Source organism: Amycolatopsis sp. NPDC102522 (genome assembly GCF_055584485.1).
Genome location: NZ_JBVJLY010000003.1, coordinates 169039 through 224262 on the forward strand (window position 1 = coordinate 169039; position 55224 = coordinate 224262).

General features: G+C 67.3%; 63 protein-coding genes (2 of these 63 cut by a window edge). 10 read left to right on the forward strand and 53 right to left on the reverse strand.

Annotation, left to right across the window (positions count from 1 at the left end; translation table 11 throughout):
- Positions 1–2456 carry the 5' portion of a type VII secretion protein EccCa gene (gene eccCa, locus ACZ6YV_RS10930; RefSeq protein ID WP_465509441.1) on the reverse strand. The gene continues 1552 nt to the left of window position 1, outside the view, so 2456 of the gene's 4008 nt are visible here — the first part of the coding sequence; its start codon is at positions 2454–2456; its stop codon lies off the left edge, out of view.
- Positions 2457–2923: 467 nt separating this feature from the next.
- Between eccCa and eccD the strand changes: the two genes are divergently transcribed.
- Together eccD and ACZ6YV_RS10940 are read left to right on the forward strand one after the other, a co-directional pair.
- Positions 2924–4288, forward strand: a complete 1365-nt coding sequence (gene eccD, locus ACZ6YV_RS10935) for a type VII secretion integral membrane protein EccD (RefSeq protein ID WP_378238830.1) — start codon at positions 2924–2926, stop codon at positions 4286–4288.
- 23 nt (positions 4289–4311) lie between these two features.
- The gene (locus tag ACZ6YV_RS10940) at positions 4312–5967 is read left to right on the forward strand and encodes a S8 family serine peptidase (protein WP_465509442.1); all 1656 of its coding nucleotides are present in this window, start codon (positions 4312–4314) and stop codon (positions 5965–5967) included.
- Between the two features lie 101 nt (positions 5968–6068).
- On the opposite strand, the gene ACZ6YV_RS10945 is transcribed toward ACZ6YV_RS10940, so the two are convergent.
- From ACZ6YV_RS10945 to eccB, 3 genes are all read right to left on the reverse strand, one after another.
- On the reverse strand, positions 6069–7217 hold the full coding sequence (locus ACZ6YV_RS10945) for a WXG100 family type VII secretion target (protein WP_465509443.1): 1149 nt from the start codon (positions 7215–7217) through the stop codon (positions 6069–6071).
- A gap of 5 nt (positions 7218–7222) precedes the next feature.
- Entirely contained in the window at positions 7223–7537 is a 315-nt protein-coding gene (locus ACZ6YV_RS10950) for a hypothetical protein (protein ID WP_465509444.1), read from the reverse strand.
- A 68-nt stretch (positions 7538–7605) separates the two neighbouring features.
- Positions 7606–9228, reverse strand: a complete 1623-nt coding sequence (eccB, locus tag ACZ6YV_RS10955) for a type VII secretion protein EccB (protein WP_465509445.1) — start codon at positions 9226–9228, stop codon at positions 7606–7608.
- 567 nt (positions 9229–9795) lie between these two features.
- Between eccB and eccE the strand changes: the two genes are divergently transcribed.
- The 3 genes from eccE (at position 9796) to ACZ6YV_RS10970 (ending at position 12910) form a co-directional block, all read left to right on the forward strand.
- Positions 9796–10977: a type VII secretion protein EccE gene (eccE, locus tag ACZ6YV_RS10960; RefSeq protein WP_465509446.1), complete on the forward strand. Its 1182-nt coding sequence runs from the start codon at positions 9796–9798 to the stop codon at positions 10975–10977.
- Positions 10974–11696: a hypothetical protein gene (locus ACZ6YV_RS10965; protein WP_093938471.1), complete on the forward strand. Its 723-nt coding sequence runs from the start codon at positions 10974–10976 to the stop codon at positions 11694–11696. The genes eccE and ACZ6YV_RS10965 overlap by 4 nt, the downstream gene beginning before the upstream one ends.
- 254 nt (positions 11697–11950) lie before the next feature.
- Positions 11951–12910, forward strand: a complete 960-nt coding sequence (locus tag ACZ6YV_RS10970) for an endonuclease domain-containing protein (RefSeq protein ID WP_465509447.1) — start codon at positions 11951–11953, stop codon at positions 12908–12910.
- Here ACZ6YV_RS10970 and truA read toward each other — a convergent pair.
- From truA to ACZ6YV_RS11170, 40 genes are all read right to left on the reverse strand, one after another.
- On the reverse strand, positions 12880–13713 hold the full coding sequence (gene truA / locus ACZ6YV_RS10975; protein ID WP_465509743.1) for a tRNA pseudouridine(38-40) synthase TruA: 834 nt from the start codon (positions 13711–13713) through the stop codon (positions 12880–12882). The two genes, ACZ6YV_RS10970 and truA, sit on opposite strands and share 31 nt — an antisense overlap.
- Positions 13714–13786: 73 nt before the next feature.
- Entirely contained in the window at positions 13787–14350 is a 564-nt protein-coding gene (gene rplQ, locus ACZ6YV_RS10980; protein WP_378238611.1) for a 50S ribosomal protein L17, read from the reverse strand.
- 75 nt (positions 14351–14425) lie between these two features.
- Positions 14426–15499, reverse strand: coding sequence for a DNA-directed RNA polymerase subunit alpha (locus tag ACZ6YV_RS10985; RefSeq protein WP_005166811.1), 1074 nt, complete (start codon positions 15497–15499; stop codon positions 14426–14428).
- Between the two features lie 127 nt (positions 15500–15626).
- Positions 15627–16232 carry a 30S ribosomal protein S4 gene (gene rpsD, locus ACZ6YV_RS10990; protein WP_037314696.1) on the reverse strand — a complete coding sequence of 202 codons (606 nt, stop codon included), beginning with the start codon at positions 16230–16232 and terminating at the stop codon, positions 15627–15629.
- A gap of 23 nt (positions 16233–16255) precedes the next feature.
- The gene (gene rpsK / locus ACZ6YV_RS10995) at positions 16256–16663 is read right to left on the reverse strand and encodes a 30S ribosomal protein S11 (protein ID WP_020643222.1); all 408 of its coding nucleotides are present in this window, start codon (positions 16661–16663) and stop codon (positions 16256–16258) included.
- Positions 16664–16681: 18 nt separating this feature from the next.
- Entirely contained in the window at positions 16682–16867 is a 186-nt protein-coding gene (locus ACZ6YV_RS11000; protein ID WP_034304268.1) for a hypothetical protein, read from the reverse strand.
- The gene (rpsM, locus tag ACZ6YV_RS11005; RefSeq protein WP_101612179.1) at positions 16864–17244 is read right to left on the reverse strand and encodes a 30S ribosomal protein S13; all 381 of its coding nucleotides are present in this window, start codon (positions 17242–17244) and stop codon (positions 16864–16866) included. Before rpsM ends, ACZ6YV_RS11000 begins: the two co-directional genes overlap by 4 nt.
- 205 nt (positions 17245–17449) lie before the next feature.
- Positions 17450–17563, reverse strand: a complete 114-nt coding sequence (rpmJ, locus tag ACZ6YV_RS11010; protein WP_004558882.1) for a 50S ribosomal protein L36 — start codon at positions 17561–17563, stop codon at positions 17450–17452.
- Positions 17564–17599: 36 nt separating this feature from the next.
- Positions 17600–17821, reverse strand: a complete 222-nt coding sequence (gene infA / locus ACZ6YV_RS11015) for a translation initiation factor IF-1 (protein WP_005166804.1) — start codon at positions 17819–17821, stop codon at positions 17600–17602.
- Positions 17822–18318: 497 nt separating this feature from the next.
- Positions 18319–19095 carry a type I methionyl aminopeptidase gene (gene map, locus ACZ6YV_RS11020; protein WP_465509448.1) on the reverse strand — a complete coding sequence of 259 codons (777 nt, stop codon included), beginning with the start codon at positions 19093–19095 and terminating at the stop codon, positions 18319–18321.
- A gap of 44 nt (positions 19096–19139) precedes the next feature.
- Positions 19140–19694, reverse strand: coding sequence for an adenylate kinase (locus ACZ6YV_RS11025; RefSeq protein ID WP_465509449.1), 555 nt, complete (start codon positions 19692–19694; stop codon positions 19140–19142).
- Positions 19691–20998, reverse strand: a complete 1308-nt coding sequence (gene secY / locus ACZ6YV_RS11030; RefSeq protein WP_378238608.1) for a preprotein translocase subunit SecY — start codon at positions 20996–20998, stop codon at positions 19691–19693. The genes ACZ6YV_RS11025 and secY overlap by 4 nt, the downstream gene beginning before the upstream one ends.
- Positions 20999–21307: 309 nt before the next feature.
- Positions 21308–21940: a LysE family translocator gene (locus ACZ6YV_RS11035; protein WP_465509450.1), complete on the reverse strand. Its 633-nt coding sequence runs from the start codon at positions 21938–21940 to the stop codon at positions 21308–21310.
- A 50-nt stretch (positions 21941–21990) separates the two neighbouring features.
- Positions 21991–22758: a hypothetical protein gene (locus tag ACZ6YV_RS11040; RefSeq protein ID WP_465509451.1), complete on the reverse strand. Its 768-nt coding sequence runs from the start codon at positions 22756–22758 to the stop codon at positions 21991–21993.
- A gap of 300 nt (positions 22759–23058) precedes the next feature.
- Complete coding sequence (gene rplO, locus ACZ6YV_RS11045) at positions 23059–23505, reverse strand: 50S ribosomal protein L15 (RefSeq protein WP_378238605.1); 447 nt, start codon at positions 23503–23505, stop codon at positions 23059–23061.
- Entirely contained in the window at positions 23502–23687 is a 186-nt protein-coding gene (gene rpmD, locus ACZ6YV_RS11050; protein ID WP_076163011.1) for a 50S ribosomal protein L30, read from the reverse strand. Before rpmD ends, rplO begins: the two co-directional genes overlap by 4 nt.
- Position 23688: 1 nt before the next feature.
- Positions 23689–24336, reverse strand: a complete 648-nt coding sequence (rpsE, locus tag ACZ6YV_RS11055; RefSeq protein WP_076163010.1) for a 30S ribosomal protein S5 — start codon at positions 24334–24336, stop codon at positions 23689–23691.
- Positions 24337–24367: 31 nt separating this feature from the next.
- Positions 24368–24766, reverse strand: coding sequence for a 50S ribosomal protein L18 (gene rplR / locus ACZ6YV_RS11060; RefSeq protein ID WP_465509452.1), 399 nt, complete (start codon positions 24764–24766; stop codon positions 24368–24370).
- 2 nt (positions 24767–24768) lie between these two features.
- Positions 24769–25308, reverse strand: coding sequence for a 50S ribosomal protein L6 (rplF, locus tag ACZ6YV_RS11065; RefSeq protein ID WP_410656590.1), 540 nt, complete (start codon positions 25306–25308; stop codon positions 24769–24771).
- A gap of 16 nt (positions 25309–25324) precedes the next feature.
- Positions 25325–25723 carry a 30S ribosomal protein S8 gene (gene rpsH, locus ACZ6YV_RS11070; protein WP_101612172.1) on the reverse strand — a complete coding sequence of 133 codons (399 nt, stop codon included), beginning with the start codon at positions 25721–25723 and terminating at the stop codon, positions 25325–25327.
- 183 nt (positions 25724–25906) lie between these two features.
- Positions 25907–26092, reverse strand: a complete 186-nt coding sequence (locus tag ACZ6YV_RS11075) for a type Z 30S ribosomal protein S14 (RefSeq protein WP_005166789.1) — start codon at positions 26090–26092, stop codon at positions 25907–25909.
- Between the two features lie 4 nt (positions 26093–26096).
- Entirely contained in the window at positions 26097–26660 is a 564-nt protein-coding gene (gene rplE, locus ACZ6YV_RS11080; protein ID WP_101612171.1) for a 50S ribosomal protein L5, read from the reverse strand.
- Positions 26661–26662: 2 nt separating this feature from the next.
- On the reverse strand, positions 26663–26977 hold the full coding sequence (gene rplX, locus ACZ6YV_RS11085; RefSeq protein ID WP_076163007.1) for a 50S ribosomal protein L24: 315 nt from the start codon (positions 26975–26977) through the stop codon (positions 26663–26665).
- 3 nt (positions 26978–26980) lie between these two features.
- Positions 26981–27349, reverse strand: a complete 369-nt coding sequence (gene rplN, locus ACZ6YV_RS11090; RefSeq protein WP_005166785.1) for a 50S ribosomal protein L14 — start codon at positions 27347–27349, stop codon at positions 26981–26983.
- Positions 27350–27428: 79 nt separating this feature from the next.
- Positions 27429–27707 carry a 30S ribosomal protein S17 gene (gene rpsQ / locus ACZ6YV_RS11095; protein ID WP_465509453.1) on the reverse strand — a complete coding sequence of 93 codons (279 nt, stop codon included), beginning with the start codon at positions 27705–27707 and terminating at the stop codon, positions 27429–27431.
- Positions 27704–27952: a 50S ribosomal protein L29 gene (rpmC, locus tag ACZ6YV_RS11100; RefSeq protein ID WP_005166783.1), complete on the reverse strand. Its 249-nt coding sequence runs from the start codon at positions 27950–27952 to the stop codon at positions 27704–27706. The genes rpsQ and rpmC overlap by 4 nt, the downstream gene beginning before the upstream one ends.
- Positions 27952–28371, reverse strand: coding sequence for a 50S ribosomal protein L16 (gene rplP, locus ACZ6YV_RS11105; protein WP_360279834.1), 420 nt, complete (start codon positions 28369–28371; stop codon positions 27952–27954). Before rplP ends, rpmC begins: the two co-directional genes overlap by 1 nt.
- A gap of 3 nt (positions 28372–28374) precedes the next feature.
- Positions 28375–29226 (reverse strand): 30S ribosomal protein S3, encoded by an 852-nt coding sequence (gene rpsC, locus ACZ6YV_RS11110; RefSeq protein ID WP_364026035.1) that lies wholly within the window; start codon positions 29224–29226, stop codon positions 28375–28377.
- A complete protein-coding gene (gene rplV, locus ACZ6YV_RS11115) occupies positions 29226–29642 on the reverse strand; it encodes a 50S ribosomal protein L22 (protein ID WP_076163003.1) in 417 nt (138 codons plus the stop codon). The genes rpsC and rplV overlap by 1 nt, the downstream gene beginning before the upstream one ends.
- 29 nt (positions 29643–29671) lie before the next feature.
- Positions 29672–29953: a 30S ribosomal protein S19 gene (gene rpsS, locus ACZ6YV_RS11120; protein WP_026468892.1), complete on the reverse strand. Its 282-nt coding sequence runs from the start codon at positions 29951–29953 to the stop codon at positions 29672–29674.
- Positions 29954–29971: 18 nt separating this feature from the next.
- Positions 29972–30808, reverse strand: a complete 837-nt coding sequence (rplB, locus tag ACZ6YV_RS11125; protein WP_465509454.1) for a 50S ribosomal protein L2 — start codon at positions 30806–30808, stop codon at positions 29972–29974.
- 16 nt (positions 30809–30824) lie between these two features.
- On the reverse strand, positions 30825–31136 hold the full coding sequence (gene rplW / locus ACZ6YV_RS11130) for a 50S ribosomal protein L23 (protein ID WP_378238597.1): 312 nt from the start codon (positions 31134–31136) through the stop codon (positions 30825–30827).
- A complete protein-coding gene (rplD, locus tag ACZ6YV_RS11135; RefSeq protein ID WP_378238596.1) occupies positions 31133–31822 on the reverse strand; it encodes a 50S ribosomal protein L4 in 690 nt (229 codons plus the stop codon). The genes rplW and rplD overlap by 4 nt, the downstream gene beginning before the upstream one ends.
- Positions 31823–31824: 2 nt before the next feature.
- Entirely contained in the window at positions 31825–32475 is a 651-nt protein-coding gene (gene rplC, locus ACZ6YV_RS11140; RefSeq protein WP_276366386.1) for a 50S ribosomal protein L3, read from the reverse strand.
- Between the two features lie 31 nt (positions 32476–32506).
- Positions 32507–32812 (reverse strand): 30S ribosomal protein S10, encoded by a 306-nt coding sequence (rpsJ, locus tag ACZ6YV_RS11145; RefSeq protein ID WP_003102098.1) that lies wholly within the window; start codon positions 32810–32812, stop codon positions 32507–32509.
- Between the two features lie 412 nt (positions 32813–33224).
- Positions 33225–34418: an elongation factor Tu gene (tuf, locus tag ACZ6YV_RS11150; protein WP_378238595.1), complete on the reverse strand. Its 1194-nt coding sequence runs from the start codon at positions 34416–34418 to the stop codon at positions 33225–33227.
- A gap of 124 nt (positions 34419–34542) precedes the next feature.
- Complete coding sequence (fusA, locus tag ACZ6YV_RS11155) at positions 34543–36642, reverse strand: elongation factor G (RefSeq protein ID WP_465509455.1); 2100 nt, start codon at positions 36640–36642, stop codon at positions 34543–34545.
- Between the two features lie 63 nt (positions 36643–36705).
- Positions 36706–37176, reverse strand: coding sequence for a 30S ribosomal protein S7 (rpsG, locus tag ACZ6YV_RS11160; RefSeq protein WP_005166770.1), 471 nt, complete (start codon positions 37174–37176; stop codon positions 36706–36708).
- Positions 37176–37550, reverse strand: coding sequence for a 30S ribosomal protein S12 (rpsL, locus tag ACZ6YV_RS11165; RefSeq protein ID WP_003102113.1), 375 nt, complete (start codon positions 37548–37550; stop codon positions 37176–37178). Before rpsL ends, rpsG begins: the two co-directional genes overlap by 1 nt.
- Positions 37551–37915: 365 nt before the next feature.
- Positions 37916–38062, reverse strand: a complete 147-nt coding sequence (locus ACZ6YV_RS11170) for a hypothetical protein (protein ID WP_020633314.1) — start codon at positions 38060–38062, stop codon at positions 37916–37918.
- Between the two features lie 180 nt (positions 38063–38242).
- On the opposite strand from ACZ6YV_RS11170, the gene ACZ6YV_RS11175 reads away from it, so the two are divergent.
- From ACZ6YV_RS11175 to ACZ6YV_RS11190, 4 genes are read left to right on the forward strand one after another with little or no spacing between them, the layout of a single operon-like run.
- Entirely contained in the window at positions 38243–38818 is a 576-nt protein-coding gene (locus tag ACZ6YV_RS11175) for a YbaB/EbfC family nucleoid-associated protein (RefSeq protein WP_378238590.1), read from the forward strand.
- The gene (locus ACZ6YV_RS11180) at positions 38818–39156 is read left to right on the forward strand and encodes a hypothetical protein (protein ID WP_465509456.1); all 339 of its coding nucleotides are present in this window, start codon (positions 38818–38820) and stop codon (positions 39154–39156) included. Before ACZ6YV_RS11175 ends, ACZ6YV_RS11180 begins: the two co-directional genes overlap by 1 nt.
- A 13-nt stretch (positions 39157–39169) precedes the next feature.
- Positions 39170–40333 carry a hypothetical protein gene (locus tag ACZ6YV_RS11185; protein ID WP_465509457.1) on the forward strand — a complete coding sequence of 388 codons (1164 nt, stop codon included), beginning with the start codon at positions 39170–39172 and terminating at the stop codon, positions 40331–40333.
- A gap of 9 nt (positions 40334–40342) precedes the next feature.
- Positions 40343–41776: a hypothetical protein gene (locus ACZ6YV_RS11190; protein ID WP_465509458.1), complete on the forward strand. Its 1434-nt coding sequence runs from the start codon at positions 40343–40345 to the stop codon at positions 41774–41776.
- Between the two features lie 4 nt (positions 41777–41780).
- Here ACZ6YV_RS11190 and ACZ6YV_RS11195 read toward each other — a convergent pair whose 3' ends face one another.
- The 6 genes from ACZ6YV_RS11195 to ACZ6YV_RS11220 form a co-directional block, all read right to left on the reverse strand.
- The gene (locus tag ACZ6YV_RS11195; RefSeq protein WP_465509459.1) at positions 41781–42281 is read right to left on the reverse strand and encodes a GNAT family N-acetyltransferase; all 501 of its coding nucleotides are present in this window, start codon (positions 42279–42281) and stop codon (positions 41781–41783) included.
- A 234-nt stretch (positions 42282–42515) separates the two neighbouring features.
- Positions 42516–43007: a hypothetical protein gene (locus ACZ6YV_RS11200; protein ID WP_465509460.1), complete on the reverse strand. Its 492-nt coding sequence runs from the start codon at positions 43005–43007 to the stop codon at positions 42516–42518.
- Between the two features lie 65 nt (positions 43008–43072).
- Entirely contained in the window at positions 43073–43306 is a 234-nt protein-coding gene (locus ACZ6YV_RS11205) for a hypothetical protein (protein WP_465509461.1), read from the reverse strand.
- Positions 43307–43333: 27 nt separating this feature from the next.
- Positions 43334–43567 (reverse strand): hypothetical protein, encoded by a 234-nt coding sequence (locus ACZ6YV_RS11210; protein ID WP_465509462.1) that lies wholly within the window; start codon positions 43565–43567, stop codon positions 43334–43336.
- A gap of 62 nt (positions 43568–43629) precedes the next feature.
- Positions 43630–45390: a hypothetical protein gene (locus tag ACZ6YV_RS11215; RefSeq protein ID WP_465509463.1), complete on the reverse strand. Its 1761-nt coding sequence runs from the start codon at positions 45388–45390 to the stop codon at positions 43630–43632.
- A gap of 81 nt (positions 45391–45471) precedes the next feature.
- Positions 45472–47271 carry a hypothetical protein gene (locus tag ACZ6YV_RS11220; RefSeq protein ID WP_465509464.1) on the reverse strand — a complete coding sequence of 600 codons (1800 nt, stop codon included), beginning with the start codon at positions 47269–47271 and terminating at the stop codon, positions 45472–45474.
- Positions 47272–47899: 628 nt separating this feature from the next.
- On the opposite strand from ACZ6YV_RS11220, the gene ACZ6YV_RS11225 reads away from it, so the two are divergent.
- Positions 47900–48751 (forward strand): M15 family metallopeptidase, encoded by an 852-nt coding sequence (locus ACZ6YV_RS11225; protein WP_465509465.1) that lies wholly within the window; start codon positions 47900–47902, stop codon positions 48749–48751.
- Here the strand turns inward: ACZ6YV_RS11225 and ACZ6YV_RS11230 are convergent.
- The 3 genes from ACZ6YV_RS11230 to rpoB form a co-directional block, all read right to left on the reverse strand.
- Positions 48748–49872, reverse strand: a complete 1125-nt coding sequence (locus ACZ6YV_RS11230; RefSeq protein WP_465509466.1) for a serine hydrolase domain-containing protein — start codon at positions 49870–49872, stop codon at positions 48748–48750. The two genes, ACZ6YV_RS11225 and ACZ6YV_RS11230, sit on opposite strands and share 4 nt — an antisense overlap.
- A gap of 319 nt (positions 49873–50191) precedes the next feature.
- Positions 50192–54103 (reverse strand): DNA-directed RNA polymerase subunit beta', encoded by a 3912-nt coding sequence (locus ACZ6YV_RS11235; protein WP_465509467.1) that lies wholly within the window; start codon positions 54101–54103, stop codon positions 50192–50194.
- An 84-nt stretch (positions 54104–54187) separates the two neighbouring features.
- Positions 54188–55224 carry the end of a DNA-directed RNA polymerase subunit beta gene (gene rpoB, locus ACZ6YV_RS11240; RefSeq protein ID WP_378238579.1) on the reverse strand. 2464 nt of this gene lie beyond the right edge of the window, so only the last 1037 of its 3501 coding nucleotides appear in the window; the start codon falls outside the window, past its right edge — the gene reads right to left on this strand; the stop codon is at positions 54188–54190.

Sequence of the window (55224 nt, forward strand, 5' to 3'; positions counted from 1 at the left end):
TCGACGATGCCCATCGGCACCTGCAGTCGTCCGTTGCCGAAGAACCCGACCGGGGAAAGACCGCGGTCTTCGGTGGGGTTCAGGTTCGGCAGCAGGGTGTCGAGCGAGTTCGGCTCCTTGAGCGGCGGCAGCCAGACCTCGTGCGCGGGCGGGCCCTGGCCGAGCAGCCGGGACACGATCACGTCGAGCTCACTGGGCTCGACGGCCTCCTCCGGCTTGCTCTCCTCCACCGGCGCGGCCTCGATCTGCTGCGGCTCCGGCTCCTTCGGCAGTTCGACGAAGTCCGGGACGAACAGCTGCGGGCGCTTGTCCGCGCGGACCACGGTCGCGACCGGGCCCGCCGCCTTGATACCCGCGGGCCGGTACGGGCCCGAGACGTAGGAAGCCTTGAAGCGGACCAGCGTCGAGGTGTCGTACTTGAGGAAACCGCCACCGGGGACGGACGGCAGCTCGAACGCGTCGGGCACGCCGATCGCGGCACGGGATTCCGCGGCGGAGAAGGTCTTCAGCCCGATGCGGTAGGAAAGGTGCGAGTCGAGACCGCGCAGCTTGCCCTCTTCCAGCCGCTGCGACGCGAGGAGCATGTGCATCTGCAGCGACCGGCCCAGCCGCCCGATGGCGACGAACAGGTCGATGAAGTCCGGCTTCGCGGCCAGCAGCTCGGAGAACTCGTCACAGACGATGAAGAGCGCGGGCAGCGGGTCGAGGTCGGCGCCGTTCTCGCGGGCTTTCTCGTACTCCCAGACGTTCTTGAAGTTACCGCCGTTCTTCAGCGCTTCCTGGCGCCGGTTCATCTCACCGGCCAGCGCGTCCTTCATCCGGTCGACCAGCGTGACCTCGTCCGCGAGGTTGGTGATGACCGCGGAGACGTGCGGGGCGGCGTCCAGGCCGAGGAACGTCGCACCACCCTTGAAGTCGACGAGGACGAAGTTCAGCGTGCTCGACGAGTGCGTGGCGAGCATGCCCAGCACCAGGGTGCGGAGGAACTCGGACTTACCGGAACCGGTCGCCCCGATGCACAGGCCGTGCGGGCCCATGCCCTCCATCGCGGCTTCCTTGATGTCCAGCTCGACCGGCTGGCCGTACTCGCCGACGCCGAACGGGACGCGGTAGCGGTCTCGCACCGGGCGCGGCCGCCAGGCCTGCTGGACGTCGAAGGTCATCGGGTCGCCGGGGATGCCCAGCAGTTCGAGCAGACCGGGGTTGGACAGCAGCGGCTCTTCCTCGGCGGCGTCCTGCGCGGCGGTGCCGACGCGGTACGGGGCGAGAAGTCGTGCCAGCGCTTCGGACTCGACCACGCTGAGCGTGTCCGGACGGCCGAACCACTCGACGCCGCCGGCGCTGCGCGCGCCGAGGCGGTCTTCCTCGACGACCAGCCGCAGGCCACGACGGGCCGCGAGGTTGCCGATGGAGTCGGAAAGGTCGATCAGGGTGACGCCGACCAAGCCCTCTTCGAGGATGATCTGCTCTTCGCGGGTGACCTCGGCGTCGTCGACGATGATGACGACGTGCGGCTGGTCCGGGGCGGGCGTCGCGTTGCGGGAGAACCGCTGGCGGTCACGGAGTTCTTCGTCGAGCCACTGCTCGATCTGTGCGAGGGAGCCGGCCATCATCCGCAGCTGGCCGATGCCGTCGGCGAGCGCCGGGTGCTGGGCGTGCGGCAGCCACTTCGCCCACTCCCACTCCTCCTTCGCGCGTCCCGCCGTCGCGACCGCGATGAGGACGTCGTCGGGGCTGTGGAAGGCGACCAGCTGGGCCAGCATCGCCCGGGTGAGACCGCGGGTGAGGCCGCGGTCGCCCTGCATGCTGACCGCGGCGAACCCGCGGAGGGTGATCTGGGTCGGCAGGTCCGGGACGATCGAGTGCGCGCGGACGAACCGGCGCAGGGCCAGCGTGGCGATCGGCTCCAGTTCGTCGACCGGGCCGGTCTGCGGCGGCACGAGCCGCGTCGCGAGCCGGTGCGAGCTGCGGCCGACGCGGAGGTGGAGGAAGTCCTGGTCGTTCTGGCGGCGTTCCCACATGCGGCGGCTCGCGGCCAGCGACCACAGCGTCTGCGGGTCGGGGTGGACCCACTCGAGCGCGGCACGCTGGTCGACCATGGCCTCGCGGGCCCTGTCACGCATCTGGCCGAGGTAGCGCAGGTAGTCCTTGCGGTCCTCGTCCATCTCGGCCTTTTTGGCGCCGCCGCCCTTGCCCGCGCCGCCGGCCATCATGCCGACGGTGCTGAGCACCATCATCCCGCCCATCATCATCATCATGGGATTGCGTCCACCCGTGGTGAACATGAAGACCATCATCCCGAGGGAGGCGACGATCATCACGGCGGGAAGCAGCTTCATGACGATGTTGCCCGGGATGGTGCGCGGCACCTCAGGCGGCGGTTCGAGATGCACCTCGCCGCCCGGCGGCCGCGGGGCCGCCAGGCGCGGTGACTTCTTGAACTGCAGCGTGCTCATCGAAGGACCCCTCTTCAAACTCGACGATGGCGGCCACCGTTGGTGCGCGTACTGGTGCGCGAGACAACCTATCGAACGTGGCCGGTGAAATCCGGACAACGCCGAGAACGGCCCCGGCCAGGACCGTACGCCTGCCCGGGAGTGTAGGGCTCCGGCTCCGCCGACGTGCGTTTAGCGGGCTAATCGCGATCCCGCGGCCAGACACCCGACTTGCGTTTAGCGGGCTAATCGCGATCCGGCGGCAGGCGGCCCGAAATGCTTAGGCTTGCTAAGCGTCGCGATTAGCCCGCGAAAGTCGACGCGCCGGCAGCCGGTCAGAGGGTCCGGGAGGTCGCCTCTCCTACTTTTGCCGGTCTTTTTCCGACAGTCGATGATGTGGGCACCCGGGTTCGGTATAGGTTCCCCCGGGAGCAGACTCTCAGGGCAGGGGGAAGGCAGTGGCAACGGGCACGACGGTATTCAGCAGGGTGACGGTGGTCGCGCCACGCACCCGGATCGACGTGGCTTTGCCGGCTGACGTCGCGGTGGCGGACCTGCTGCCCATGCTGTTGGAGATGGCGAAGGAGGCGACGCCGGACGGCGGCGCCCGCCACGGCGGCTGGGCGCTGGCGAAGCTGGGCGACGCGCCGCTCGACCCGAGCCGGACCCTCGCGTCCCTCGGTGTCGTCGACGGCGAGCTGCTTCAGCTGCGCAAACGCAACGAGAACCCGCCGCCTCCGCTGTACGACGACGTCGTCGACGCGATCGCGGAGTCGTCCCCGGACAGCTTCCGTCCGTGGACCAAGGAGACGGCGCGACGCTTCGGGCACATCGCGGGCGGTCTGGCGCTGTTCTTCTCGGCCCTCGCGCTCTTCAGCAGCGGGTCGTTCTACGGCGGCAACGCCCTCGCCGCCGCGATCGCGGGCGGTGTCGGCGCGATCGCGTGCGTCGCTGTCGGCGCGACGCTGGCCAAGGCCTACCAGGCCGAGGCGACCGGCGTGCTGATCGCCGCGACAGGCGGCCTGCCGCTGGCCTTCGTCAGCGGGTTCTACATCGTGCCGGGGCTGTCCCTGTGGGCGAACCTGCTGCTCGCGAGCACTCTCGTGATCATCGTGGCGGCGGTCTGCATCCTCGTCATCGGTCACGGGATCACCACCTTCATCGCGGCCGCGACGACGGCCACGGTCTCGGCGCTGACGTTCCTGGCCGCGACGCTCATCGACACCCCGATCGCCGGTATCGCCGCCGGCGCCACCGCGTTCTCGCTGGCCTGCATTTCGCTCCTGCCGCGCGCGACGATCAAGCTCGCGGCGTTGCCGACGCCGCACGTTCCCGGCAGCGCCGAAGAACTCAAGGAAGACTCGGGTTTCCCGGACTACCGCGCCATCGAGCGCCGCACCGCGGTCGCCCACCAGTACATGACCGGTCTGCTGACCGGCTGCGGCGCGGCCACCGCACTGTTCGCGATCATCGCCTCGACGTCTCCGTCGATCTTCGGCCCGATCCTCGGTGTGATCGCCACGCTGGTCCTGCTCCTGAGGGCTCGGGCGTACGCGAACGGCGCGCAGGCCATCGCCCTGCTGACCACCGGCATGGTGTCCGGCGCGGGCATCCTGCTCGGCTGGATGTGGTCGGCGAGCCCGCTGAACCGCGTCCTGTTCGTGTTCGGCGCGCTGCTGCTGATCGGTGCCGGCGCGCTCGTGGTCGGCGTGATCTTCCCGAACCAGCGCTTCTCACCGCCGCTGCGGCGGACCGTCGAGATCTTCGAGGCCATCTTCATCGCGACAGTGCTCCCGCTGGCGCTCGGTGTCATGGATCTCTACACGACGCTGCGGCACCTCAACTTCAAGTGACGACCCGATCGGATGATGCTCTGATGGCCGCAGCGCGGAAGTCCAGGGGGACGCGCGTCCGCCACCTCGGCGTCGCCGGACGTACCGGAACGGTGCTGCTGGCGGCCGGTATCGGCGTTCTCTCGCCGGCGTCGGTGGCGCTTCCCGCGTGGGCGCAGCAAAGCAGCGTCGCGCCGGACGCCGGCGGCTACTACGCGAGTCCGCCCCCGGTGGACAAGTCCAAGAAGCCGAACGACGACGGCAAGCCGGACAAGAACTACGAGCAGAAGACGCAGTGCGTGCAGCGCAGCAAGCTCGGCGGCGACCAGGTCGACATCAAGAACCGCCCGTGGGGCCAGGAGTACCTGCAGATCAACAAGGTGCACGAGCTGATGCTCGGCGCCACCGGTTCGATCGGCGGAGGCGTCAAGGTCGCCGTGATCGACACCGGCGTCACCGCGCACCCGTACTTCAAGAATCCCGTCGAATCGGGTGGCGACTACGTCGCGACCCCCAACGGCGGCAAGGCACCGGGACTCGAGGACTGCGACGGCCACGGCACCGAGGTGGCGGGAATCATCGCCGCGAGCCCGCCCGACGCGAGCATCGGTTTCCGAGGGGTCGCGCCGGACGCCACGATCCTGTCGATCCGTCAGTCGAGCCAGAACTACGAAGAGGCGGAGAAGAAGGCCGAGCCGCCGCCCCCCGCTTCGTCCAACTCCGCTCCTCCCGCGTCGTCGAACAATCCGGGATCGCAGCTTCCGCCGTCCTCGCAAGGGAACGGCGCGGTCGGCGGCGCGGCTGACGGAACGGCGCCGGGGCAGGACAAGGGCGGACGGCAGCAGGAGCAGGGCAAGAGCGCGGGGACACTGAAGACGCTCGCGCAGGCTGTGGTCCGGGCCGTCGCCAGGGGCGCCCGGGTCATCAACATGTCGGTCGACAACTGTCGTCCGGCCACCGGCGGGATCACCGAAGGCGAGCAGCAGCTGCAGGCCGCGGTGAACCATGCCGTCGAGAACGACGTGGTCGTCGTCGCGGCGGCGGGCAACGTCGGCGACAAGTGCCCGCAGAACGACCAGCCGGACCCCAAGTCGCCCAAGATGATCGTCACGCCGCCGTGGTTCTCCGACGACGTCCTGTCGGTCGCGGCCATCGACGACACGGGCGGCGTCGCGGACTTCAGCGTCAACGGGCCGTGGGTCTCCGTGGCCGCGCCGGGCACCAAGATCATTTCGCTGGACCCCGCGGAAGGGTCGAGCAGCCTGGCCAACCTGACCATCGAGGGCAACGGGGAACCCGGCGCCATCCAAGGGACCAGCTTCGCCGCACCGTATGTCGCCGGCGTGGCCGCGCTCGTGCGTGCGAAGTTCCAGGGCCTGAAAGCGCGTGATGTGATGAACCGGATCAAGGCGACGGCGCAGCACCCCGCGGCGCCGGGCGGCCGGGACAACTTCGTCGGCTTCGGGGTCATCGACCCGATCGCGGCACTGACGGCGATCGTGCCGTCGGAGGCGGACAAGGCCAAGCCGGTCGCGCTGCCCGCGAATCTGCCGCCGTCGAACGACCGCGATTCCACCCCGATGATCATCGCGCTCGCCGGGACCGGCGGGGGCCTGGTGGCGCTGCTCGTCACGCTGTTCGTGGTGCACTCGGTCCGCCGCAACCGGCCGACCGCCTCCCCCGGCCGCAAGACCCCGTAGCCGGAGCGACTTTAGCGGGCTAAACGCGATCTGCCGGGGACTCACCTCAGAGCCGCCAGATCGCGTTTAGCCCGCTAAAGTCGCTCCGCCTGCAGAGGTGCCTACTTGGTGGGCTTGGGCTTCGGGGCAGGTTTCGCCGGGGCTTCGTCCTCGCCGATCACGGGCGGGACCACCTGGCCGGGTTCGCCGACCACATCGGACGGTTTCGAAGCGGGCCGCGTCTTCGACTGGTGAGCCGTCCCGCCGCCCCCGCCCGCACCCATCCCCATCATGGGCGCCATCCCCATCGGCATCATCCCCGATCCCGCCCCTGCGGCCTGCCCCTGAGCCGGAGCGGCCTGCACGGGCGCGACCTCCGGGATCGGCGCCTGCCCCTGCTCGATCAGGGGTTCCTGCGACCCGGTCTTCCGGCCGTCGGAGGAATCAGCAGCGGACGGCGACGTCGACTGCTCCTCGGACTCGGTACTGGAATCCGCTTCAGCGGCGGCCTTCTCCGGCACCGGCGCGCTCGCCGGGTCGGAATCGTCGTTGAGCTTGAACTCGTCCTGCGGGTACCGATGGGCGATCTCGATGCTCCGCGAAGCGCCGTCAGGATCGTCGACGCCGTCACAAAGCCGTACGAAGCCCTCGATGACGTTACGAGCGGCTTCGAAGAGCGCCTTGGCCGACTCCTGCGCCTCTTCCAGCTGAGTCCGCGCCCGCCGGACGCCACCGACCGGCAGCATCGCGGTCTCGGAGGTCAGTTCGGCCGTATCGACCAGGATCTCGACGAGGTCGGTCAGGATGCGGCGGATCGACAACACCAGCTCGTCGAGCGAACCCGCCAGCGTGGTGAGGGCGTCTTCGACGTCCGAGCCCGCGGCGTTGATGTCCACGATGTACTCGACGAACGCGTCAGCGTCCTTGCCGGACCACCCTGCGTCGAGACGGCCGAGATCCTCCGACAGTTCTTTCGAGACGGTGCCTGCGGTGGCCGCTGCTTTCCGGAGCCGGTCCGCCTCGTCCTTCAAGTCCTCCCAGCGCCCCGCCAGCGGGGTCAGGTAGGCCTCGACCGGATCGATCAGCCCCAGATGACCCGCCAGTTCGGAGACGAAGGCGAGATGCGGTGCTGCGGCCTCGACCAGGTCCTCACCGCCCGAGCCTGTCGCGTTTAGGGGGCTAAACGCGATCTGGGCCGCCTCGGGAGCGGCAGCGCGGGCGGCCTTCGGGTGCGGGATGGAATCGGTCGGGTTCTCCGACTCGGCGATCATGCGGTTCAGAGCTCCACGGCGCGTTTGATCATCTGGGCGGCCTCGTCGTCGTGCCCGGCGTGCCGCGCGGTCACCGTGTGCAGGGCCTCCGACGCCGACCTCAGCGCGGTCGCGCCGTCCTCCAGCTGGCGCCGGATGGCCTCGGCCGCACGTCCGTAAGACGCGCCGAGGCCCAGTTCCTCCCCCAGCGTGCCGTGGGACTCGACGGTGATGCCGTCCCCGGTCACGTCCGCGGCCGCCAGATCGAGCTCTCCGGCGGCCGCCTCGACCCGCTTCGCATAGTCACCGACGACGGTGCCGTCGATCTTCAGGCCGGCCACTGCACCCTCCACTCACCCGATATCGCTTGGGCGTTGAGACGCGCGCGCCGTCCCACGGGTTCCCGCGATCAGTTACCCGCCGGGGCCTTCGACTGCGTGGCGACCGAGCCCGCCCTGTCGTCGATCGGCACCGTGTCGAAGGTGCGAAGCACGTCCTGTGTGTTCAGCGAAGCGCCGTTGGGCAGGATCCTGATGATGGACTCGGGCGCGGGTACGCGCTTGTTGAGCCCGATCGAGTCCGCCGTCACGGCGTCGGGAACGCCGTAGCGGATCCCGCGATCGGAGATCAGCTGGATCGGTCCCTTGTCGAAGGTCTCCTTGCCGGTCGCCGACTGGACGACGGCCGCGTAACCCGGCTCCATGAAGAAGCTGTTGATCGGCGCGCCGACCGGACCGGGGGTGCCGATCTTGACGCCGGGCGCGGATCCGTCGGCGTTCCTGCCCTTCGGCATCTTGTCGTCGACGAAGACCGCGGTGTGCCCGTCCCGGTTGCTGCCTTCACCGACAACGGACCAGCTCAGGCACGAGACCCGGGAACCCTGGGTCGCGTTCAGCACCGTCGGCACGGCCTGGGGGTAGGCGTCGAGCCCGACGAAGGCCTGCTGCCCCGTGGTCACCCGCGTGATGTTGCGGATCTTGCCCTGCGCGACGGACATCACCGAGGTGCTGCCGTCGTTCTTGCCGGTCTGGACGATGTCCGCGACCGCCGGGGAAACGGTCTGGATCCCTTCCCTCAGGATGAGGTGGAAGTCCTTCCGCCCTTCGGCCTGCTCCGTGGAGAAGACGTCGCCGACCTTCATGCCTTCGATCTCGTAGTTGGGGGTCTCCCCCTTGCCCGGGACCTCCGGCAGCTTCAGCTCGGGCACCTCGGGAATCGCGTCCAGCAGGCCCTGCGAGATCCCGCGAGGCTGATCGGGCAGCTTCAACGCGGAGAGGACGGCGTTCGCGTCGGGCTTGATCTCGGCCTTGACGGCGTTGGCGTTCGGCAGGTTGGGATTCGCCGCCAGTCGGTAGATCAGATAGGTCCTGCCGTTGGCGCCCTTGGCCAGCAACGCCTCGTTCTGACCGAGCTCACGGTTCGCGAGCTGCGGCACACCCGCGTAGACGGTCGTTTCCGTCTTCATGAGATCGGGCTTCGGCACCGACGGGTCGTACATGACCTCGTCGCAGACGCCCCAGTCCGCGCTGGCGCGCTGGGTTTCCGTCGGCATCAGCTGCGGGCCGTTGGGAATGCCCATGAGCTGGCCGCGGGGGATGTTCTTCAGCTGTTCGTCCGAGACGACTGTGGGGTTCTTCACTTCGGAAGCCTGCTGCGGCCCGGAAGGCTTGGTCCCCGCCTGCTGCGCCCCCTGCTTCGACTGCGCCATGATCAGCAGCCGCGCGGAGGCGAGGTTGAACGTGGGGACGAGTTTCTTCGGGTTCCCAGCCACGACGTACACCGTTCCGGACTGCTCGCCGATGACGATGTTGCCCGCTTCCGGCACGGACGGTTTCGGGCTCAGAAGGCCCCAGATGACGAAGACCAGGACGCCCAACGCGGCCAGCACGACGCCCACGATGGTCGCCCGCGTGTGCGTGCGCATCGGGTCGTGGAGCATGACGGCATCACGACGGACCAGCGCGGATTGCATCCGGCGCAAAACGAACTGATAAGCCTGAACTTGAGACTTAGTAGTCGGTGTTGATGGCATTCTCGACCTACAGTCCTCCCCGTCGCGGTACGGTTCCGCAGGATAGCCGTACGGGGACCGTCTGGTGTGGGGTTTCTACCAACTCCAGCTAGTGTCAAGTTCCTCGGGACCGGCTTTCCGGGTACGCAGCACGCACGAGGGGAAGAGAAAGCGCGGATGTCCGTCACCACTCCTCCACGTCCGCCCGGCCCTCCGGGGCCGCAACCTCCGGGTCGTCCGCAGGGGCCGCCACCCAGGCCCGGCAGACCAGGCGGTCCGGGTGGCCCGGCCGGAGGCCCGGGTGGTCCCGGTGTTCCTCGCGGTCCAGGGGGCCCTGGCGGTCCTGGTGGGCACGGCGGCCCTGGAGGTCCCGGCGGACCGCAGGGTCCTGGCGGCCCCGGTGGTCCAGGAGGGCCTGGGGGCCCCGGTGGACCTGGTGGCCCGGGAGGCCCTGGTGGGCCAGGCGGCCCGAGCGGTCCTCCGCCCGGTGGCCCCGGCCCGCAATCCGGCCCTCCGCCCGCTCCGACGGCACGCATCGCCGCGCCCACGCGGCGCCGGACCGGCGGGATCAACCTCGGCCCGCTGCCCGTGGCGAATCTGGTCGTGCTCGAACTCGGGCTCGCGATCGGTCTCGTCCTGCTCGCGATCGACATGAAGCTGAAGTACATCGCGATCGGTGTGCTCGCGTTCGCGATCATCATCGCGTTCCTGCGCTGGGGTGGCCGCTGGTTCACCCAATGGGCTGGACTCACCACGCGGTACATGCTCCGCTCGCACGATCGGGTGGCGAATCCGCTTCCGCCGAGCAGCATCGAGACGCTCGCAGCCGAAGAGGACGCCGTCACCGGCCCTGACGACGCGCGGGTGAACCTTCTCCGCCTCGCCGTTCCCGATCTCGTCGTCGCGCACGGTGTGGACCACGAACGCCAGCAGGTCGGCCTCGCGTGGAACGACGGGACATGGACCGCGGTCCTGCTCGTCGAGCCCGCGCCCGCCCTGATCACCCAGGCGGGTGGCGCGCCGAGCCTGCCGCTGTCCGCGCTCGCGCCCTGCCTCGAGGACCGCGGTGTGGTCCTCGACTCGATCCAGATGATCTGGCACTGCTATCCGGGCAGCGCCGCGCTTCCGTCGGACTCGCCGGCGCTCAGTTCCTACATGGAGGTGCTCGGCCCGCTTCCCGCGGCCGCGCGGCGGACGACGTGGGTCGCCATCCGGCTCGACCCGCGCCGGTGCCCGGCCGCCATCCGCGAACGCGGCGGCGGCGTGGTCGGTGCGCATCGCGCGCTGATCGGGGCGCTTTCGCGGGTGCGCAACGCCTTGGAGTCGCAGGGCGTGCCGACCCGGCCGCTCGATCCGGACGAGCTGCTGCGGTCCAGCATTTCGGCCGCGGAACTGACCGCGGTCGCCGGTTCGCCCGCGAAAGTCGGTCTGCAGGAGCGCTGGACCGGCGTCACCGCGGCGGGCATCGGGCACGCGAGTTACGCGATCACCAGCTGGCCGAAGGGCAAGATCAGCGGCAGCCTGAATGCGCTGACCAGTGTCCGCGCGCTGTCGGCGACGGTGGCGATGTCGATCTCGCCGTCCGCGGACGAGGGCAAGATCGGCCTGCGGGGGATCGTGCGCCTGAGCGCGCGGAACCCGCGTGAACTGGACGCGGCCGACCAGCGGCTGCAGGGTGTCTCGGACCGGCTCGGTGTGGCGCTGACGCCCTTGCGCGGCCTGCAGGTCTCCGGGTTCTCCGCGACTTTGCCGATCGGAGGCACGGCATGAGCACCCGCATGCGCGACGCCGGCCAGAGTGCCGGTGTCGCCCCGGAATTCACCGTCGACCCGGCGATGCTCGACGCGATCAGCCCGTCCGGCGACCGAGGCGGGATCGTCCTCGGCTCCGGGCTCAAGGGTGAGCCGCTGACGATCTCCGCGCTGCGCTCGACGCCGACCCGGATCGTGCTGGTCGGCGGCTTGTACCTGGCTCGCCAGGTCGCGCTGCGGGCGATGGCGGTCGGGGCGTGGGTCGTCGTGGCGACCGGCCGTCCGGCCGCGTGGCAGGTACTCCCCCAGGCCGCGGGGAATCAGCCCAACGGCAGGCCTTCGCCGCTGGTGCAGATCCGGCGGCTGTCGCCGGTGGACCTCCCGCGCCCGTCCGAGGACGCGCCGCTGCTGGTCGTGACCGACGGTGGCCCGACACCGCAGGACCTGTTCCCGCCGCGGTCGCCGTGGCAGACGACGGTCTACGTGCTGCCGTACCTGCACCCGCAGGCCGGGGCGACCGCGAACGCGGCCGACCTGGTGCTGATGCAGCGGCTCCCGCCGGGACAGGCGGAGCTGGCCGCGCGGATCTGGCGGCTCCCGCCGCAGATGATGAAGCAGCTCACGACGCTGAAGGACGACCAGGTCGTCGCTCTGGGCCGGAACCTCTGGCGCCCGCTTCGCCTGGTCACCACGGCGAAAGAGCAGCAGCTCCTGGGCCCCGTACGCCGCGGCGACTAACCGGCCGCGTCGACTTTAGCGGGCTAATCGTGCTCCGCGGGGCACTGTCCACTTCGGACAGTGCCCCCCGTTTTGCGTCCTGCCCGCGTCGCGTTTAGGCGGCGAAAGTCGACCTGGGGCGGGAAGCGGTGCGGGAGTTCGGCCGTCAAGGGGCAATCGCGCCGACTGTGGACAAGTCGGGGGTTGTGGATAAGTCGGCCCTGAGAAGCCGTTGGCCGCCCTACCTTGTCGGTCTTGTCGGTCACCGTGCCGGCATGACCAAACCCTTCGATTCATCTCATCTTCCCGACGTCTTCCGCGGCTCCGAGGCGCGCAAGGCGGGCCTCATTTCGGCGAGCCAGCTGCGTGGTTCCACCGTCCGAAGGCTGTTCCAGGACGTCTACACGCGCGCTGGTGTCGAGGTCACGCACGAATTGCGTTGCCGTGGCGCCGCGTTACTGGCGCCGCCGGAAGCCGTGCTGACCGGGCGCTCGGCCGCGACCGTTCATGGCGTCGAGCTGGCCAAGCCCAACGATCCGGTCGAGATGGTCGTACCGGAGAAACAGCGCTTCGGCCCGATCGTCGGCATCAAGGTCCGGCGCACCGAGGTCAAACCCGAAGAATCGAGGCCTTGGAACGGCATTCGCATCGCGCGAAAGCGCCGGATCGCACTCGACCTGTTGCTCCGGCTTTCTCCCCGAAGATCCGGGTGGGTGCGGCGGCTCCGCATCGGAGTCCCGGATCTGGACCAGTTCATGAGAGCCCAGAAGCTGAGCGATCTGCATCTCAACGGGGAGTTCTATGGGCGCCGCAATCGGGGAATCCGCTTGGCCAGACATGCTTTGCGGCTCTCAGACCCCCGCGCGGAGTCGCCACCGGAATCGGAAGTCCGCATCGTGCTGGCCGCTGCCGGCATCGCGGCGACACCTCAAGTCGAGGTCTTCTCCCGAACTGGTCACTTCATCGCTCGCCTCGACCTCGGCGACGAGGAGTTCAAGGTCGCCATCGAATACGACGGCCGATGGCACAACACACCAGAGCAACGCGCCTACGACCGCAAACGCCGAAGACGGGCGGAGGCCGAAGGCTGGCGCTTCGTGATCGTGACCGCGGACGACCTGGCGAACGACTTCAAAGGCATCGTCGAGGCCGTCTGGCGTGCCCGACGCGGCGCGTTTAGCCCGCTAACTGCGCCGCGGCCGGGTCAGGAGGAGGTGCGCATGGCGCGCGTTTGATCGGCACGGGCCGCGAGTTCGGTATCCGGCGGGTAGTCGACGGCCATCAGCGTCAGGCCGTGTGCGGGAGCGACAGCGCTGTCTCGCGTCCGGCTCTCCAGGACGTCGCCGGGCCATGCCTGCGGACGACGGCCGTCACCGACCAAGAGCAGCGCCCCCACCAGGCTGCGCACCATCGAATGACAGAACGCGTCAGCGGAGACGTCGACCTCGACCGCGTGCGGTCCGGTCCGCTTCCAGACGAGCTTCTGCAACTCGCGAATAGTCGTCGCACCTTCGCGCTGTTTACAGAAGGCCGCGAAGTCCTGAAGCCCCAAGAGAGCCGCCGACGCCTCGTTCATCGCGTCGATCGAGAGCGGCCGGCCCCAGGCCAGGGTGTCGTGACGCCTCAACGGATCCACGCCCCACGGCGCGTCCGAAACTCGATAGCGATAGTGCCGCCGCACGGCCGAGAACCGCGCGTCGAACCCGGGTGCCGCCACGCGTGCGTCAAGCACCCGCACGTCACCCGGCAGGTACCGATTCCAGCGGTAGCGCATCCGGCCCAGGTCAGGAATGCCCTGCTCGTCCAGTTCCAGACGCCCGGATCGCGTTTTGCCCGCTAAAGGCGACGCGTCGACGTGGACCACCTGGCCGGCGGCGTGCACACCGGCGTCGGTGCGGCCGGCGACGACGACGGACTTCGGGACCGAGGCTCCTGGAGGCTGCTTCGCGAGCGCTTCTTCGAAGACCCCCTGCACCGTGCGCCGCCCGGGCTGCCGCGCCCAACCGGAGAAATCGGTGCCGTCGTAGGAAACATCCAGGCGCAGACGAACGAGCCCGCCCTCCGCAGTGGGAGTGGCGGGCTCGTCCGGGGTGTTCGGTGCCGTCAGGACGTCAGTCCTTCTTGCTGTCCGCGTCCGCGGCGGGGGCCTCAGCGGCCTCGTCGGCGGCGGGAGCCTCGGTGGCCTCCGGAGCCTCGGTGGCGGCCGTGTCGGCAACCTCAGGGGCTTCAGTGGTCTCCTCGGCGGCCGGGGCGGCAGCCTTCGGCTCGTCCTTGGCGAACTTCGTCTTGCGCGCGGCCTCGGCCTCGGCGGTGACGGTCTTCTCGGCCACCAGTTCGATGACGGCCATGGGGGCGTTGTCGCCCTTGCGCGCCATCGTCTTGGTGATCCGGGTGTAGCCACCCGGGCGCTCCGCGAAGAACGGACCGATTTCGGCGATCAGCTTGTGCACGACGTCCTTGTCGCGCACGACGCGCTGGATCAGACGACGGTTGTGCAGGTCGCCCCGCTTCGCCTTCGTGATCAGCTTCTCGGCCAGCGGGCGCACCCGCCGGGCCTTCGCCTCGGTCGTCGTGATCTTGCCGTGCTCGAACAGCTGGGTGGCCAGGTTGGCCAGGATCAGCCGTTCGTGCGCGGGCGACCCGCCGAGACGGGGTCCCTTTGTGGGGGTGGGCATCGGTTCTCCTCGTTCAGCTCACAGCTGGAGGCCGGGGCTCCCCCACCCCTACCGGGGAGGGAGCCGAAGCTGGCCTTACAGCTGCTCCGTCTCTGCGTAGTCCTGGCCATCGTCGTGGCCGTTGTCCGAAATTCCGTCCGTGATGCTGTCGACGCCCTCGGACCAGCCTTCACCGTCGTAGCTGGCCGCGGCCGCGGTCGGGTCGAACCCGGGCGGGCTGTCCTTCAGCGCGAGGCCGAGACCGACGAGCTTGAGCTTGACCTCGTCGATCGACTTCGCACCGAAGTTGCGGATGTCCAGCAGGTCGGCCTCGCTGCGCGAGACCAGTTCGCCGACGGTGTGGATACCCTCGCGCTTGAGGCAGTTGTACGACCGGACGGTGAGGTCCAGGTCCTCGATCGGCATCGCGTAGGCGGCGATGGTGTCCGCCTCCTGCGGCGACGGGCCGATCTCGATGCCCTCGGCGTCGACGTTCAGCTCGCGCGCGAGACCGAACAGCTCCACCAGCGTCTTGCCGGCCGATGCGACGGCGTCCCGCGGCGTGATCGACGGCTTCGTCTCCACGTCCAGGATCAGCTTGTCGAAGTCGGTGCGCTGCTCGACACGGGTCGCCTCGACCTTGTAGGTCACCTTCAGCACCGGGGAGTAGATGGAGTCGACCGGAATCCGGCCGATCTCCGCGCCCGCCTGCTTGTTCTGCAGGGCCGGAACGTAACCGCGGCCGCGCTCGACGACGAGCTCGATCTCGAGCTTGCCCTTGCCGTTCAGCGACGCGATGTGCAGATCCGGGTTGTGCACGGTGACACCGGCCGGGGGCACGATGTCGGCAGCCGTGACCTCACCGGGGCCCTGCTTGCGCAGGTACATGGTGACCGGCTCGTCCTCTTCCGAGGAGACCACGAGCTCCTTGAGGTTCAGGATGATGTCGGTGACGTCTTCCTTCACCCCGGGAACGGTGGTGAATTCGTGCAGCACGCCGTCGATGCGGATGCTCGTCACGGCCGCGCCCGGAATGGACGACAGCAGCGTGCGACGCAGCGAGTTGCCGAGCGTGTACCCGAAGCCGGGCTCCAGCGGTTCGATGGTGAACCGGGAGCGGGTCTCGTTGACCGTCTCTTCGCCGAGAGCCGGCCGCTGGGAAATCAGCATCTTTCCTAATTCCTTTCCAAACGGCGCCCGCCATATGACACCGAAAGGGATGGCGACGCGGCGGCGCATTCTGAGCGCCGCCGCGCGAACCCATACCGGGCCGGAGGATCTCCGGCCCGGCGATGGATCACTTCGAGTAGAGCTCGACGATCAGCTGTTCCTGGACCGGAACGTCGATCTGAGCGCGCTCCGGGAGCTGGTGGACCAGCACACGGAGGTTGGACGGAACAACCTGGAGCCACGCGGGAACGGGACGCTCGCCGAACGACTCCTTGGCAGCGACGAAGGGCAGCATCGCGAACGACTTCGGCCGCACGTCGATGATGTCCCACTTGCTGACCTGGTACGAGGGCACGTTGACCTTGACGCCGTTGACCACGAAGTGACCGTGGCTCACCAGCTGCCGCGCCTGACGGCGGGTGCGGGCGATGCCGGCGCGGTAGATCACGTTGTCCAGGCGGGACTCGAGGATCTGCAGCAGGTTCTCACCGGTCTTACCGGGACGCCGGACGGCTTCCTTGTAGTACCGGACGAACTGACGCTCGAGAACGCCGTAGGTGTAGCGGGCCTTCTGCTTCTCCTGCGACTGCAGGAGGTACTCGGACTCCTTGATCCGGCCACGGCCGTGCTGGCCGGGCGGATAGGGGCGACGCTCGAAAGCCTGGTCGCCGCCGATGAGGTCAACCTTGAGGCGACGCGAAATACGCGTCGCGGGGCCGGTGTAACGAGCCATTTCTTCTTACTCCTCCCCGTTCCTCAGACCCGGCGCCGCTTGGGCGGGCGGCAGCCGTTGTGAGGCTGCGGGGTCACGTCCTGGATGGTGCCGACCTCGAGGCCGGCCGCCTGCAGCGAGCGGATCGCCGTCTCGCGGCCCGAACCCGGGCCCTTCACGAAAACGTCGACCTTCTTCATGCCGTGCTCGGCAGCCTTGCGGGCAGCGCTCTCGGCGGCCATCTGCGCGGCGAACGGGGTGGACTTACGCGAGCCCTTGAAGCCCACGTGACCACTCGACGCCCACGCGATCACGGCACCGGTCGGGTCCGTGATCGAGACGATGGTGTTGTTGAAGGTGCTCTTGATGTGCGCGTGACCGTGCGCGACATTCTTCTTTTCCTTACGGCGGACCTTCTTGGCCCCCGCCGCAGTACGAGACTTCGGTGGCATGTTCTGAGGGTTCTCCTGTTAGCGCGCGTTCTCTTGGTGAGCGGCGACCGCTTCGGCCTGGCCGCGCCGGATGATCGAACCGGCGTCGGTGTACAGGTTGCGGAGCGCCATCGGACGGGCGTAGAGCGCCTTGGGCGAGACACAAGCCGAGCCGCGGCGGCGGACGCCGCCCATCTGCACGACCTTCTTGCCCTGGACGCTCACTTCTTGCCAGCCTTCTTCTTGCCGGCGACCGTCTTCTTCGGACCCTTGCGGGTGCGGGCGTTCGTCTTGGTGCGCTGACCGCGGACAGGAAGTCCGCGACGCCAACGAAGGCCCTCGTAGCACCCGATCTCGATCTTCCGACGGATGTCGGCGTTCACCTCACGGCGAAGGTCACCCTCGACCTTGAAGTTCTCTTCGATGTAGACCCGCAGCTTGGCGAGGTCGTCATCGCTCAGATCCTTGACGCGAGTGTCCGCGTTGAGCTCGGCAGCAGCGACGAGCTGCTTCGAGCGGGTACGGCCGATGCCGTAGATGTAAGTCAGCGCGATCTCCAACCGCTTTTCGCGGGGGAGGTCTACGCCAGCGAGTCGTGCCATTGGCGTTGATGCTCCTTCATAGAATTCATCTTCAGGTCTGCTCCCCGTCCGGTCCCGGGACCGACTCGCCTGTCGTGCCCTTGGCTCGCGCTTCGGGTGTCCCGGCCCCGGCCTGAAGTCCGAGGGTGAACCGGGCCGTTCGCACGGCCCGGCAGGTGCGGGGAGATTGTGTAGCCGTCAATCCACTCTGTACGAGTGCGAGTGATCAGCCCTGCCGCTGCTTGTGCCGCAGGTTCTCGCAGATCACCATGATCCGGCCGTGACGGCGGATCACCTTGCACTTGTCGCAGATCTTCTTGACGCTCGGCTGGACCTTCACGTCTCCTGCTCTCCTGCTTGTGCTAACTCGTCGTGATCACTTGTAGCGGTAGACGATGCGACCACGAGACAAGTCGTAGGGCGAGAGCTCCACGACAACCCTGTCCTCGGGCAGGATGCGGATGTAGTGCTGCCGCATCTTGCCGCTGATGTGTGCAAGGACCTTGTGGCCGTTCTCCAACTCGACGCGGAACATCGCGTTGGGGAGCGGCTCGACTACGCGGCCTTCGACCTCGATGGCCCCGTCTTTCTTGCCCATGTCCTCCGCATTTCCTGTCGCTACGCTGTGTTATCAGTCAGAGCTTGAGTGCTTGGCTGGGTGGTGCTTCGGCACACTCCTCCCCGGGTCCAATGTCCGTTCGCGAGAATTCACGAGCGCGCAGGATCCGGGCGCGATGAGTACACCGACTTGACAGTGTACGCAACCCGTGTCGTGAGACCCAAACGGGGGGTGACTGTGTTAGGTGACCCCTGAGTCCGCTGAGTGCGACCTTCACCATCGTACGCCTACGCCGACCTGCGTTTAGCGGGCTAAACGTGCTCTGTCGGGCAGGCGGCGCGGGGCGCTCGGCGGGCGGGATGCACCCGATGAGGGCAGCGGGCGGGCGCCTCATCGGCGGACCCGGGCACTGCGCCGACCGGCGGGCGGACTTGCGTTTCGCGGGCTAACCGCGCTCCCGGCGCTCTCGCCTTTAGCGGGCTAAACGCAGGTCGGGGCGACTTGCGTTTAGCGGGCTAAACGCGATCTGGAGGGGGTCAGGCGTCTTCGGGGGCGGTGAGGACCCACGGGCCGTCATCGGTGATGGCGACGGTGTGCTCCCAGTGCGCGGCCCGCGAGCCGTCCGCGGTCACGACGGTCCACCCGTCCTCGAGCTCGACGGTCTCGCCGCCGCCACCGGTCAGCATGGGCTCGATCGCGAGCGCCATGCCGGTCTTGAGCCGCGGCCCCTTGCCCGGTTTGCCCAGGTTCGGCAGGAACGGGTCCATGTGCATCTGGCGACCGATCCCGTGACCGCCGTACTCGACGATCATCCCGTACTCGATGCCGTCTTCCTGACTGGCCTTCTCGGCCGCGGTCTGCACGGCGTGCGAGATGTCCGTGAGCCTGACGCCTGACGACACAGCGGCGATCCCGGCCCACATCGCCGCCTCGGTGGCCGCCGAGAGCGCCAGATCCGCCTTCGACACCTCACCGATCGCGAGGGTGACCGCGGAGTCGCCGTGCCAGCCGTCGAGGATGGCGCCGCAGTCCACCGAGATGATGTCGCCGTCGTTCAGGACCTGCGTCTTCGCCGGGATGCCGTGGACGATCTGCTCGTTCACCGAAGCGCAGATCGACGCCGGGAAGCCGTGGTACCCCTTGAACGAGGGCACCGCGCCGGCGTCGCGGATCGTCTGCTCGGCGAGCTCGTCGAGATCGGCCGTAGTCACTCCGGGCTTGGCGATCTCCCGCACCGCGGTGAGCGTGCGCCAGACGACCAGACCTGCGGCCCTCATCGCCTGGAGCTCGCCCGAGGTCTTGATTTCGATCATGCGCCCACGACGAAGCCGTTGCAGTACACGCAGTCCTCCGAGGTTCACGTGCGGTCGCGCAGCGCTTCCAGCACGCGGGCGGAGATCTCGTCGACCGAGCCGACGCCGTCGACCGTGACCAGGATTTCCGCGTAGTACTCGAGCAGCGGAGCGGTCTCGGACACGTAGATCTGCTGACGACGGCGGATGACCTCTTCGGTGTCGTCCGAGCGGCCGCGGGACAGCAGCCGCTCGACGACGACGTCTTCCGATACCTGGAGCTGGATGACCGCGTTCAGTTCGGCGTCGACCTCGCCCAGGATCTCGCCCAGGACGTCGGCCTGCTTTGTGTTCCGAGGGAACCCGTCCAGCAGGAAACCGACCTTGGCGTCGGGCTCGGAGAGACGCTCGCGCACCATCTCGTTCGTGACCGAATCGGGCACGAGTTCACCGGAGTCCAGGTAGCGCTTGGCTTCCTGGCCCAGCGGCGTCTGCTCGCCCACGTGGGCGCGGAACAGGTCGCCGGTCGAGATGTGCGGGATCCGGAGCTTCTCCGACAGTGCTACCGCCTGAGTACCTTTGCCCGCGCCAGGAGGGCCAACGAGAACCAGGCGCGTCACTTCAAGAACCCTTCGTAGTTACGTTGCATCAGCTGGCTTTCGATCTGCTTCACGGTGTCGAGACCGACACCGACCATGATCAGCACAGCCGTGCCACCGAACGGGAAGTTCTGGTTGTTCCCGCTGCCGGTGACGGACAGGAAGAAGTTCGGAAGGATCGCGATGATGCCCAGGTACAGCGAGCCCGGCAGGGTGATCCGGCCGAGGACGTAGCTGAGGTACTCCGCGGTGGGGCGGCCCGGCCGGATACCCGGGATGAAGCCACCGAACTTCTTCATCTCTTCCGCACGCTCGTCCACGTTGAACGTGATCGTGATGTAGAAGTACGTGAAGAAGATGATCAACGCGAAGTACAGCAGGACGTGCGCCCAGCTGGACTGGTTGACGATGTAGTTCTGGATGAAGACCTGCCAGCCGGAGTTGCTGTTGGCGTCGCCGACGAGGCGGCTGATCAGGTCCGGCAGGTAGAGCAGCGACGAGGCGAAGATGACCGGGATGACACCGGCCTGGTTCACCTTGATCGGCAGGTAGGTCGAGGTCCCGCCGTACATGCGGCGGCCGATCATGCGCTTGGCGTACTGCACCGGGATCCGGCGCTGGCCCTGCTCGACGAAGATGACGCTGGCGATGATCACCAGGCCGAACACGCAGATCAAGGCGAAGACGCCGCCACCCGCGCTGCTGAGGATGTTGCCACCCTCGATCGGGATGCGGGCCGCGATGTTCAGGAAGATGAGGACGGACATGCCGTTGCCGACGCCGCGCTCGGTGATCAGCTCACCCAGCCACATCATGACGGCGGTACCGGCGGTCATCGTGACGACGATGATGGCCAGCGTGTAGACGCTGTTGTCCGGGATGATCGCGGTGTCGCACTGCGGGAAGAGCTGCTTGCGGTCGGCGAGCGCCACCACACCGGTGGCCTGCAGGACCGCGAGAGCGATCGTCAGGTACCGGGTGTACTGGGTCAGCTTGCCCTGGCCGGCCTGGCCTTCCTTCTTCAGTTCCTCGAACCGCGGGATGACCACGGTGAGGAGCTGGACGATGATGCTCGCCGTGATGTACGGCATGATGCCGGTCGAGAACAGCGACAGCTGCAGCAGTGCACCGCCACTGAACAGGTTCAGCAGCTGATAGACGCCCTCCTGCGACCCGGTCTCAGTACATTTCTGTACCGCGGAGTATGAGATGCCCGGGGCCGGGATGGTGGCACCGATTCGGTAGACCGCGACGATGGCTAGCGTGAACAGGATCTTCTTACGTAGATCCGGCGTCGCGAGAGCCGAGCGGAAGGCGCTGAGCACGCGGGGGACCTCCTCGGCGTCGTCGGCTGTCGTACCGACGATCGGCTTGGCCGACCTGGGGCCGGCGGGAACACACAGCTTTCTGGCACAAGCCAGGAACGCTTCGGGGCACACTCGTCCCGAAGCGTGTCGCCGACTCTAACAGCTTCACAGGGCGTGTCCGCAGTGCGTGTGGGTTTTCCGGACGAAGGTTGGTCCGCGAGGTTGATCGACTTGTGCATCTCGCTCCGGAACCTTGACAGATCGCCCTGTCGTCCGTGCTTTCCTGACCCCCGTCGGATCGCACTTAGCCCGCTAAACGCACCGTGATCAGGAGCTCGAAGCGGCGAGGGCTCCAGCCATGCCGAGGAGTACGACACCGGTGCCGCGGTCGACGTTGCGAGTCGCGCGGCGGGACAACCGGAGCGATTTCACGAGCGCGCCGGCTCCGATGTAGGTCGCGCCCGCGACGAACTCGGCGAGCAGGTAGATCGCACCGAGAATCGCGATCTGCGCGGGAAAAGAGCCGTGAGCTGCGTCGATGAACTGGGGCACGAACGCCGTGAAGATGAGGATCGCCTTCGGGTTCGTGATCGCGACGACGAACTCCTTCCGCGCGATCCGCGAGGCCGGTACGGGTTCAGTGTCTCGCGGCGCTTGGACCAGCGCGGTTCGCCCGGCACGGAACGTCGACCACAGCAACCGCCCGCCGATCCAGACCAGGTAGGCGACGCCCGCCCATTTGATCACCGTGAGTGCAAGCTCGGAGGCCGCGAGGAGTTGCCCGAGGCCTGCCGCGACGGCCGTGATCAGCACCGTGAAAGCGGCCAATCGGCCTAACAGGCCCGCGAGCCCTTTCCACGCACCCTGTGTCATGCCGTGGTGCAGGCCCAGCAGGTTGTTCGCCCCTGGCGTAAAAGCGACGAGCACCGCCGCTCCGAAAAAGACCACTGCCCAAGTCATCGGCCACCTCCTCCCCCACCGTATCGGCGGCCGCGAGCGCGTTTAGCGGGCTAATCGCGCACTTTCGAGCCCGTCTCAGGGGGTGGCGCGAAAGCTGAATAGTCCGGTAGCTCGGGTTGTGGCTCCGGCGGGAGCATCGTGATGGAGATTCCGTCCTTCGGCGTCGGCATGTCCGCGAGGCTCGGGTCGCTCACCGGGACCTCGCCCGCCTGGACGCGATGAGTCATGACGGCCGCGCCCACTGCGGCGGCGACTGCGGCGAAAAGGGCCCACATGCCGGCGTCGAGCGTCAGTGTTCCTTCGGCGGGTGCTCCCAGCTGGCGCCCGATTCCCAGCATGGCGACCGTGGCGACAACGCCGATGAGGAACACCGCCGCGATCGTGGTGAGCCATCGGTCCCAAGTGTCCGGCCGTCGCAGCCGGGCGGCGCGGGCGGCGGCGATCGCGGCCGCCAGGAGGATCACCGCGGCGACCAGAAGAGGAACACCGACGGGCGACGTCCCCATGACGAAAGCGGGATCGTTGTGCTGGTGGACCTTCGTTTCCCAGGCGTCTTGGACGACGACGACCGCGATCTTGTCGCTGCGGTCGAAACTGAGCCGATATTCCGTGGTGAAGAACGGGAAGAAGCAGCCGACGAGGACCAAGACCGACGCCAGGACCGTCAGGCTCGCCGCGACGAACCTGCGGGGCTCGGGGTGGTCGGCCCTCCCCGGCCCGGGTACCGGATCCATGGGGCCGGAGACCGACACGACCGTCGGCGGAGCGTCCGGCTGCTGCTGGAAGGACGGCGGATTCTGCCCGGGAGGTGTGTCCACCTTGTGATCCTTCCAGGCCAGACCCCTGCACGCCACGCTCGCCGCCCAGACGGGCACGTCGCCTTTAGCGGGCTAAACGCGATCCGGGCGGCGGGCACCTGGGCGACCGGCGGATCGCGTTTAGCCCCCTAAACGCGATCTGGGCGCGGGGAGCTCTTCCGGCCCGGATCGCGATTAGGGGGCTAAACGCAGGTCGGAGTGAGCGCAAGCGAAAGGCCCGCCAGGCGGAGCCAGGCGGGCCTTTCGGTGAAGCGGAGGCTCCCGCAGCGAAGCGGAAAGAGCCGGGTGAAGCGGGAGAGCTCAGAGCGTGGTGGCGGAGCCACCGGCGGCGGAGAGCTTCTCCTTGGCGGAGCCGGAGAAAGCATCGGCGGTGACGTCCAGCTTGACGCCGTTCAGTTCACCGTTGCCGAGCACCTTCACGAGCTTGTTCTTGCGGACGAGACCGTTCGCGACGAGCTCCTCGTTGCCGACCTTGCCACCGTCCGGGAACACGCGGGCGATGTCGCCCAGGTTCACGGGCTGGTACTCGGTGCGGAAACGGTTCTTGAAGCCGCGAAGCTTCGGCAGCCGCATGTGGATGGGCATCTGCCCACCCTCGAAACCGGCGGGCACGTTCTTCCGGGCCTTGGTGCCCTTGGTACCGCGACCGGCGGTCTTGCCCTTCGAGCCCTCACCACGGCCGACGCGCATCTTCTCGCGCTTCGCGCCCGGAGCCGGACGAAGGTGGTGGATCTTGATGGCAGTCATGCCTTGACCTCCTCGACCTCCACCAGGTGGCGGACCGTGTGGATGAGGCCGCGAACCTGGGGGGTGTCTTCACGCACGACACTCTGCCGGATCTTGCGCAGCCCGAGGGTGCGCAGCGATTCACGGTGGTTGTGCTTCGTGCCGATCTTGCTCTTGACCTGGGTCACCTTGAGCTGAGTCATGTCAGACCCCCTGGCCCGCGCGCTGACGCAGCATCCGAGCCGGGGCGACGTCCTCGAGCGGGAGACCGCGGCGGGCCGCGACCTCTTCGGGACGCTGCAGACCCTTCAGGGCCGCCACGGTCGCGTGCACGATGTTGATCGCGTTGTCGGAGCCAAGCGACTTCGACAGCACGTCGTGGACGCCCGCGCACTCCAGCACCGCGCGCACCGGGCCACCGGCGATGACGCCTGTACCGGCCGAGGCCGGACGGAGCAGCACGACACCGGCGGCTTCCTCACCCTGGATCGGGTGGGGAATGGTGCCACCGACGCGGGGAACGCGGAAGAAGTTCTTCTTCGCTTCCTCGACGCCCTTGGCGATGGCCGCGGGAACTTCCTTGGCCTTGCCGTAGCCGACGCCGACCTGACCGTCGCCGTCACCGACGACCACCAGGGCGGTGAAGCTGAAGCGACGACCACCCTTGACGACCTTGGCGACGCGGTTGATCGTCACGACCTTCTCGAGGTGCGGGGTCTTGTCCTGACCGGCCCCGCCACGGCCGCTGTCGCGACGATCCCGGCCGCCACCACGACGTTCATTGCGGTCGTTGCCGCCCTGTCCGCCGGGTCCGCCCTGGCCGCCGCCGAATTGCCGTGTACGTCCCGGCATCAGGCTTTCCTTCCATTCACGAGCATCTGCATCAGAATTCCAACCCCGCTTCACGGGCGGCGTCGGCCAGTGCGGCGATGCGGCCGTGGTAGGCGTTACCGCCACGGTCGAACACCACCGTCGAGACACCGGCGTTCTTGGCGCGAGCGGCGAGAAGCTCCCCGACCTTGGCGGCCTTGGCCTTCTTGTCGCCGTCCAGTGCACGGACGTCCGCCTCGAGGGTGGACGCCGACGCCAGGGTCTTGCCGACGAGGTCGTCGATCAGCTGCACGGCGATGTGCCGCGAGGACCGCTTGACGACCAGGCGCGGACGCAGGTCCGTGCCGTTGATCTTCTTGCGAAGGCGGAAGTGCCGACGGGCCTTCGCGACGCGGCGGCGGGTCGAGATGTCCTTGCCGACCGGCTTGCGCTTCGTAGTCGTGTCGCTCATGATCACTTACCCGTCTTTCCGACCTTGCGGCGGATTTTCTCACCCTCGTAGCGCAGGCCCTTGCCCTTGTACGGGTCCGGGCGGCGCAGCTTGCGGATGACCGCGGCGATCTGGCCGACCTTCTGCTTGTCGATGCCCGAGACCGAGAACCGGGTGGGGGTCTCGACCTTGAAGGTGATGCCTTCGGGGGCCTCGATCTTCACCGGGTGGCTGTAGCCGAGGGCGAACTCGAGGTCCGAGCCCTTGGCCTGCACACGGTAACCGACACCGTGGATCTCGAGCTTCTTCTCGTAGCCCTCGGTCACACCGACGACGAGGTTGTTGACCAGCGTCCGGGTGAGACCGTGCAGGGCACGGCTGGTGCGCTCCTCGTCGGGACGCTTCACCTGCAGCGTGCCGTTCTCGGCGCGCTCCACGGTGATCGGCTCGGCGATGGTGTGCTCAAGAGTGCCCTTGGGACCCTTGACCTTGATCTGCTGACCTTCGATGGTCACGTCGACCCCGGAGGGGACGGCGACCGGCAGCTTTCCGATGCGTGACATGTCTGTGCCCCCTTCCTTACCAGACGTAGGCGAGGACTTCGCCGCCCACGCTGTTGCGCTTGGCCTGACGGTCGGTCTGGAGGCCGGAGGACGTCGAGATGATCGCGACGCCGAGGCCACCGAGAACGTTCGGCAGTTCGGTCGATTTTGCGTAGACCCGCAGGCCGGGCTTGGACACGCGGCGGAGGCCGGCGATGCTGCGCTCACGGTTGGGGCCGTACTTCAGCTCCACGATGAGGTTCTTGTGCTTCTCGCCCGGCTCGTCGCGGTAGCTCGCGATGTAGCCCTCGCGCTTGAGGATCTCGGCGATGTTCGCCTTGATCTTCGAGTGGGGAAGCACGACCTCGTCGTGGTAAGCCGAGTTCGCGTTACGCAGACGGGTCAAGAAGTCTGCGATGGGGTCGGTCATCGTCATGGTGACCTGTCAACCTTTCTCGCCCTGGTTCCCTGCAGAACTGCAAGGCCTGTGGCGAAGTGGGAGTTCTGTATCCGATTGTTTGCCAATCCGACCGGCAGTCACGGCGGAAAGGGAGCCGGTGAGCCCTTGGGCTCGCGGTCCGCATCCGCCTGCTTTCGGCCGAATTGGCAAAGGAGACTCTTACCAGCTGGACTTGCGGACGCCGGGCAGCTCGCCCGCGTGTGCCATCTCGCGAAGGCAGATCCGGCAGAGCCCGAACTTGCGGAACACCGAGTGCGGGCGACCGCACCGCTGGCAGCGCGTGTAACCGCGAACCTTGAACTTCGGCGTCTTAGCGGCCTTGTGGACCAGTGCTTTCTTGGCCATCGACTCAGTTCTCCTTGAACGGGAAGCCGAGCTTGCGAAGCAGCGCGCGGCCCTCGTCGTCGGTGTTGGCGGTGGTGACGACAGTGACGTCCATACCGCGCGGGCGGTCGATGGCGTCCGGGTCGATCTCGTGGAACATCGACTGCTCGTTGAGACCGAACGTGTAGTTGCCGTTGCCGTCGAACTGCTTCGGCGAAAGCCCGCGGAAGTCACGGATACGCGGCAGCGCGATGGTCAGCAGCCGGTCGAGGAACTCCCACATGCGGTCGTTGCGCAGCGTGACGCGCGCACCGATCGGCTGGCCCTCACGCAGCTTGAACTGCGCGATGGACTTGCGAGCCTTGCGAACCTCGGGCTTCTGCCCGGTGATCGCGGCCAGGTCCTTGATGGCGCCTTCGATCAGCTTGCTGTCACGGGCGGCGTCTCCGACACCCATGTTCACGACGACCTTGACGACGCCAGGGATCTGGTGGACGTTCTCGAAGGAGAATTCCTCCTGGAGCTGTCCCTTGATCTCCTCGCGGTACCGCACCTTGAGGCGCGGGGCGATCTTCTCTGCGGTGGTCATGATCAGATGTCCTTACCGTTACGGCGCGAGACCCGGACCTTCTTGCCGTCCTCGCCGATGCGGTAGCCCACCCGGGTCGGCTTGCCGTCGGAGTCGACGACCATCACGTTCGAGACGTGAATGGGCGCCTCCTGGGTGACGATGCCACCGGACTGCGCGCCGCGCTGGGTCTGGGAGATCCGGGTGTGCTTCTTGATCCGGTTCACGCCCTCGACCAGCACACGCTCGCGCTCGGGGTAGGCCTGAATGACCTTGCCCTTGGCGCCCTTGTCCTTGCCGGCGACGACGACGACCGTGTCGCCCTTCTTCACCTTCATGCTCTACAACACCTCCGGCGCGAGCGAAATGATCTTCATGAACTTTCGGTCGCGCAGCTCGCGGCCCACCGGGCCGAAGATGCGGGTGCCGCGGGGCTCATTGTCGTTCTTGATGAGCACAGCAGCGTTCTCGTCGAAGCGGATGTAAGAACCGTCCGGACGACGGCGCTCCTTGCGCGTGCGAACGATGACCGCCTTGACGACGTCACCCTTCTTCACGCCGGCAGCCGGCATGGCGTCCTTCACGGTGGCGACGATGATGTCGCCGATACCCGCGTAGCGCCGCCCCGAACCGCCGAGAACGCGGATGCAAAGGATTTCCTTCGCGCCCGTGTTGTCGGCAACCCGAAGCCGCGACTCCTGCTGGATCACGTCAACTCCTGTATGTCGCGCTGGTTCTCGCACCGAGGTACGAGCCTTGCGGAACTAAGGGACTCAAAAAGAGCCCTACTTACTTGGCCTTCTCCACGATCTGCACCAGGCGCCAGCGCTTGGTCGCCGACAGCGGGCGGGTCTCCATCAAGGTGACCTTGTCGCCCGTGCCCGCCTCGTTGTTCTCGTCGTGCACCTTGACCTTCTTGGTGCTGCGGAGAACCTTGGCGTAACGACGGTGCTTCTTGCGGTCTTCGAGCTCGACCACGATCGTCTTGTCCATCTTGTCCGAGACGACATAGCCCTCACGGACCTTGCGGTCGTTGCGGCCGGCCGCCTCGGTGGGCTGCTCGCTCATGCGGCACCTTCACTCTCGGCGTCAGGGGAAACGGACAGGCCGAGTTCACGCTCGCGCATGACCGTGTAGATCCGCGCGATGTCCGTACGGACGGTGCGCAGACGACGGTTGTTGTCGAGCTGTCCGGTCGCCATCTGGAAGCGGAGGTTGAAGAGCTCCTCCTTGTATTCCTTCAGACGCAGAACGAGCTCTTCCGCGGTGAGCTCACGCAGCTCCGATGCCAGAGCGGCACCTGCCTTCGCCATCAGAACTCACCACCTTCACGGGTCACGATGCGGCACTTCATGGGCAGCTTGTGGATCGCACGACGGAGCGCCTCACGGGCGGTCTCCTCGTTCGGGAAGCTGATCTCGAACATCACGCGACCCGGCTTCACGTTGGCGACCCACCACTCGGGCGAACCCTTACCGGAACCCATGCGGGTTTCCGCCGGCTTCTTGGTCAGCGGGCGGTCCGGGTAGATGGTCGTCCACACCTTGCCGCCACGCTTGATGTGACGCGTCATGGCGATACGAGCGGACTCGATCTGCCTGTTGGTCACGTAGCTGTGCTCAAGCGCCTGGATGCCGTACTCGCCGAAGCTCACCTTCGTACCGCCCTTGGCGGCACCGTGGCGCTTCGGAGAGTGCTGCTTCCGGTGCTTGACCCTGCGCGGGATGAGCACGTGTCAGCCCTCCGTCTTTTCTGCAGTCTCAGCAGCCGGGGCCTCGGTGGCCGCAGGGGCGGCGTCGTCGCTCTTGGCGGCGGCGGCGGCCCGGCCGGCTTCGGTCGAGGTCGGCGTCGTGCCCGACGCACCGGAACGGCGCGGACGGGCGGGACGGTCACCACGGTCACGGCGCGGGGCACGCTCAGCGGCAGCGGCGGCGTCACGCGCCTCCCTGGCCTTGAGGCCACCCACGAGCTCGCCCTTGTAGATCCACACCTTCACGCCGATGCGACCGAACGTCGTCTTGGCCTCGAAGAAGCCGTAGTCGATGTCGGCGCGCAGCGTGTGCAGCGGGACGCGGCCATCGCGGTAGTGCTCGGAGCGGGACATCTCGGCACCGCCGAGACGACCGCCGCACTGCACGCGGATGCCCTTGACCTGCGGCGAACGCATGGAGGTCTGGATCGCCTTGCGCATCGCGCGGCGGAACGCCACACGGTTGCTCAGCTGCTCCGCGACACCCTGAGCGACGAGCTGGGCGTCGGCCTCGGGGTTCTTGACCTCAAGGATGTTCAGCTGGACCTGCTTGGCGGTCAGCTTCTCCAGCGCGCCGCGGATCCGGTCGGCCTCCGCACCGCGACGGCCGATGACGATGCCCGGCCGGGCGGTGTGGATGTCGACGCGGACCCGGTCACGGGTGCGCTCGATCTCGACCTTGGAGATCCCGGCGCGCTCCATGCCCGTGGACAGCAGCTTCCGGATCTTGACGTCCTCGGCCACGTACTCCGCGTACTGCTTGTCGGCGTACCAACGCGACTTCCAGTCCGTGGTGATACCCAGGCGGAAGCCGTGCGGGTTGATCTTCTGGCCCACTACCGGCCACCTGCCTTCTTCTTGCCCTGTGCCTTCTTGGCCTCGGCCTTCGGACGCGACTCCACCTCGACGGTGATGTGGCTGGTCCGCTTGCGGATCCGGTACGCGCGGCCCTGGGCCCGCGGACGGATGCGCTTGAGGGTCGGGCCCTCGTCGGCGTAGGCGTTCTTGATCCAGAGGGTGTCCGGGTCAAGATCGAGGTTGTTTTCGGCGTTGGCCACGGCGCTGGCGAGCACCTTCGCGACCGGCTCACTTGCCGCCTGCGGGGCGAACTGGAGCACGGCCAAGGCGTCGGCGGCGCTACGTCCCTTGATCAGCTCGATCACCCGGCGCACCTTGGTAGGCGAGTCCCGGACGAAGCGAGCCCGCGCGTAAGCCGTCGGCAAAGCCTCGGCCACGTCGTTCTGGGCGTTCATCGCTAGCTTCCTTGTTCTCTCGTGCCCGCTCAGCGGCGGCGCGACTTGCGGTCGTCCTTGATGTGGCCCTTGAAGGTCCTAGTCGGAGCGAATTCGCCCAACTTGTGACCCACCATCGCCTCGGTGACGAACACCGGGACGTGCTTGCGTCCGTCGTGCACCGCGATCGTGTGACCCAGGAAATCCGGGATGATCGTGGAGCGACGCGACCAAGTCTTGATCACGGTCTTCTTGCCCGACTCGTTGAGAACGTCCACCTTCTTGAGCAGGTGGTCGTCCACGAAGGGGCCCTTTTTAAGGCTACGTGGCATGTGCTTCTACCTCCCTGCTCAGCGCTTGTTCTTGCCGGTACGGCGGCGGCGGACGATCATCGAGTCCGAAGCCTTGCGGCGACGGGTACGACCCTCGGGCTTGCCGTTCGGGTTCACCGGGTGACGACCACCGGAGGTCTTACCCTCACCACCACCGTGCGGGTGGTCGACCGGGTTCATGACGACACCACGGACGGTGGGACGCTTGCCGCGCCAGCGGTTACGGCCCGCCTTGCCCCAGTTGATGTTGGAGTGATCGGAGTTACCGACCTCGCCGACGGTGGCGCGGTTGCGGACGTCGACGTTGCGGATCTCGCCCGACGGGAGACGAAGCTGGGCGTAAGGCCCGTCCTTCGCCACCAGCTGCACCTTGGCACCGGCGGACCGCGCCATCTTCGCGCCGCCACCGGGGCGGAGCTCGATCGCGTGGATCACGGTGCCGACCGGGATGTTGCGCAGCGGCAGGTTGTTACCCGGCTTGATGTCGGCGCGGGGGCCGTTCTCAACCGTGTCACCCTGCTTGAGCTTCTCCGGGGCGATGATGTAGCGCTTCTCGCCGTCGGCGTAGTGCAGGAGCGCGATACGAGCGGACCGGTTGGGGTCGTACTCGATGTGCGCGACCTTGGCGGGAACGCCGTCCTTGTCGTTCCGGCGGAAGTCGATCAGCCGGTACGCACGCTTGTGGCCACCGCCCTTGTGGCGGGTGGTGATCTTGCCGCTGGAGTTACGGCCGCCGGTCTTGCTCAGCGGACGCAGCAGCGACTTCTCCGGGGTCGACCGAGTGATCTCGGCGAAGTCGGAGACGCTGGAGCCACGACGACCCGGGGTCGTCGGCTTGTACTTGCGGATGCCCATGTGTCAGCTCAGTCCTTTACGCGGTGGGTCCGCCGAAGATCTCGATCGGCTTGCTTTCAGCCGAAAGAGTCACGATGGCGCGCTTGGTGTCCTTGCGCTTGCCGAAGCCGGCGCGAGTCCGCTTACGCTTGCCCTGGCGGTTGAGGGTGTTGACACTGACCACCTTGACGCCGAACACCTTCTCGACCGCGATCTTGATCTGGGTCTTGTTGGCGTCCGGGCGAACCACGAACGTGTACTTGTGGTCTTCGAGGAGCCCGTAGGACTTCTCGGAGATCACCGGCGCGAGCAAGATGTCGCGAGGATCGGCGATGGCGATGGCACTCACTGCTCGTCACTCCCTTCCGAAACCTCGCTCGACCGCGCCGAAGCCTTGGCGCCCTTGCCCCGGACGGGACCGGCGACGAAAGCGTCGTAAGCGGACTTGGTGAACACCACGTCGTCGTTGACCAACACGTCGTAGGTGTTGAGCTGGTCAGGCGCGATGAGGTGGATCTCGGGCAGGTTCCGCGCGGACGCCCAGCTGATCGTGTCGTCGCGGTTCAGGACCACGAGAACGCGCTTCGCCTGGGTGATCGCGGCGATCACGGTCTTGGCCGACTTGGTCGACGGCTTGTCGCCGGCGATCAGCTCGGTCACGACGTGCAGCTGCCCGGCGCGGACCCGGTCGGAGAGGGCGCCACGCAGAGCGGCGGCCTTCATCTTCTTGGGGGTCCGCTGGGTGTAGTCACGCGGCGTGGGGCCGTGGACGACGCCACCACCGGTGAACTGCGGCGCACGGGTCGAACCCTGGCGGGCGCGGCCGGTGCCCTTCTGGCGGTAAGGCTTCTTGCCACCACCGCGGACTTCACCGCGGGTCTTGGTGTCATGCGTTCCCTGGCGCGCGGCGGCCAGCTGGCCCACCACGACCTGGTGCATGAGGGGCACGTTGGCCTGCACGTCGAAGATCTCCGAGGGGAGCTCGACCGTGCCGTCGGCTTTACCGGCCGGGGTCTTCAGCTCGACGCTGGTCATGATCAGTTACCACCCTTCGCGGCACTGCGCACGAACAGCAGGCCGCCCTTGGGACCGGGCACGGCGCCCTTGATCAGCAGCAGGCCGTCTTCGGCACGCACCGCGTGCACGGTCAGGTTCTGCGTGGTGACCCGGTCGTTGCCCATCCGGCCCGCCATGCGCAGGCCCTTGAAGACTCGGCCCGGGGTGGCACAGCCACCGATCGAGCCGGGCTTGCGGTGCACGGCCTGTGCACCGTGGCTCGCGCCCTGGCCCTTGAAGCCGTGACGCTTCATGACACCGGCGTAGCCCTTGCCCTTGCTGGTACCCGTCACGTCGACCTCGATGCCGGCCTCGAACACCTCGGCGGTGATCTCCTGGCCCACTTCGTAGGTGTCGGCGTCGGTGGTACGCAGCTCGGCAAGGAAACGGCGCGGGGTCACGCTCGCCTTGTCGAAGTGGCCGGTGCGCGGCTTGTTCACCCGGCGCGGGTCGACCGCGCCGAAAGCCAGCTGCACGGCCTTGTAGCCGTCGGTCTCCTGGGTCCGAACCTGGGTCACCACGTTCGGGCCGGCCTGAACGACGGTCACCGGGACGACCCGGTTGTTCTCGTCGAAGACCTGGGTCATGCCGAGCTTGGTGCCCAGGATGCCCTTCATTTGCCTGTCAGACATGAGTCTCTTACTCTCCGCCGCTCGCCAGCCGCTACTGGATGTTGACGTCGACGCTCGCCGGCAGGTCGATGCGCATGAGCGCGTCGACCGTCTTCGGCGTCGGGTCGAGGATGTCGATCAGACGCTTGTGCGTGCGCATCTCGAAGTGCTCGCGCGAGTCCTTGTACTTGTGCGGCGAGCGGATGACGCAGTAAACGTTCTTCTCGGTGGGCAGCGGCACCGGCCCGACAACACGGGCGCCGGTACGCGTGACCGTCTCGACGATCTTGCGCGCCGAGGTGTCGATCGCCTCGTGGTCGTAGGCCTTGAGCCGGATGCGGATCTTCTGTCCCGCCATGGTGGCTGCTCGTTCCTTCTCGTCTCGTGCCGCTTTTGTCTTTTCAAACCTCGGTCGTGACTGAGGTTTTCCCAGCTCAACGGCCCTGTCCCCGGTCCACGCGGTCGGGCGTGTCGCGCCCGACGCACAGACGGATCCCGCGGGATCTTCGTCTTGCCTGGTCTTCCTCAACGTGAGGTGGCACCGAGCCGGCTGCGATGCTCGAATCGCCGTCTCAAATGCCCTTGCCCGCTAGCTCACCCGAAGGAAGTGCTCCGCGGACCGTGGCCGCTCATACCAGGGCGGCCGGAACCTGCGTGTCGAAAGACTTGCAGGATTCGGCCGCCCCAGGACGAGCAACCTGAATAGTGTTGCACACGTGATTTGACGCCTGAAACCCGGGGGTGTATCAGACCCCCGGGTCGGCGTTAAATCACTTGTTGATCTTGGTGACCTGGCCGGCGCCGACGGTCCGTCCACCCTCACGGATGGCGAAACGCAGGCCCTCGTCCATGGCGACCGGCTGGATCAGCACGACGCTGATGTCCGTGTTGTCGCCCGGCATGACCATCTCGGTGCCCTCCTTGAGGGTCACCACGCCGGTCACGTCCGTCGTGCGGAAGTAGAACTGCGGGCGGTAGTTGTTGAAGAACGGGGTGTGACGGCCACCCTCGTCCTTCGACAGGATGTAGACCGAGCCCTCGAACTCCGTGTGCGGGGTGGTGGTACCCGGCTTCACGACGACCTGGCCGCGCTCGACGTCCTCGCGCTTGATGCCACGGACCAGCAGACCGACGTTGTCGCCCGCCTCGCCCTGGTCGAGCAGCTTGCGGAACATCTCGACACCGGTGACGGTGGTCTTGGTCGACTTTTCCTTGATGCCGACGATCTCGACCTCTTCGTTCACGTTGACGCGGCCACGCTCGATACGGCCGGTCACGACCGTGCCACGGCCGGTGATCGTGAAGACGTCTTCGATCGGCATCAGGAACGGCTTGTCGAGTTCACGAACCGGGTCCGGCACGTTCTCGTCGACGGCCGCCATGAGCTCGAGAACACTCTCGGCCCACTTGGCGTCGCCCTCGAGGGCCTTCAGGCCGGAGACCTGAATCACGGGAGCGTCGTCACCCGGGAAGTCCTGGGAGGACAGCAGCTCGCGGACCTCGAGCTCGACGAGCTCCAGGATCTCCTCGTCGTCCACCATGTCGGCCTTGTTCAGCGCGACAACGATGTACGGCACGCCGACCTGCTTCGCGAGCAGCACGTGCTCACGGGTCTGCGGCATGGGGCCGTCGGTCGCCGCGACCACGAGGATCGCACCGTCCATCTGGGCCGCACCGGTGATCATGTTCTTGATGTAGTCCGCGTGACCGGGAGCGTCGACGTGGGCGTAGTGCCGCTTCTCGGTCTGGTACTCGACGTGCGAGATGTTGATCGTGATACCACGCGCCTTCTCTTCGGGCGCGTTGTCGATCTGGTCGAACGCCGAGGCGGTGTTCAGCTCGGGGTACTTGTCGTGCAGAACCTTGGTGATCGCCGCGGTCAGAGTGGTCTTACCGTGGTCGACGTGACCGATGGTTCCGATATTGACGTGCGGCTTGGTCCGCTCGAATTTCGCCTTCGCCACTGGAATGTCCTCCTGGACTGTTTTGCTTACTCACCGGCCAACGTGGCTGTCGGACGGCGATTCGTTTCTTGACGGATGCCGCGGACGTTCAGGAGTGTTCCTTATGCCCGCGAGCGGACGGGAACTACTCCCCCGTCGCCTTCGCGATGATTTCCTTCGCGACGTTCGCGGGAACCTCGGCGTAGGAGTCGAACACCATCGAGTAGTTGGCACGTCCCTGGGTACGCGACCGCAGGTCACCGACGTAACCGAACATCTCCGACAGCGGCACCAGCGCCTTGACGACACGGGTGCCGGCGCGCTCCTCCATGGCCTGGATCTGGCCACGGCGGGAGTTGAGGTCGCCGATCACATCGCCCATGTAGTCCTCGGGCGTGGTGACCTCGACGGCCATCAGCGGCTCGAGGATGACCGGGTTGGCCTTCCGCGCGGCTTCCTTCATCGCGATGGAGCCGGCGATCTTGAAGGCCATTTCCGACGAGTCGACCTCGTGGTACGCGCCGTCCAGCAAGGTGAACTTCAACCCGACGAGCGGGTAGCCCGCCAGCACGCCGTACTGCATGGCGTCCTGCGCGCCCGCGTCGACCGACGGGATGTACTCCCGCGGCACGCGGCCACCGGTGACCTTGTTGGAGAACTCGTAAAGGGCACCATCGGTGGACTCGAGCGGCTCGAGCTTGACGATGACCTTCGCGAACTGACCGGAACCACCGGTCTGCTTCTTGTGCACGTAGTCGAGCTTCTCGACCGTCTTGCGCACCGTCTCGCGGTAGGCGACCTGCGGCTTACCGATGTTCGCCTCGACCTTGTAGTCGGACTTCATCCGGTTGACCAGCACCTCGAGGTGCAGCTCGCCCATACCCGCGATGATCGTCTGGCCGGTGTCCTCGTCCAGGTTGACCTGGAACGTCGGGTCCTCTTCGGCCAGCTTCTGGATCGCCAGGGAGAGCTTCTCCTGGTCGGCCTTCGTCTTCGGCTCGATCGCGACGCGGATGACCGGCGCCGGGAACGTCATCGACTCGAGGACGACCGGGTTCTGCGGGTCGGCGAGGGTGTCACCGGTGGTGGTGTCCTTCAGGCCGATGACCGCGTAGATGTGGCCGGCCTGGGCCTCGTCGACCGGGTTCTCCTTGTTGGAGTGCATCTGGAAGAGCTTCCCGATGCGCTCCTTGCGCTCCTTGGTGGCGTTGATCAGCTGCGCGCCGGAGGAGACCTTGCCCGAGTACACCCGGATGTAGGTCAGCTTGCCGAAGAACGGGTGCGCGGCGATCTTGAACGCCAGAGCGGCGAACGGTTCGTCGACGGACGGCTTCCGCAGGACCGGGGTCTCGCCGTCGGGCAGCGTGCCCTCGACGGCGGGGACGTCCAGCGGCGACGGAAGGTAGTCGATGACCGCGTCGAGCATGGGCTGGACGCCCTTGTTCTTGAACGCGGAACCGGTGAGCACCGGGTACGCCTCGCGGGCGATGGTGAGCTTGCGGATACCGGCCTTCAGCTCGGCCTCCGTCAGCTCTTCACCTTCGAGGAACTTCTCCATCAGGGAGTCTTCGGTCTCGGCGATGGCCTCGACCAGCTTCTCCCGGTACTCGGCCGCCTTGTCGGCGAGCTCGGCCGGGATGTCCTCGACGGCGTAGTCCTCGCCCTTCTGGACCTCGCCGCGCCAGGTCAGCGCCTTCATGCGGACCAGGTCGATGACGCCTTCGAACTCGTTCTCGGCGCCGATCGGCAGCTGGATGACCAGCGGGCGGGCGCCGAGGCGCTCCTCGATGGTGCGGACGGTGAAGTAGAAGTCCGCGCCGAGCTTGTCCATCTTGTTGACGAAGCAGACACGAGGAACCTCGTACTTGTCCGCCTGACGCCAGACCTGCTCGGACTGCGGCTCGACACCTTCCTTGCCGTCGAAGACGGCGACGGCACCGTCGAGCACGCGGAGCGAACGCTCCACCTCGACGGTGAAGTCGACGTGGCCCGGGGTGTCGATGATGTTGATCTGGTGATCGGCCCAGAAGGTGGTGGTGGCAGCCGAGGTGATGGTGATACCCCGCTTCTGCTCCTCCTCCATCCAGTCCATGGTGGCGGCGCCGTCGTGCACTTCACCGATCTTGTAGTTGACCCCGGTGTAGAACAGGATCCGCTCGGTGGTGGTGGTCTTACCGGCGTCGATGTGGGCCATGATGCCGATGTTGCGGACCTGGTTCAGGTCGGTCAGCACTTCACGTGCCACGAGAGTGTTCCCCTGTCTCAAAATTGGGGCCCGGCAAGGCTTTGATCGGCAGCCGGGCGGTCATCACCAGCGGTAGTGCGCGAAGGCCTTGTTGGACTCGGCCATCTTGTGCGTGTCCTCGCGCCGCTTCACGCTGGCGCCGAGGCCGTTGCTCGCGTCGAGGAGCTCGTTCTGCAGGCGCTCGATCATGGTCTTCTCGCGGCGAGCCGCGGAGAAGGAGACCAGCCAGCGGAGCGCGAGAGTGGTGGAGCGGCCCGGCTTGACCTCGATCGGCACCTGGTAGGTGGCACCACCGACGCGGCGGCTCTTCACCTCGATGGTGGGCTTCACGTTGTCGAGGGCGCGCTTCAGCGTGACGACCGGGTCAGTGCCGGTCTTCTCGCGAGCGCCTTCGAGGGCGCCGTAAACGATGCGCTCGGCCAGGGACCGCTTGCCGTCCTTCAGCACCTTGTTCACCAGCTGGGTGACCAGCGGGGATGCGTAGACGGGGTCAGAGATCAGCGGCCGCTTAGGGGCCGGACCCTTGCGGGGCATTAGCTCTTCTCCTTCTTCGCGCCGTACCGGCTGCGCGCCTGCTTACGGTTCTTGACACCCTGGGTGTCGAGCGAACCGCGGATGATCTTGTAACGGACACCCGGAAGGTCCTTCACACGACCACCACGCACGAGCACCATCGAGTGCTCCTGCAGGTTGTGGCCCTCACCGGGAATGTAGGCGGTGACCTCGATGCCGCTGGTCAACTTCACACGAGCGACCTTGCGAAGCGCCGAGTTCGGCTTCTTGGGGGTTGTGGTGTACACGCGAGTGCACACGCCACGCCGCTGCGGGCTCCCCTTGAGGGCCGCGGTCTTCTGCTTGGCAGCCTTGTCCTGGCGGCCCTTACGGACCAGCTGCTGGATCGTGGGCAATGGACCAGCTTTCTGTTCGCGATCTTGCTACTACGTGTCTGTCTCCGGCCCCCGCGGTCGGGCGTGTCGGCCCGCGTCACGGTCTTACGACCGGTAACTTCCCGTAGGGATTTTCCGTCGGATCCCGTGTGGCGAAGCCTTCGGACCGGATGCCTGAGCACCCCGTCCATGCCGCACGGCACACGGGACGGCCCGACGCCTGCCGGGCACGGTCTCCAAAGATACCCGGCCACTTCCGGACCGGCCAAATCGGGGGGTCGATAACTATATCGTGCCGGGCGTCACGCCGCGGCCACCCTGATGGAACGGCGTTTCGGGCCGTTCCATTCCCCGTCGGCCTTGGCATGGCCCCTCCGGCAGAGGGCTCATTCCTCGTCGGGCTTGGCGTGGTCCGCCCGGCCGGGATGCGGGTCCCGGTTGAGGTCGATCAACGGGTGAACGGGTGCCCCCTCCGGCGCCGCGTGACTCCCCCGCCTGGGTTCTTCGGTGCTTTCCTGCTGCTCGGCGTCCACGACGCCCTCCCCTCGCTCGTACTGATACCGCCCTGCTCGGCGAACCACGCTACCTATTCCCCCGACGGGTGAGCCGGATGGATCCGGAAAGCACACCATCGCGTCAAACCGGTGAATGGGTCACGATGACACCGGTCACAGTGTTGGCCGGATGACGCACCGCAAGCACGGGGAGGCTCCATGTCGGCCGAGTTCGAACAGCTCGTCGCGGAATTCGAGAAATTCCAATCCAAGATCAAACAGGCCGAGACGCAGTTCGCGAAGGTCGGCGAGATGCAGGGCGAACTGGCGGAACTGGAGTCGGTGGCGGCGTCACCGGACCGCTCGGTGACCGTCGTCGCGGGGCCGGGAGGGTCCGTGAAAGACATCCGCCTGTCCCCGGAAGCCCTTCGGCAGCAACCACAACAGCTCGCCGCCGCCATTCTGTCCACTTTGCACACCGCGGTGGCCGACGCGGCGCGGAAACAGGCCGGGATCGTCGACGCGCAGTTCGGCGGGACGTTCCATCTGAACGTCGAAGAACAGGTTCTCGAAGCCCAAGCCGAAGCGCTGGGAACCACGGCGGACGATCTGCGGTCTCAGATGTCGGAGGAGCCACCACAGAGCACCCCTCGCCGCCCTCGGAACGAGGACGACTTCAGCGAGGAAACGGTGCTCCGGCGGTCGGACGAACCGACAACCGGCCGCCCGGCGGCGGGTGGGGATTCGGCCGGTGACCAGTTCCTCAAGAACCTGTTCGACGAGGAGGACCACTGATGACCGGACCAGGCGCCGGGGGGCACGCGGTCAAGACGCAGGACTTGACCGACTACGCGAACAAGCTGGGTTACTACAAGGACGAGGCCGGCAAGTTCGGCGGCCTCGTCGACCAGGCCGACGTCACGGACAAGTCGTGGGGCCTGATCGGGCTCGCGGTGAAGCAGACCTACACCGGCAAGCTCTCCGACCTGCGTGAACTGCTCGAACTGATGAAGACCGGGGTCGACGCGTTCTCCGGGAAGATGACCCAGGCGGCGTCGATCTACAACGGCTTCGAAAACGACGCGACGATCACCCTGGGCAAGTACGAAGCCAAGATCGACGGACCGAAGTGAGCTGGGGGACGGCATGACCGACGAGAAGGCGAGTATCGCCGGCGGCGTCAAGATCACGGGTGACGACAGCTTTGGCAAGAACGCGCTCGACGCGGCGAAGAAGGTGCCGATCGCGGGCAAGGGTGTCGCCACCGTCGCCACCGCCTACGACAAGTTCAGCGCCGCGCAGGGCCCCGGCGACCTCGTGGCCGCCGGTGGGCAGCTGGTGCAGGACGGGGCGGGCTTCATCGCGGGGGCGGGCGCGGATCTCGCGAGCTTCGTTCTCGACCCGGTGGGCTGGCTGGTCAGCAACGGCCTGAACATCCTGATCGAGCTGATCCAGCCGCTGCAGGACGCGCTGCACTTCGTCACGGGTGACGGTCCGGCGCTCAAGACCGCGGCGGGCAACTTCGGCAACATCGCGAAGGGCTTCGTCACGCTGGCCGACGACTTCGTCAAGACCGGCGACGAGTCGCTGAAGGACTGGGTTGGCGACGCGGGCGACGCCGCGCGCAACGCGCTCGGCGACTTCGCCGTCGGCATCAAGGGCATCGGCAACAGCGCCGGCACGGTGGCCGAGACGCTGCAGATGTGGTCGATGGTGATGACCGTCATCGAAGAGGTCGTCAAATCGATCATCTCCGAGCTGGTCACCTGGGCGATCTACATCTGGCTGCCCGCGCTGGCCGCGTCCGTCGTCAGCCTCGGCTCGTCGGTGGCGGGCGCGATGACCGCGACGATCGCCAAGGCCGCCAGCGCGATGAGCAAGATCACCAAGCACCTCGGGAAGCTCGGGAAGCTGCTCGACAAGTTCATGGGCTTCATGCTCAAGTGGACCGATGACCTGGTCAAACAGGGTTCGAAGCTGACGAAGGCCGGCAAGATCGGGATGACACCCGGTCAGGAGAAGTCGATCGTCGGCGCGTTCGCGAAGGGCTCCGGGACGCAGCTGGGCACGTTCGGCGATGCCGCGAAGGACGTCCTCAAGGGGGTGCCGAACCAGGCGATCAAGCAGGTGGTCGGGGTCAATCCCGGCGATCTGTCGAAGGGTTCGGCGTATCAGGGCAAGGCGGGCTTCGACTTCGTGAACAAGACGATCGACAACTCGAAGACCACCATCGCCGGGCAGGAGTACGGCGACACCGGCGGGCACCACAGCGAGAAGGAGACCCGCGAGAACCTCGACATGGACCAGTAGGGTCGCCCGATGGACGATCAGCTGGCCGGGCCGTGGCTCATCGCCGGTGGTTACACCCTGGCCTTGGCGCTGTTGCTGCTCGGCGGGCGGTTCGACGGACGGCGGCCCACCGCGGCCGCTGTCAGCTACGCGCTCTGCGGGATTCTCGTCTCGGAGACGTCGCTGTACTGGCTTTCGGCCGGGTCCGCGGTTCCCGGCTGGCTGTGGTTCGCGTTCCCGCTGGTCATCGCGGCTTTGGCGGCGTGGCGGGGGTATCGGCAGAAGACGTGGATCGGCAGGCTCGACGGGTCCGGTGAGCCTTCCTTCGGCGTACTCCCCTCGCGGGGGATCGCCGTCACCCAGGCGTCTCCCGATTCCGTGGTGACGGCGGTGGAGTTCGGCCACAACGGGCACCGGCTGCTCGGCGTCGAGTACCGGCTCGGCGGCGGTTCGGAGGGCTTCCCCGAGCTGGCCAGGACAGCTGACCTGACTGATGGGACGTACGCCCTGATCCAGCTGCGGACGCCGGTCGTGCCGTCGGTCGTCATCACTCCCGCCATCGGTGCTTTCGAACCGGAACGGTTCACGCCACTGGAGGACGCCCGCATCACGCGGAACACCATCGGGGCACCGAAGCCGGACGCGTTGCTTCGACGGTTCGAGACCGGCACGGAGTTCGACCGCCGGTTCACCGTGACGACGTCGGATCCGGAGTTCGCCGCGGCCCTCCTGACCCCGGACGTCCGTGCTCTGCTGGCGGGCGACCCGTGGTTCCGGGTCCGCGAGGTGGCTTTCCACGGCGGCTCACTGTGGGCCGCCGAAGCCGGGACGCTGACCGAAGAGATGATGTTCGCCGACTCCCGCCGCCTGGCCATCCTGGCGTCCACAGTGGACTGGGAGGACACGGACTTCCGTTCTGCCGCCAAGGCTTCGGATACCAGCGACGCCGGATGGCTCGGTGGACGGCGGGGGCCGCTCGCCGGGCTCCGCGTCCCGCTCAACGCGCGCCGGGAAGCGACAGGCCGTCAGCCGCTGTCTTCGCTGTCCCTGGTGGCGCGGACCGTCGTCGCGCTCGCGCTGGTGCTGCCCGGGCTGGCGCTCGCGGTGAACTCGCTGACCGCGTTGACCGGGCTCGCACCCGAGGCGCGGCTCACCGTGACCGCGACCCTGCTGGCGGAGGCGGGCACGTCGAACTGCACCAGTTGCGGCAACGGCAACCTGGTGGACGGCACCTACGAACTCGGCGGCGAGACACACGAGGTCAAGGACCTGTGGTGGATGTCGTTCGGGACGTTCCCGGCACGGGGCGACGTCGTCGACATCGCCGTGACACCGCTGTGGTGGCATCCGCTGATCGAGGGCAAGGACACCGGCTTCTTCCTGCTGCTGATCGGCCTGGCCCCCGTCCTCGCCGGTGCCCTCCTCGCCAAGGCGACCTACCGCCCGCGCCCGCGTCGCGTTTAGCGGGCTAAACGCGATCCGGCAGGGCCGGGGCCAGGGGCTTCGCGAAGTAGTGATTGGCGAAGGGGTCGTTGTTGAAGGGCTCGACCGTTTCGTAGCCGAGGCGCGCGTACAGGGCCCTCGCCTCGACGAGGTCGTCACGGGTGTCGAGGCGGATCAGCGTGGCCCCGAGGCCGCGGGCGACGTCTTCGGCAGCGGCCACGAGCAGCGCCGCACCGCCTTTGCCGCGCTCTTCCCGCCGGAGGAAGACGCGAGTGAGCTCAGTAATGTCGGGGGCGGCGACCCGGAGCCCGGCGCAGCCGGCGAGCTCCCCGTCGCGCCACGCGAGCAGGAAGGCGCCGGTCGGCGGGGTCAGATCCCGGCTGTGGTGCTCCTCGAGCGCGGCGTCGAGCTCCTCGTCGCTGATCTGACGTCCGTAGAAGCGGGACGCGATCTCGTCCAGGTACTCGCGCAGCAGCTGGGTGGCGTCCGGGTGATCGACGGGGGTGACTTCGAAGCTCCAGGTCATGGCTTCATTCTGCCGACCCGTGCCACCCGTTTTCCCCCACCGCCCAGATCGCGTTTAGCCCGCTAAACGCAGGTCCGCGTCCCACGGCGCCTGGATCGCGTTTAGCCCGCGAAAGTCGACTTGGGGACCGCGAGGGTGCCGGGCCCCGGATCGCGTTTAGCCCGCTAAACGCGACGCGCCGGGGTCGGGGCGCCGGATCGCGATCAGGGGGCGAAACGCGATCCGGCGGGCTGGTCAGGAGGGGGCGAGGCGGCCGGCGCAGGTCGCGACCTCGCCGGGGGTGGACTTCTGGGACGTGACGACGGCGCCGCCCACGGCCACCCGGCATTCGACGGCACCCTCGCCCTGCCCCATCACCTGGACGGTCGGCGGGGTGCCGGTGTTCTTCCACGTGAGCTCCTTGCGCCACGGCAGCGTCACCTGCAGCTCCTGGTGCACGAGCCCCAGCCCGTTCGAGTCGTAGACCACGGTCGCGGTCCCCGTCCCGCCGAGCTCGTAAGCGATCTGCCAGTCGTTCGACACAGGCTGCGACCGCGGCTGACTCAGCGTCCGCGTGATCGTGCGATCCGGCTCGCGCGACGGCGCGGCCCCGGTCGGCTCGCCGACGACGGCCACAGTCTCCGCCTGCGGTTCCTCACCGCCGTTGAGCAGCACCACGCAGGTCGCGAGCGCGGCCACCACGATCCCCGCGATGGCGATGCGCCCGATCAGTTGTCTGTCGGCCATCGGTTCTCCTCACTGGAAACGCCGAAAGTGGCGGCGCGGCCCGAGAGCCGCGCCGCCACGGGGAATCAGGACGGCAGCAGCTTGCCGGGAACGCCGTTGAGGGACTGGATGAGACCGAGCACCGGGACGCCGAGCGGCGCGAACGTCCAGATGTTGTTCAGGTCGCTCGTGTCGGGTTCGTCGACGACCACAACATCGTTCGGGGCTGTCTCGGCGGCGAGCGCCGGGGCGGCCGAACCGAGTACGACGAGGCCGGCGAGCGCCGCGCCGGTGACCGCGCGGACGAAGGTCTTCTTCATGGGATTCTCCTTTACGGGTAACGGTTCTTACGAAATCGGCGTGATGATCCCGTAGATCGGGGCGAGGAGGTCGGTGGGCACGGGGACGGCCGGGCCGAGCAGTCCACCGAGGTCGAGACCGGGGATCAGCCAGACCGCGGGGTTGCCGCCACCGGTGGGCAGACCCGGCAGCGGGTCGGCCGAGGCGACCCCTCCGGCGAGTCCGGACAGCGCGCCCGCGACGGCGAGCGGCAGCAGCACACGGGCCGCGATTCGCTTCATCTCTTCTCCCTTTTCTTTGGTTGAAATCGAGCCTTACCGCTGCTGGAATCGAGCGGAATCCTTCACCGCAGTACCGAGCTGACAGGCACGATCGTGCCGTCGGGGATCCATTGCCCCGCGTAGTTCCGGTCGGCGATCATCCCGACGGCGTGCGGTTCGCCCGGGTACATCGGCATGGCGTTGACCTGCGCCGCGGCGAAGATCTGGACGTCGCCGTTCATCGCCCGCCACTGGTCGCCCAGCCAGGTCCGGAAGCCGCCGAGCGTGGGGCTTTCGCCGCCGAAGGCGTTGCCCGCGGCGACGGCGAAACTCACCGCGACCTGCTCGCGCGGGTCGAACCTCAGCGGTACCGAGGAACTGGCGACGGCGTTGACGATCGGCCCGTTGAGCAGCCACGGCGCCAGGTACAGGCCGTATTGATGGGTCGGCTTGAGCCGCTGGGACTCGGCCGCGCGGGTCATCGCCGTGTAGCCGCCCGCCCAGCCGGACACCACGACCAGCGCGGTGTTCGGACCCGCCTCGGTCTGCACGGGGAGGCCGGTGCGTGCCGCGGTCTCGCGGACCAGCTTCGCGGCCGCCACGCTGCGTGGCGAGGTGTCTTCGACGAGGGTGAGCGCGGATGGCTTGCGCCCGGCGAGGAACTCGACGAGTTTGACGAGAGAACCGCTGTCCTCACTCGAAAGCGCGTCCGCGGGGCATGAGGTGAGGACCTCGCGGCGGTCGGCGATCAGGCCGCCCAGCGCAGCCGAAGCGCATTCGGGCGCGTCCGTGTCCGCGATGGCGGGTCTCTGCTCGTCACCCGCGTCGACCTTGATCGTCGTCTTCTCCCTGCCGCGGCTGATGATCAGGTCGCTGCGGCCCGCCGGCAGGTCGACCTCGGCCCAGGTTCCCTCGGCGCCGGGGCGCACGATGGCCTTGCCGACCAGGCCACCGTCGATACCCGCGGACAGCTCTTCTCCCGCGCTCGCGGGGAAATGGACGAGGTTCTTGCCGGGCCGCAGCGGGCTCACCAGTACCGGGAATCGCTGGTCACCGAAGGAAGCGTCGGAGAGCAGCGCGACACCGGGAGTCGGCGGTTCGGGTGGTCGGGGAATGGCGGCGAGGGCACTCCAGGCGACGAATCCGACAGCCACAGCGGCTGCGCCGAACCGGTAAGCACGCATGGAATCCTTGTCCGATAAGGAGAATCCGGCGACAACGGTGGCGACAGCCGGCAGAACGGTGATCACCAGCAGCGTGACACCGAAGAGCGTTCCGTAGATCCTGCGATCCAGGCCGAGGCCCGAGGAGAACAGCTGGACCGCGCCCGCGACGACGAGAAGTCCGCCCAGGGTCAAGGAAAGCGGACCGAGCCGGAAGTTCGTCTGGCGCCACTGTTCGGCGGGTACCCAAAAGGAAAGAACGGTGACACCGAACCACAGGGCCGCCGCGGCGACGTAGACGGTATCGATGGCGAACTCGACGCCTGTCCGCCCGAGCGAGGTTTCGAGCACCGCAAGAGCGGCGAGCGCGAGGGACGCCCAACGGCCGACGGATGGCCGGCGGATCAGCACGGGAACGGCCAGTGCGAGCACGAGATGCACGATCAGCGCGAAGGCGTTGACGTCGGTCGCGAAGGCGGAAACCGCGGCGAGTGCGGCGGAAACCCCGCCGAGGGCGGCGATGGTGAGGTGCAGGCGTCGCGGCAGTTCGCCCACCAGCGGGCGAAGGATTCCCGTGCCGGCGAGGAAAGCCGTCGCCAGCAGGAGACCGAGCCGAAGCAGGACCAGGGCGATATCGACGCCGGCCGAACCCGAGCTCGCCGGTATGACGTGGTGATCCATGGGGACCTTCTCCGAGTAGGTCGGCGGGGCCGTGGGCGGCGGAGTGTGCCCGCCGCCCACGGCCTTCCGCGCCGAGCAGGGTTACTTGAGATCCGCGTCAGCCACGACGAACAGTTCGGAGTGCGGCTTGGCGTTGCCGAAGGACCCGTGCGGCCAGGTCTTCCGGTTGAAGTTGATCCCGACCTGTCCGGTGAACTCGTCCCGGAAGTTCTGGTCGACCGCGATCTTCCCGTCCTCGCCCAGGTTCAGCAGGTTGACCTTGTGGTCACCGTCCAAACCGGACCGTGCGACGAAGTAGTTCGACACCGCGAGGTGCTGCGGCTTGTCGGTTTCGCGGTAGTAGCCGTCGCCACCGAGCACGAAGTTGTCGTACGCGCCCCAGTGCGGGCCGCCGCCCGAAGTGCCCGGGTTGATCGGCGCCGCGCCGACGACGGTCGGCAGGTCGCCGCCACCGCCCTGCTGGGACTTCTCCTTCGTGTCGATCCGGCCGTTGATGTTCTCGACCTTGTCGCCCGCGGCGAGCAGCTTCTGGATGTCGAGGACGTACACGCCACCGGTGGTGCCGGGGTCGTCCGGGCCGAGCGCGCCCTTGGACCGTCCGGTGATCGCGCGGTAGAGGTACTTGTCGTCGGGGCTGGTCTGGATCCAGCCGCCGTTCGACCCGCCGCCGTTGGAGTCGTTGTTCGGGTGGATCGCCTTGTTCGCGGCGCCGTCGTCGAACACCTGGATCCAGTGCGGCTCCTTGGCGGTGATGTCCGGCGTGTAGAACACCGCGCCGCCCTGCATGGTCTGGGCGAACGCGCCCTTGTGGCCGGGCTGGTTGGTCACCGTGGTCTCCATGACCGCGCGGCTTTCGGCGTGCAGCGGGTCCGCGGGATCGGCTCGCGGACCGTCCGGCAGGTACGAGACCGTCTTGAGCTTCGGCTTGTTGCGGTCGGAGATGTCCCACGTTCGGACGGTCGGCCGCCGCAGATACGGCGACGGCTGCTTCACCGGGTCGAGGATGATGTTGCGCGGCTCGGCGTAGTCACTGGTGACCAGGGTGTTGAGGTCCTCGCGAGCCTGGATGCCGTGTGGGTTCGCGCAAGTCGGCTTGTCCAGTTGCGGGAGGTTGTCGCACAGCTTCTTGTTGTCGCCCTGCGGTGTGGCCGCCGGGGACTCGGAAAGCACCTGCGCGTTCTGGTCGAAGCGGACGACCTCGCCGGGGCTGCCGGCGAAACCGTTGCCCACCACGGTGGAACCGTTGGCGTAGGTGTGCGGGCCGGGCACGACCGGGCCGCCCATGTACGTGCCGTACGCGGTGCCGTCCTTGAGAACCCAGTACGCGTCCGGCACGGAACCGCCGAGAGTCTGGGTCGGGAGGCTGACGCCCTTGAGTTTCAGTTGCGGCAACGCGGAAACATCGAACGCGTACGTCGCGGCGGCGAACAACGCACCGGCGTAGATCGTGTCGCCCTTGTGCCACACGTACTGCATGTGGTGGGGCTCGTTCTCGACGAGCGGTCCGACGGTGGCGGTGTTGACGACCTTGCCGTAGGTCGGCGAACCCTGCGTCGCGTCGATCACGGCGAGGAAGTCCGGACCGGGCAACGCGTTTTTGATCTTGTTCAGGCCACCGCCGAGCGAACCCGGCAGGTTCTTGATGTCCTTGACCAGGGTGTCGGCGATGTTCTCGTCACCGGCCCAGACCAGCAGCCACTTCTTGCGCTTGCCGTCCGCGCTGCGGGACGCCGCGACGTCCTTGGACACCAGGTGGTTCTGGACCCAGTACTCCTTGCCGTCGGCCGCCTTCTTCGCGTCCTTGACGACCTGGACGTCGGCGTAGGCGTTCGTCGCGGAACCGGTGAAGGTCACCGTGCCCACGGCGAGCGCCACCGCCATGGCGCCTATCACCACTTTTCGTCGCTTGGACGAGTTGGATAGCATTCTTTCTCCCTGTTTTCGCTACCGAAGCGCCAGATAATCGGCACACCTCTCCCCCATTTCGCGCAGGCGTCACCGGCACGAATCAAGGGAAAGCAATCAGCCGCCGGTTCACACAGGGAACCGTTGCGGCACAGCGTAAAGTGTCAGCGCGCGAAGAACGGGCGCATCCGTTTCGGATACGCGAATTCAGCGGAACGCGACGAGCCCGGATTAGTTCAGGAATCCATACACAGCGCGCTTGCTTGCTGCCGCAAGTCAACGTGCCGGCGCCACACCAAGGCGACTGGGGATTGCATGGGCGAAATACTCGTGTGAAGCCGCCGGAGTGTCAATCTCGTGATCAAAGAATGGGACATGCCACGACAGGGTGAATTTCCCACGATGCGGATGCGCCATTGGGCCGAACGGGTGGCGGATTTCCGAGTACTGGGAATTAGACCACTTGGCGGCACTACTGCAGGTCACAACGGACCAGTAACCTGCAGCCGGCTCGCGCGGCGGCGTTATGGGTTCGTTACGAGATGCCGGGAACTCTGGTCCTGACCTGGGTCCGCAGGGCCTTCAGAGGCGGTAAGACAAGGCCATGCCGAAGACGTTCAGAAGGGCGCTGGCCGTCGCCGCGCTCGCCGTACTCATCGCGATGCCCGCGCCGGCCGAGGCTTCGGAGCCGAAGGCGCCACCGGAGTTCGTCGCGCTCTCCGAGGTGGCGCCGACGATCCTGCACGAGATCCGGTACCGGGGGCAGCACAACTTCGTCGGCCGGAAGGTCGACGGGTACGTCCAGCCGCTGTGTCTCCTGACCCGGCAGGCCGCGGAGGGTCTGCGCGCGGCCCAGCGTCGGCTGCTGTGGCAGGGCTACACGCTCAAGGTGTACGACTGCTATCGGCCGCAGCGCGCCGTCGACCACTTCGTCCGGTGGGCCAAGGACCTCGGCGACGAGAAAATGAAGGCGGAGTTCTATCCGAACGTGGCGAAGGACCGTCTGTTCGACGACGGGTACATCGCGGAGAAGTCCGGGCACAGCCGCGGGAGCACGGTGGACCTGACGATCGTGAAGCTACCGCCCCGGCCGCAGCGCCCCTATCGGCCGGGCGAAGCGCTGAAGCCATGCTTCGCGCCGGACCGGTTCCCCGACAACACTGTCAACATGGGGACCGGGTACGACTGCTTCGACACGCTCTCGCACACCGACGACCCGCGGATCACCGGCGAGGCCCGGGCGAACCGGCGACTGCTCAAGGACACGCTCGCGGCCGCCGGCTTCCGGAACCTCGCCGAGGAGTGGTGGCACTACACGTTCAACGGGGAGCCGTTCCCGGACACCTACTTCGACTTCCCCGTCACCCGCCACTCCCTGACCTGGGCCCCCTGCCCCCGGATCGCGATTAGGGGGCTAAACGCAGGTCACGCCTCCCGCCGGCCGGATCGCGTTTAGCCCGCTAAAGGCGATCCGGCGATGGGGCCGCAGAGGGACTGGTGCTTGAGGGTCGCCAACGCGTCGTCGATGGGGTGCGACGTGCCCTCGACGTCCGGCTTGCGCCACCTCACCAGGTTCATCGCGGCGGAAAACTGCCTTCCGCCATCGGCGCGGGTCCAGGACATCGTCATCGCTCCCCAGACCGTGCCGTCATGACCCCAGAAGGTGCCGTGACCGGGGATCTCGGTCTTGTACAGGCCGAGGCCGTAGTCGATCACCCGCCCATCCTGCGCGATGACCGGGACCAAGCGCTGCATCTCCGCCAGCGAAGACGGGCTGACGATCTCTCCGCCGAGCAGCTTGCCGTAGAAGCGGTTGAGATCCTCGACGGTCGAGACCAGGCCGGCGCCGGTCATCACCCAGGACATGCCGTAGACGCTGTAGTCGCGCGGCGGATCGATCGCCCCGAACAGCGCCTCGTACATCCGCGAGTGCGGCTCCTCGATCTGCGGGCCGGTGGGAAACCCGGTGTTCGCGAGACCCGCGGGTTCGATGATGGTGTGGAGAATGTGCTCCTCCGCCGAGGTGCCGGTCAACTGCTCCAGGAGCTCGCCCAGGAGCAGGTAGTTCGTGTTGGAGTAGATCCCGGGGGCGCTTCCCGGCTCGCCGGTGGCGGGCGTCCCGACACCCATCGCGATCAGGTCCGCCGAGCGGAACCGGTGGAATCGGTTGTCGTCGAGGCTCCCTGGGGCGAGTTCCTTGAGCGACGGGAACGCGTAGGGCAGGTACTCGGCGAGGCCGCTGGTGTGGTTGAGCAGCATGCGGATCGTGATCGCCCGGCCGCGCTCACCCGGGACCAGCTGGGGCAGATGGTCGCCAATCGGCGTGTCCAGCCCGATCCGGCCGCTCTCGACCTGTCGCAGAACCGCGGCGGAGACAAACGTCTTGGTGACGCTGCCGACGCGCTGCCTCATCTCCGGCTCGACGGGACGGCCGGTCTCGAGGTCCGCGACTCCGGCGGCGGCGCGCCAGCTCCGTCCACCTGCGCGCACCTCGGCGAACACGCCGGGTACTCCCGCGCGATGGACACCGTCCAAGGCGGACTGCAGGTTCTCCATGGCTGTGTTGTCTTCTGTCACAAGGGAATCCATGTCGACCATCTTTTCGGCCGACGGCCTCGGGATCGCCCGCCATCCGTCGCGCATCCAGGCGGATACCGCACCGCTCGTCGCCCTCCGGCCCGGATCGCGTTTAGCGGGCTAAACGCGATCCCGGCGGCCAGAGGCGTGACCTGCGTTTAGCCCCCTAATCGCGATCCCGGCGGCCAGAGGCGTGACCTGCGTTTAGCGGGCTAAACGCGATCCGGGGGGCCGAGGGGGGCGAGGAGCGGAGGAGGGGTGGGGAAAGCGAAGCGCCCCTGGCCTGGGGCCAGGGGCGCTTCGGGTGGAGCGGGGTGGATCAGCGGAAGTCGCGACCGAAGTCGTAGTCGTCCAGCGGAACCGCGGCACCCGGAGTGGAGCCGAAGACATCCGGGGTGTAGTAGCCGTCGTCGTAGGACGGGATCGCGTAAGCGGCGACCCGCGCCTCCTCGGTCGGCTGCACCTGGATGTTGCGGTACTTGTTGATCCCAGTACCGGCCGGGATCAGCTTACCGATGATCACGTTCTCCTTGAGGCCCACGAGCCTGTCCGAACGGCCGTTGATGGCCGCGTCGGTCAGGACACGCGTGGTCTCCTGGAACGAGGCCGCCGACAGCCACGAGTCCGTGGTCAGCGAGGCCTTCGTGATCCCCATCAGCACCGGGCGACCCGAAGCGGGCTCGCCGCCTTCGGCGACCGACGCACGGTTCTTCGCCTCGAACTTGGTCCGCTCGGGCAGCTCGCCCGGGAGGAAGTCCGTGGCACCGGAGTCGATGATCGTCACGCGGCGCAGCATCTGCCGCACGATGACCTCGATGTGCTTGTCGTGGATCGACACACCCTGCGCCCGGTACACCTTCTGGACCTCGTCCACCAGGTGCATCTGCGCCTCGCGCGGCCCCATGACCCGCAGGACCTCGTGCGGGTCCGGCGTGCCCTCGAGCAGCTGCTGACCGACGTTGACGCGGTCACCGTCGCCCAGCGGGCCGTTCGGGGTGTTCGCGAGCCGCTGACGCTTGGACAGCTTGTCGAAGACGATCTCTTCGCTGCCGTCGTCCGGGATCAGCGTGATCTTCCAGAACCGCTCGCTCTCCTCGATGCGCACACGGCCATCGACGTCGGCGATCGGCGCCTTGCCCTTCGGGACCCGGGCCTCGAACAGCTCCTGGACACGGGGCAGACCGGTCGTGATGTCGTCACCGGCGACACCACCCTGGTGGAACGTACGCATCGTCAGCTGCGTACCCGGCTCACCGATCGACTGGGCCGCGACGATACCCACGGCCTCGCCGACGTCGACGAGCTGACCGGTCGCCATGGACCGGCCGTAGCAGGTGGCACAGATACCGACGGCCGACTCACAGGTGAGGACCGAACGCACCTTGACCTTGGAGATCCCGCTGCCGATGAGCTTGTCGATCGCCGGGTCACCGATGTCGTCACCGGCGTTGAGCACGACGTTGCCCTTGGCGTCGACCGCGTCGGTCGCCAGGTTCCGCGCGTACACGCTGGTCTCGACGTGCTGGTCGCGCAGGACCTTGCCGTCGCCGATGTCCTCGCCGATCGGCATGTTGATGCCGCGGGTGGTGCCACAGTCGACCTCGCGGACGATGACGTCCTGCGACACGTCCACCAGACGACGGGTCAGGTAACCCGAGTCGGCGGTACGAAGCGCAGTGTCCGCCAGGCCCTTACGGGCACCGTGCGTCGCGATGAAGTACTCCGCCACCGACAGGCCTTCACGGAAGTTGGCCTTGATCGGACGCGGGATGTACTCACCCTTCGGGTTCGACACCAGGCCACGCATACCGGCCAGCGACCGGACCTGCGTCATGTTGCCCGCCGCGCCCGACTTCACGATCATCGCGATCGGGTTGTCGTCCGGCAGCGCCGTCTCCATGATCTTGTGGACCTCTTCGGTGGCCTGCGTCCACACCTTGACGAGCTCGTTGTTGCGCTCGGTGTGCGACAGCTGACCACGCTGGTACCGCTTCTCGACCTGGTCGGCCTTGCCTTCGTACTCGTCCAGAATGGCTTTCTTGCCCTTCGGGACCAGCACGTCGGAGATCGCGACCGTGACACCCGAGCGGGTCGCCCAGTAGAAACCGGCGTCCTTCAGGCGGTCCAGGGTCTGCGCGACCTGCGTCATCGAGTAGCGCTCGGCGAGGTCGTTCACGATCAGGGCCTGACGCTTCTTCGGCATCGGCTCGTTGATGAACGGGTAGTCCGCCGGCAGCAGTTCGTTGAACAGCACGCGGCCCAGGGTGGTCTCGGCCAGCCAAGCCTTGCCCGGCTCCCAGCCCTTCTCCGCGAGCGCCGCTTCGTCGGCCTTGGCGGGCTGACGGTCGATGATGCGGATCTTGACCTGGGCGTGCAGGCTCAGTGCCTTGCGGTCGTACGCCATGATCGCCTCGGCGGGCGAGGAGTAGGCGTTGCCCGTGCCCTCGGCCTTCTCGTTCAGGCGGGTCAGGTGGAACAGACCGGTCACCATGTCCAGACGCGGCATGGCGAGCGGGCGGCCCGACGCCGGCGAAAGGATGTTGTTCGCCGACAGCATCAGGATGCGGGCCTCGGCCTGCGCCTCCGCGGACAGCGGGAGGTGCACGGCCATCTGGTCACCGTCGAAGTCCGCGTTGAACGCTTCACAGACCAGCGGGTGCAGCTGGATGGCCTTGCCTTCGACCAGCTGCGGCTCGAAGGCCTGGATACCGAGGCGGTGCAGGGTCGGCGCACGGTTCAGCATCACCGGGTGACCGGTGATGACCTCTTCGAGCACGTCCCACACCTGCGGCCGCGAGCGCTCCACCATCCGCTTGGCGGACTTGATGTTCTGCGCGTGGTTCAGGTCGACCAGCCGCTTCATGACGAACGGCTTGAACAGCTCGAGCGCCATGTCCTTCGGCAGACCGCACTGGTGCAGCTTCAGCTGCGGGCCGACGATGATGACCGAACGGCCGGAGTAGTCGACACGCTTGCCGAGCAGGTTCTGACGGAACCGGCCCTGCTTGCCCTTGAGCAGGTCGGACAGCGACTTCAACGGACGGTTACCGGGACCGGTGACCGGGCGGCCGCGACGGCCGTTGTCGAACAGCGCGTCGACGGCCTCCTGCAGCATCCGCTTCTCGTTGTTGACGATGATCTCGGGCGCGCCGAGGTCGATCAGTCGCTTCAACCGGTTGTTCCGGTTGATGACCCGGCGGTAGAGGTCGTTCAGGTCGGAGGTGGCGAACCGGCCACCGTCGAGCTGGACCATCGGGCGCAGGTCCGGCGGGATCACCGGGACGGCGTCGAGCACCATGCCGCGCGGGTCGTTGCCGGTGGCCTGGAAGGCCGCGACGACCTTGAGCCGCTTCAGCGCGCGGAGCTTCTTCTGCCCCTTGCCGTTGCGGATGGTGTCGCGCAGGTGGTCGGCCTCGGCCGCGACGTCGAACTCGGTGGCCAGCTTCTGGATGGCCTCCGCGCCCATGCCGCCGGTGAAGTACTCGCCGTACCGGTCGATGAGCTCGCGGTAGAGCAGCTCGTCGGCGATCAGCTGACGCACGTCGAGCTTGGTGAAGGTCGTCCAGACCTCCTCGAGACGGTCCAGCTCGCGACCGGCGCGGTCACGCAGCTGACGCATCTCGCGCTCGCCGCCTTCCTTGACCTTGCGGCGGACGTCGGACTTGGCGCCCTCCGCCTCCAGCTCGGCCAGGTCGGCTTCCAGCTTCTGCGCCCGTGCCTCGATGTCCGCGTCACGCTTGGTCTCGAGGTTCTTGCGCTCGACGCCGATCTCGTTCTCGAGGGTCGGGAGGTCGTTGTGCCGCAGCTCGGTGTTCACACCGGTGATCACGTAGGCCGCGAAGTAGATGATCTTCTCGAGGTCCTTCGGCGCCAGGTCGAGCAGGTAGCCGAGGCGGGAAGGAACACCCTTGAAGTACCAGATGTGGGTGACGGGGGCGGCCAGCTCGATGTGGCCCATCCGCTCACGGCGCACCTTGGCGCGGGTGACCTCGACGCCACAGCGCTCGCAGATGATGCCCTTGAAGCGGACTCGCTTGTACTTACCGCAGTAGCACTCCCAGTCCCGGGTCGGGCCGAAGATCTTCTCGCAGAAGAGGCCGTCCTTCTCGGGCTTGAGCGTCCGGTAGTTGATGGTCTCCGGCTTCTTGACCTCGCCGAAGGACCACTGACGAATGTCGTCGGCGGTAGCGAGGCCGATGCGGAGCTCATCGAAGAAGTTGACGTCCAGCACGTCTTTACATCCCCTTGGGGTTGATGCGACTAGAGGAGTTGGCGAGTGGAGGCGGGAGCCTGGCGGGCTCCCGCCTCATCGCGGTCAGTGCACGACGTCGTCCACCGAGGGCGACTCGTTGCGGGACAGGTTGATGCCGAGGTTGGCCGCGGCACGCTCGAGGTCCTCGTCGTCGGAGTCGCGCATCTCGATCGCGGCGCCGTCGCTGGACAGCACCTCGACGTTGAGGCAGAGCGACTGGAGCTCCTTCAGGAGCACCTTGAACGACTCCGGGATGCCCGGCTCGGGGATGTTCTCCCCCTTGACGATGGCCTCGTACACCTTCACGCGGCCGACCACGTCGTCCGACTTGATCGTCAGGAGTTCCTGCAGGGTGTATGCGGCGCCGTACGCCTGCATCGCCCAGCACTCCATCTCGCCGAACCGCTGGCCACCGAACTGCGCCTTACCACCCAGCGGCTGCTGCGTGATCATCGAGTACGGACCGGTGGAACGGGCGTGGATCTTGTCGTCGACCAGGTGGTGCAGCTTCAGGATGTACATGTAGCCGACCGCGACCGGGTACGGGTACGGCTCGCCGGAGCGGCCGTCCAGCAGCGTGGCCTTGCCGTTCTGCTTCACCATGCGCTCACCGTCGCGGTTCGGCTTGGTGGCACCGAGCAGGCCGGTCAGCTCGTCTTCCTTGGCACCGTCGAACACCGGGGTGGCGGTGTTCGTGCCGGGGTCGACGTCGTAGAGCTCCTCGTTGAGGTTCTTCGCCCAGTCGGGGTTGCCCTCGATCTTCCAGCCCTGCGACGCCAGCCAGCCCAGGTGAAGCTCCAGGACCTGGCCGATGTTCATACGACGCGGGACACCGTGGGTGTTCAGGATGATGTCGACGGGCGTGCCGTCCTCCATGAACGGCATGTCCTCGGCGGGGAGGATCTTGCCGATGACACCCTTGTTCCCGTGGCGGCCGGCGAGCTTGTCGCCCGGCTGGATCTTCCGCTTCTGGGCCACGTAGACGCGGACCAGTTCGTTGACGCCCGGGGGCAGCTCGTCGTCGTCCTCGCGCGAGAACACGCGGATGCCGATGACCTTGCCGGTCTCGCCGTGCGGCACCTTCAGCGAGGTGTCGCGGA

Coding starts and splice junctions, on each gene's coding strand:
- ACZ6YV_RS10940 (WP_465509442.1), top strand. CDS start 4,312: ATGGCCGCAGCGCGGAAGTCCAGGGGGACGCGCGTCCGCCACCTCGGC.
- ACZ6YV_RS10945 (WP_465509443.1), bottom strand. CDS start 7,217: ATGATCGCCGAGTCGGAGAACCCGACCGATTCCATCCCGCACCCGAAG.
- eccB (WP_465509445.1), bottom strand. CDS start 9,228: ATGCCATCAACACCGACTACTAAGTCTCAAGTTCAGGCTTATCAGTTC.
- ACZ6YV_RS10965 (WP_093938471.1), top strand. CDS start 10,974: ATGAGCACCCGCATGCGCGACGCCGGCCAGAGTGCCGGTGTCGCCCCG.
- ACZ6YV_RS10970 (WP_465509447.1), top strand. CDS start 11,951: ATGACCAAACCCTTCGATTCATCTCATCTTCCCGACGTCTTCCGCGGC.
- rplQ (WP_378238611.1), bottom strand. CDS start 14,350: ATGCCCACCCCCACAAAGGGACCCCGTCTCGGCGGGTCGCCCGCGCAC.
- ACZ6YV_RS10985 (WP_005166811.1), bottom strand. CDS start 15,499: ATGCTGATTTCCCAGCGGCCGGCTCTCGGCGAAGAGACGGTCAACGAG.
- rpsD (WP_037314696.1), bottom strand. CDS start 16,232: ATGGCTCGTTACACCGGCCCCGCGACGCGTATTTCGCGTCGCCTCAAG.
- rpsK (WP_020643222.1), bottom strand. CDS start 16,663: ATGCCACCGAAGTCTCGTACTGCGGCGGGGGCCAAGAAGGTCCGCCGT.
- rpsM (WP_101612179.1), bottom strand. CDS start 17,244: ATGGCACGACTCGCTGGCGTAGACCTCCCCCGCGAAAAGCGGTTGGAG.
- infA (WP_005166804.1), bottom strand. CDS start 17,821: ATGGGCAAGAAAGACGGGGCCATCGAGGTCGAAGGCCGCGTAGTCGAG.
- map (WP_465509448.1), bottom strand. CDS start 19,095: ATGATCGAAATCAAGACCTCGGGCGAGCTCCAGGCGATGAGGGCCGCA.
- ACZ6YV_RS11035 (WP_465509450.1), bottom strand. CDS start 21,940: ATGACTTGGGCAGTGGTCTTTTTCGGAGCGGCGGTGCTCGTCGCTTTT.
- rplO (WP_378238605.1), bottom strand. CDS start 23,505: ATGACTGCCATCAAGATCCACCACCTTCGTCCGGCTCCGGGCGCGAAG.
- rpmD (WP_076163011.1), bottom strand. CDS start 23,687: ATGACTCAGCTCAAGGTGACCCAGGTCAAGAGCAAGATCGGCACGAAG.
- rpsE (WP_076163010.1), bottom strand. CDS start 24,336: ATGCCGGGACGTACACGGCAATTCGGCGGCGGCCAGGGCGGACCCGGC.
- rplR (WP_465509452.1), bottom strand. CDS start 24,766: ATGAGCGACACGACTACGAAGCGCAAGCCGGTCGGCAAGGACATCTCG.
- rplF (WP_410656590.1), bottom strand. CDS start 25,308: ATGTCACGCATCGGAAAGCTGCCGGTCGCCGTCCCCTCCGGGGTCGAC.
- rpsH (WP_101612172.1), bottom strand. CDS start 25,723: ATGACGATGACCGACCCCATCGCAGACTTCTTGACCCGTCTGCGTAAC.
- ACZ6YV_RS11075 (WP_005166789.1), bottom strand. CDS start 26,092: ATGGCCAAGAAAGCACTGGTCCACAAGGCCGCTAAGACGCCGAAGTTC.
- rplE (WP_101612171.1), bottom strand. CDS start 26,660: ATGACCACCGCAGAGAAGATCGCCCCGCGCCTCAAGGTGCGGTACCGC.
- rplX (WP_076163007.1), bottom strand. CDS start 26,977: ATGAAGGTGAAGAAGGGCGACACGGTCGTCGTCGTCGCCGGCAAGGAC.
- rpsQ (WP_465509453.1), bottom strand. CDS start 27,707: ATGAGCGAGCAGCCCACCGAGGCGGCCGGCCGCAACGACCGCAAGGTC.
- rpmC (WP_005166783.1), bottom strand. CDS start 27,952: ATGGCGAAGGCAGGTGCCGCTCTGGCATCGGAGCTGCGTGAGCTCACC.
- rplV (WP_076163003.1), bottom strand. CDS start 29,642: ATGAACGCCCAGAACGACGTGGCCGAGGCTTTGCCGACGGCTTACGCG.
- rpsS (WP_026468892.1), bottom strand. CDS start 29,953: ATGCCACGTAGCCTTAAAAAGGGCCCCTTCGTGGACGACCACCTGCTC.
- rplB (WP_465509454.1), bottom strand. CDS start 30,808: ATGGGCATCCGCAAGTACAAGCCGACGACCCCGGGTCGTCGTGGCTCC.
- rplD (WP_378238596.1), bottom strand. CDS start 31,822: ATGACCAGCGTCGAGCTGAAGACCCCGGCCGGTAAAGCCGACGGCACG.
- rplC (WP_276366386.1), bottom strand. CDS start 32,475: ATGTCTGACAGGCAAATGAAGGGCATCCTGGGCACCAAGCTCGGCATG.
- rpsJ (WP_003102098.1), bottom strand. CDS start 32,812: ATGGCGGGACAGAAGATCCGCATCCGGCTCAAGGCCTACGACCACGAG.
- rpsG (WP_005166770.1), bottom strand. CDS start 37,176: ATGCCCCGCAAGGGTCCGGCCCCTAAGCGGCCGCTGATCTCTGACCCC.
- ACZ6YV_RS11175 (WP_378238590.1), top strand. CDS start 38,243: ATGTCGGCCGAGTTCGAACAGCTCGTCGCGGAATTCGAGAAATTCCAA.
- ACZ6YV_RS11180 (WP_465509456.1), top strand. CDS start 38,818: ATGACCGGACCAGGCGCCGGGGGGCACGCGGTCAAGACGCAGGACTTG.
- ACZ6YV_RS11185 (WP_465509457.1), top strand. CDS start 39,170: ATGACCGACGAGAAGGCGAGTATCGCCGGCGGCGTCAAGATCACGGGT.
- ACZ6YV_RS11190 (WP_465509458.1), top strand. CDS start 40,343: ATGGACGATCAGCTGGCCGGGCCGTGGCTCATCGCCGGTGGTTACACC.
- ACZ6YV_RS11195 (WP_465509459.1), bottom strand. CDS start 42,281: ATGACCTGGAGCTTCGAAGTCACCCCCGTCGATCACCCGGACGCCACC.
- ACZ6YV_RS11200 (WP_465509460.1), bottom strand. CDS start 43,007: ATGGCCGACAGACAACTGATCGGGCGCATCGCCATCGCGGGGATCGTG.
- ACZ6YV_RS11205 (WP_465509461.1), bottom strand. CDS start 43,306: ATGAAGAAGACCTTCGTCCGCGCGGTCACCGGCGCGGCGCTCGCCGGC.
- ACZ6YV_RS11210 (WP_465509462.1), bottom strand. CDS start 43,567: ATGAAGCGAATCGCGGCCCGTGTGCTGCTGCCGCTCGCCGTCGCGGGC.
- ACZ6YV_RS11215 (WP_465509463.1), bottom strand. CDS start 45,390: ATGGATCACCACGTCATACCGGCGAGCTCGGGTTCGGCCGGCGTCGAT.
- ACZ6YV_RS11220 (WP_465509464.1), bottom strand. CDS start 47,271: ATGGCGGTGGCGCTCGCCGTGGGCACGGTGACCTTCACCGGTTCCGCG.
- ACZ6YV_RS11225 (WP_465509465.1), top strand. CDS start 47,900: ATGCCGAAGACGTTCAGAAGGGCGCTGGCCGTCGCCGCGCTCGCCGTA.